Annotated in this window: 59 protein-coding genes and 1 pseudogene (2 of these 60 running past the window's edge); 33 read left to right on the top strand and 27 right to left on the bottom strand. The window is 69.2% G+C overall.

Going from position 1 to position 54271, the window contains the following annotated elements:
• On the bottom strand, positions 1-1631 hold the 5' portion of the coding sequence (locus AC07NG_RS20380) for a S9 family peptidase (RefSeq protein ID WP_494595980.1). It extends 553 nt beyond the left edge of the window; only the first 1631 of its 2184 coding nucleotides appear in the window; the start codon lies at positions 1629-1631; the stop codon falls past the left edge of the window.
• A 103-nt stretch (positions 1632-1734) separates the two neighbouring features.
• Here AC07NG_RS20380 and AC07NG_RS20375 point away from each other — a divergent pair, with 103 nt between their 5' ends.
• On the top strand, positions 1735-2631 hold the full coding sequence (locus AC07NG_RS20375) for a trypsin-like serine peptidase (protein ID WP_494595978.1): 897 nt from the start codon (positions 1735-1737) through the stop codon (positions 2629-2631).
• Positions 2632-2710: 79 nt separating this feature from the next.
• Positions 2711-2913 (top strand): annotated as a pseudogene (locus tag AC07NG_RS20370) (CsbD family protein).
• A 34-nt stretch (positions 2914-2947) separates the two neighbouring features.
• Here AC07NG_RS20370 and AC07NG_RS20365 read toward each other — a convergent pair.
• The 3 genes from AC07NG_RS20365 to AC07NG_RS20355 are packed head-to-tail and all read right to left on the bottom strand — an operon-like array spanning position 2948 to position 6053.
• The gene (locus tag AC07NG_RS20365) at positions 2948-3397 is read right to left on the bottom strand and encodes a MaoC family dehydratase (protein WP_494595977.1); all 450 of its coding nucleotides are present in this window, start codon (positions 3395-3397) and stop codon (positions 2948-2950) included.
• A gap of 50 nt (positions 3398-3447) precedes the next feature.
• Positions 3448-4467, bottom strand: a complete 1020-nt coding sequence (locus AC07NG_RS20360) for a nucleotidyltransferase family protein (RefSeq protein WP_494595975.1) — start codon at positions 4465-4467, stop codon at positions 3448-3450.
• Positions 4468-4514: 47 nt separating this feature from the next.
• Positions 4515-6053, bottom strand: coding sequence for an acyl-CoA synthetase (locus tag AC07NG_RS20355; protein WP_494595973.1), 1539 nt, complete (start codon positions 6051-6053; stop codon positions 4515-4517).
• 202 nt (positions 6054-6255) lie between these two features.
• Between AC07NG_RS20355 and AC07NG_RS20350 the strand changes: the two genes are divergently transcribed.
• From AC07NG_RS20350 to mopJ, 5 genes are all read left to right on the top strand, one after another.
• A complete protein-coding gene (locus AC07NG_RS20350) occupies positions 6256-7590 on the top strand; it encodes a cytochrome P450 (RefSeq protein WP_494595971.1) in 1335 nt (444 codons plus the stop codon).
• A gap of 189 nt (positions 7591-7779) precedes the next feature.
• Positions 7780-8664 carry a crotonase/enoyl-CoA hydratase family protein gene (locus AC07NG_RS20345; RefSeq protein ID WP_494595997.1) on the top strand — a complete coding sequence of 295 codons (885 nt, stop codon included), beginning with the start codon at positions 7780-7782 and terminating at the stop codon, positions 8662-8664.
• Between the two features lie 129 nt (positions 8665-8793).
• Positions 8794-10005, top strand: a complete 1212-nt coding sequence (locus AC07NG_RS20340) for a DUF2336 domain-containing protein (protein ID WP_492855053.1) — start codon at positions 8794-8796, stop codon at positions 10003-10005.
• Between the two features lie 1085 nt (positions 10006-11090).
• Positions 11091-11510 (top strand): Ros/MucR family transcriptional regulator, encoded by a 420-nt coding sequence (locus tag AC07NG_RS20335; RefSeq protein WP_110120882.1) that lies wholly within the window; start codon positions 11091-11093, stop codon positions 11508-11510.
• A 224-nt stretch (positions 11511-11734) separates the two neighbouring features.
• Complete coding sequence (gene mopJ / locus AC07NG_RS20330; RefSeq protein ID WP_487287933.1) at positions 11735-12232, top strand: motility/cell cycle regulatory protein MopJ; 498 nt, start codon at positions 11735-11737, stop codon at positions 12230-12232.
• Here the strand turns inward: mopJ and AC07NG_RS20325 are convergent.
• A complete protein-coding gene (locus AC07NG_RS20325) occupies positions 12229-12423 on the bottom strand; it encodes a hypothetical protein (protein WP_494595969.1) in 195 nt (64 codons plus the stop codon). The two genes, mopJ and AC07NG_RS20325, sit on opposite strands and share 4 nt — an antisense overlap.
• 130 nt (positions 12424-12553) lie before the next feature.
• Here AC07NG_RS20325 and AC07NG_RS20320 point away from each other — a divergent pair, with 130 nt between their 5' ends.
• Positions 12554-13318: an alpha/beta fold hydrolase gene (locus AC07NG_RS20320; protein WP_494595967.1), complete on the top strand. Its 765-nt coding sequence runs from the start codon at positions 12554-12556 to the stop codon at positions 13316-13318.
• Between the two features lie 16 nt (positions 13319-13334).
• Here AC07NG_RS20320 and AC07NG_RS20315 read toward each other — a convergent pair whose 3' ends face one another.
• The 4 genes from AC07NG_RS20315 to AC07NG_RS20300 are packed head-to-tail and all read right to left on the bottom strand — an operon-like array spanning position 13335 to position 15672.
• Positions 13335-13556: a hypothetical protein gene (locus AC07NG_RS20315; RefSeq protein ID WP_492855050.1), complete on the bottom strand. Its 222-nt coding sequence runs from the start codon at positions 13554-13556 to the stop codon at positions 13335-13337.
• A 29-nt stretch (positions 13557-13585) separates the two neighbouring features.
• Positions 13586-14497, bottom strand: a complete 912-nt coding sequence (locus AC07NG_RS20310) for a ribokinase (protein WP_487287681.1) — start codon at positions 14495-14497, stop codon at positions 13586-13588.
• 42 nt (positions 14498-14539) lie between these two features.
• Positions 14540-15337 (bottom strand): flagellar type III secretion system pore protein FliP, encoded by a 798-nt coding sequence (gene fliP / locus AC07NG_RS20305; RefSeq protein WP_492855049.1) that lies wholly within the window; start codon positions 15335-15337, stop codon positions 14540-14542.
• Entirely contained in the window at positions 15337-15672 is a 336-nt protein-coding gene (locus tag AC07NG_RS20300) for a flagellar biosynthetic protein FliO (protein ID WP_494595964.1), read from the bottom strand. The genes fliP and AC07NG_RS20300 overlap by 1 nt, the downstream gene beginning before the upstream one ends.
• Positions 15673-15783: 111 nt before the next feature.
• Here AC07NG_RS20300 and flgB point away from each other — a divergent pair, with 111 nt between their 5' ends.
• The 3 genes from flgB to fliE are packed head-to-tail and all read left to right on the top strand — an operon-like array spanning position 15784 to position 16975.
• Positions 15784-16227: a flagellar basal body rod protein FlgB gene (gene flgB / locus AC07NG_RS20295; protein WP_110120883.1), complete on the top strand. Its 444-nt coding sequence runs from the start codon at positions 15784-15786 to the stop codon at positions 16225-16227.
• Between the two features lie 11 nt (positions 16228-16238).
• Positions 16239-16658 (top strand): flagellar basal body rod protein FlgC, encoded by a 420-nt coding sequence (flgC, locus tag AC07NG_RS20290; protein ID WP_110120876.1) that lies wholly within the window; start codon positions 16239-16241, stop codon positions 16656-16658.
• Positions 16659-16669: 11 nt separating this feature from the next.
• Positions 16670-16975, top strand: a complete 306-nt coding sequence (gene fliE / locus AC07NG_RS20285) for a flagellar hook-basal body complex protein FliE (RefSeq protein WP_110120875.1) — start codon at positions 16670-16672, stop codon at positions 16973-16975.
• Between the two features lie 183 nt (positions 16976-17158).
• Here fliE and AC07NG_RS20280 read toward each other — a convergent pair whose 3' ends face one another.
• Positions 17159-17332 (bottom strand): hypothetical protein, encoded by a 174-nt coding sequence (locus tag AC07NG_RS20280; protein ID WP_494595961.1) that lies wholly within the window; start codon positions 17330-17332, stop codon positions 17159-17161.
• A gap of 110 nt (positions 17333-17442) precedes the next feature.
• Here AC07NG_RS20280 and AC07NG_RS20275 point away from each other — a divergent pair, with 110 nt between their 5' ends.
• The 9 genes from AC07NG_RS20275 (at position 17443) to AC07NG_RS20235 (ending at position 27056) form a co-directional block, all read left to right on the top strand.
• Positions 17443-18219 carry an ATP-binding cassette domain-containing protein gene (locus tag AC07NG_RS20275; RefSeq protein WP_494595959.1) on the top strand — a complete coding sequence of 259 codons (777 nt, stop codon included), beginning with the start codon at positions 17443-17445 and terminating at the stop codon, positions 18217-18219.
• Entirely contained in the window at positions 18212-19756 is a 1545-nt protein-coding gene (locus tag AC07NG_RS20270) for a glycine betaine ABC transporter substrate-binding protein (RefSeq protein ID WP_494595957.1), read from the top strand. Before AC07NG_RS20275 ends, AC07NG_RS20270 begins: the two co-directional genes overlap by 8 nt.
• A 58-nt stretch (positions 19757-19814) precedes the next feature.
• Entirely contained in the window at positions 19815-21488 is a 1674-nt protein-coding gene (locus tag AC07NG_RS20265) for an alkaline phosphatase family protein (RefSeq protein ID WP_494595955.1), read from the top strand.
• Between the two features lie 632 nt (positions 21489-22120).
• Complete coding sequence (gene fliQ, locus AC07NG_RS20260; protein ID WP_110120873.1) at positions 22121-22384, top strand: flagellar biosynthesis protein FliQ; 264 nt, start codon at positions 22121-22123, stop codon at positions 22382-22384.
• A 13-nt stretch (positions 22385-22397) separates the two neighbouring features.
• Positions 22398-23153, top strand: a complete 756-nt coding sequence (gene fliR / locus AC07NG_RS20255) for a flagellar biosynthetic protein FliR (RefSeq protein ID WP_110120872.1) — start codon at positions 22398-22400, stop codon at positions 23151-23153.
• A 9-nt stretch (positions 23154-23162) separates the two neighbouring features.
• Entirely contained in the window at positions 23163-24245 is a 1083-nt protein-coding gene (gene flhB / locus AC07NG_RS20250; RefSeq protein ID WP_110120871.1) for a flagellar biosynthesis protein FlhB, read from the top strand.
• Between the two features lie 172 nt (positions 24246-24417).
• Positions 24418-26481: a cell cycle histidine kinase CckA gene (gene cckA, locus AC07NG_RS20245; protein WP_494595953.1), complete on the top strand. Its 2064-nt coding sequence runs from the start codon at positions 24418-24420 to the stop codon at positions 26479-26481.
• A gap of 33 nt (positions 26482-26514) precedes the next feature.
• A complete protein-coding gene (locus AC07NG_RS20240) occupies positions 26515-26769 on the top strand; it encodes a ribbon-helix-helix protein, CopG family (RefSeq protein WP_494595951.1) in 255 nt (84 codons plus the stop codon).
• A complete protein-coding gene (locus AC07NG_RS20235) occupies positions 26766-27056 on the top strand; it encodes a type II toxin-antitoxin system RelE/ParE family toxin (RefSeq protein WP_494595949.1) in 291 nt (96 codons plus the stop codon). Before AC07NG_RS20240 ends, AC07NG_RS20235 begins: the two co-directional genes overlap by 4 nt.
• Here the strand turns inward: AC07NG_RS20235 and AC07NG_RS20230 are convergent, their stop codons facing one another.
• Positions 27057-27608: a GNAT family N-acetyltransferase gene (locus AC07NG_RS20230; RefSeq protein WP_494595947.1), complete on the bottom strand. Its 552-nt coding sequence runs from the start codon at positions 27606-27608 to the stop codon at positions 27057-27059. It lies immediately after the preceding gene.
• Positions 27609-27680: 72 nt separating this feature from the next.
• Between AC07NG_RS20230 and AC07NG_RS20225 the strand changes: the two genes are divergently transcribed.
• Positions 27681-28061: a YybH family protein gene (locus tag AC07NG_RS20225; RefSeq protein WP_110120869.1), complete on the top strand. Its 381-nt coding sequence runs from the start codon at positions 27681-27683 to the stop codon at positions 28059-28061.
• A 170-nt stretch (positions 28062-28231) separates the two neighbouring features.
• Here AC07NG_RS20225 and AC07NG_RS20220 read toward each other — a convergent pair whose 3' ends face one another.
• On the bottom strand, positions 28232-28444 hold the full coding sequence (locus AC07NG_RS20220) for a hypothetical protein (RefSeq protein ID WP_494595945.1): 213 nt from the start codon (positions 28442-28444) through the stop codon (positions 28232-28234).
• A 370-nt stretch (positions 28445-28814) separates the two neighbouring features.
• Here AC07NG_RS20220 and AC07NG_RS20215 point away from each other — a divergent pair, with 370 nt between their 5' ends.
• Positions 28815-29915 (top strand): cell wall hydrolase, encoded by a 1101-nt coding sequence (locus tag AC07NG_RS20215; RefSeq protein ID WP_494595943.1) that lies wholly within the window; start codon positions 28815-28817, stop codon positions 29913-29915.
• Here the strand turns inward: AC07NG_RS20215 and AC07NG_RS20210 are convergent.
• Together AC07NG_RS20210 and AC07NG_RS20205 are read right to left on the bottom strand one after the other, a co-directional pair.
• Positions 29878-30675 (bottom strand): SDR family oxidoreductase, encoded by a 798-nt coding sequence (locus AC07NG_RS20210; protein WP_494595941.1) that lies wholly within the window; start codon positions 30673-30675, stop codon positions 29878-29880. The two genes, AC07NG_RS20215 and AC07NG_RS20210, sit on opposite strands and share 38 nt — an antisense overlap.
• Before the next feature lie 85 nt (positions 30676-30760).
• Positions 30761-30943 (bottom strand): YegP family protein, encoded by a 183-nt coding sequence (locus AC07NG_RS20205; RefSeq protein ID WP_110120140.1) that lies wholly within the window; start codon positions 30941-30943, stop codon positions 30761-30763.
• A 145-nt stretch (positions 30944-31088) separates the two neighbouring features.
• Here AC07NG_RS20205 and AC07NG_RS20200 point away from each other — a divergent pair, with 145 nt between their 5' ends.
• Entirely contained in the window at positions 31089-31640 is a 552-nt protein-coding gene (locus AC07NG_RS20200; protein WP_492855036.1) for a DUF1003 domain-containing protein, read from the top strand.
• Between the two features lie 118 nt (positions 31641-31758).
• Here the strand turns inward: AC07NG_RS20200 and AC07NG_RS20195 are convergent, their stop codons facing one another.
• Positions 31759-32700, bottom strand: coding sequence for a GlxA family transcriptional regulator (locus AC07NG_RS20195; RefSeq protein WP_492855035.1), 942 nt, complete (start codon positions 32698-32700; stop codon positions 31759-31761).
• 98 nt (positions 32701-32798) lie between these two features.
• On the opposite strand from AC07NG_RS20195, the gene AC07NG_RS20190 reads away from it, so the two are divergent.
• Complete coding sequence (locus tag AC07NG_RS20190) at positions 32799-33500, top strand: DJ-1/PfpI family protein (protein WP_492855034.1); 702 nt, start codon at positions 32799-32801, stop codon at positions 33498-33500.
• Positions 33501-33678: 178 nt separating this feature from the next.
• On the opposite strand, the gene ygiD is transcribed toward AC07NG_RS20190, so the two are convergent.
• The gene (gene ygiD / locus AC07NG_RS20185; RefSeq protein WP_492855033.1) at positions 33679-34449 is read right to left on the bottom strand and encodes a 4,5-DOPA-extradiol-dioxygenase; all 771 of its coding nucleotides are present in this window, start codon (positions 34447-34449) and stop codon (positions 33679-33681) included.
• A gap of 191 nt (positions 34450-34640) precedes the next feature.
• Here ygiD and AC07NG_RS20180 point away from each other — a divergent pair, with 191 nt between their 5' ends.
• Positions 34641-35765 (top strand): acyltransferase family protein, encoded by a 1125-nt coding sequence (locus tag AC07NG_RS20180; protein ID WP_494595938.1) that lies wholly within the window; start codon positions 34641-34643, stop codon positions 35763-35765.
• 173 nt (positions 35766-35938) lie between these two features.
• On the opposite strand, the gene nadC is transcribed toward AC07NG_RS20180, so the two are convergent.
• The 5 genes from nadC to AC07NG_RS20155 form a co-directional block, all read right to left on the bottom strand.
• Entirely contained in the window at positions 35939-36781 is an 843-nt protein-coding gene (gene nadC / locus AC07NG_RS20175) for a carboxylating nicotinate-nucleotide diphosphorylase (RefSeq protein WP_494595995.1), read from the bottom strand.
• Positions 36782-36795: 14 nt separating this feature from the next.
• A complete protein-coding gene (locus AC07NG_RS20170; protein ID WP_494595936.1) occupies positions 36796-37401 on the bottom strand; it encodes a Uma2 family endonuclease in 606 nt (201 codons plus the stop codon).
• A 29-nt stretch (positions 37402-37430) separates the two neighbouring features.
• Positions 37431-38957: an L-aspartate oxidase gene (locus AC07NG_RS20165; protein ID WP_494595934.1), complete on the bottom strand. Its 1527-nt coding sequence runs from the start codon at positions 38955-38957 to the stop codon at positions 37431-37433.
• Between the two features lie 159 nt (positions 38958-39116).
• Positions 39117-40202 carry a quinolinate synthase NadA gene (gene nadA, locus AC07NG_RS20160; protein WP_494595932.1) on the bottom strand — a complete coding sequence of 362 codons (1086 nt, stop codon included), beginning with the start codon at positions 40200-40202 and terminating at the stop codon, positions 39117-39119.
• Positions 40203-40418: 216 nt separating this feature from the next.
• Positions 40419-42692, bottom strand: a complete 2274-nt coding sequence (locus AC07NG_RS20155) for a hybrid sensor histidine kinase/response regulator (protein WP_494595931.1) — start codon at positions 42690-42692, stop codon at positions 40419-40421.
• 198 nt (positions 42693-42890) lie between these two features.
• On the opposite strand from AC07NG_RS20155, the gene AC07NG_RS20150 reads away from it, so the two are divergent.
• Together AC07NG_RS20150 and AC07NG_RS20145 are read left to right on the top strand one after the other, a co-directional pair.
• Positions 42891-43367, top strand: coding sequence for a Dps family protein (locus AC07NG_RS20150; RefSeq protein WP_487287652.1), 477 nt, complete (start codon positions 42891-42893; stop codon positions 43365-43367).
• A gap of 15 nt (positions 43368-43382) precedes the next feature.
• Positions 43383-44612, top strand: coding sequence for a cell wall hydrolase (locus AC07NG_RS20145; RefSeq protein WP_494595930.1), 1230 nt, complete (start codon positions 43383-43385; stop codon positions 44610-44612).
• Between the two features lie 227 nt (positions 44613-44839).
• On the opposite strand, the gene trxB is transcribed toward AC07NG_RS20145, so the two are convergent.
• Positions 44840-45847 (bottom strand): thioredoxin-disulfide reductase, encoded by a 1008-nt coding sequence (gene trxB, locus AC07NG_RS20140; RefSeq protein WP_492855026.1) that lies wholly within the window; start codon positions 45845-45847, stop codon positions 44840-44842.
• A 27-nt stretch (positions 45848-45874) separates the two neighbouring features.
• Here trxB and AC07NG_RS20135 point away from each other — a divergent pair, with 27 nt between their 5' ends.
• From AC07NG_RS20135 to AC07NG_RS20115, 5 genes are read left to right on the top strand one after another with little or no spacing between them, the layout of a single operon-like run.
• Positions 45875-46120 (top strand): DUF433 domain-containing protein, encoded by a 246-nt coding sequence (locus AC07NG_RS20135; RefSeq protein WP_492855025.1) that lies wholly within the window; start codon positions 45875-45877, stop codon positions 46118-46120.
• Entirely contained in the window at positions 46117-46455 is a 339-nt protein-coding gene (locus tag AC07NG_RS20130) for a DUF5615 family PIN-like protein (RefSeq protein WP_494595927.1), read from the top strand. Before AC07NG_RS20135 ends, AC07NG_RS20130 begins: the two co-directional genes overlap by 4 nt.
• 10 nt (positions 46456-46465) lie before the next feature.
• On the top strand, positions 46466-46798 hold the full coding sequence (locus tag AC07NG_RS20125) for a glycine zipper domain-containing protein (RefSeq protein WP_492855023.1): 333 nt from the start codon (positions 46466-46468) through the stop codon (positions 46796-46798).
• A 54-nt stretch (positions 46799-46852) separates the two neighbouring features.
• Positions 46853-47908 carry a pseudaminic acid synthase gene (pseI, locus tag AC07NG_RS20120; RefSeq protein ID WP_494595926.1) on the top strand — a complete coding sequence of 352 codons (1056 nt, stop codon included), beginning with the start codon at positions 46853-46855 and terminating at the stop codon, positions 47906-47908.
• A 13-nt stretch (positions 47909-47921) separates the two neighbouring features.
• Positions 47922-48404 carry a hypothetical protein gene (locus AC07NG_RS20115; protein WP_494595924.1) on the top strand — a complete coding sequence of 161 codons (483 nt, stop codon included), beginning with the start codon at positions 47922-47924 and terminating at the stop codon, positions 48402-48404.
• 368 nt (positions 48405-48772) lie between these two features.
• Here the strand turns inward: AC07NG_RS20115 and AC07NG_RS20110 are convergent, their stop codons facing one another.
• The 5 genes from AC07NG_RS20110 to AC07NG_RS20090 all read right to left on the bottom strand — a co-directional run bounded on the left by AC07NG_RS20110 (position 48773) and on the right by AC07NG_RS20090 (position 53294).
• The gene (locus AC07NG_RS20110; RefSeq protein WP_494595922.1) at positions 48773-49774 is read right to left on the bottom strand and encodes a mitochondrial fission ELM1 family protein; all 1002 of its coding nucleotides are present in this window, start codon (positions 49772-49774) and stop codon (positions 48773-48775) included.
• Positions 49775-49871: 97 nt separating this feature from the next.
• Positions 49872-50345: a transcription elongation factor GreA gene (greA, locus tag AC07NG_RS20105; RefSeq protein WP_110121313.1), complete on the bottom strand. Its 474-nt coding sequence runs from the start codon at positions 50343-50345 to the stop codon at positions 49872-49874.
• Between the two features lie 166 nt (positions 50346-50511).
• The gene (locus AC07NG_RS20100) at positions 50512-52125 is read right to left on the bottom strand and encodes a methyl-accepting chemotaxis protein (protein WP_494595921.1); all 1614 of its coding nucleotides are present in this window, start codon (positions 52123-52125) and stop codon (positions 50512-50514) included.
• A complete protein-coding gene (locus AC07NG_RS20095) occupies positions 52122-52379 on the bottom strand; it encodes a hypothetical protein (protein ID WP_494595919.1) in 258 nt (85 codons plus the stop codon). Before AC07NG_RS20095 ends, AC07NG_RS20100 begins: the two co-directional genes overlap by 4 nt.
• A 249-nt stretch (positions 52380-52628) precedes the next feature.
• Complete coding sequence (locus AC07NG_RS20090) at positions 52629-53294, bottom strand: glutathione S-transferase (protein ID WP_494595917.1); 666 nt, start codon at positions 53292-53294, stop codon at positions 52629-52631.
• A 114-nt stretch (positions 53295-53408) separates the two neighbouring features.
• Here AC07NG_RS20090 and AC07NG_RS20085 point away from each other — a divergent pair, with 114 nt between their 5' ends.
• A protein-coding gene (locus tag AC07NG_RS20085; protein ID WP_494595915.1) for a methyl-accepting chemotaxis protein crosses the window boundary here: on the top strand, positions 53409-54271 show its 5' portion. Its footprint extends 1351 nt past the window's final position; 863 of the gene's 2214 nt are visible here — the first part of the coding sequence; the start codon lies at positions 53409-53411; the stop codon falls past the right edge of the window.

Raw genomic sequence — 54271 nt, 5'->3', positions numbered from 1 at the left:
TTCTTGAACTTCTTGCCGTCCAGGAACCAGCCGTAGCCTTTTTCCGAGCCGCCGCGCACGTGGGCGATGGCCCAGATCCAGCCGCGGTCGACCAGGCTGAAGTTGCGGATCGAGAACGACGGATCCATCGACATGCCGTAGCTGCCATAGCCGTAAAGCAGCAGCGGCGCCTTGCCGTCGAGCTTGACGTCCTTCTTCATCAGCACGGTCACCGGCACCTCGGCGCCGTCGGGCGCCTTCGCATAGAGGCGCTTGGTCACGTACTTCGACGGATCGTGGCCCGAGGGGATCTCCTGGGTCTTGCGCAGCGCCTTGTCGCCGGTGCGCATGTCGTAGTCGAACCACTGCCGGGGCGTGGTCGGCGACTGGTAGACGTAGCGCAGGGTCGGGGTGTCGAACTCGTAGCCGCCCTCGACGCTCAGTACATAGGCCTGCTCGTCGACGACGATCGGCTTCTCGGCCTTGGTCGCGCGGTCGGTGATGACGATGCGGGTGTTGGCGTTGACCCGTTCGACGCGGACCAGGTGCTCCTTGTAGGCGGCGTGGCCGGTGATGAAGGTCCCCGGCTTGTGCGGCACGAAGTCCTTCCAGTGGGCGCGGCCCGGATTGTCGACCGGGGCCTCGACCAGCTTGAAGTCGATGGCGTCGTCGGCGTTGGTCAGGATGACGAACCTGCCGTCCCAGTGCTCGACCGAATAGCGCAGGCCGGGCGTGCGGGGCTCGACGGCTTTCGGCTTGGCGGCGACATCGCCGGCCGGGATCAGCAGGGTCTCGGAGGTCTCGTGGTCGCCGGCGCTGATGACGATGAAGGCGTCCGACCCGGTGACGCTGACGCTGACGAAGAAGCCGTCGTCGGGCTCGTCATAAACGAGCACGTCGTCCTTCAGCCCGCCGCGCGCGGGGCGGCGGTAGATCTTGTCGGAACGGCCGTTGTCGTCGCGGTGGGTCCAGAACAGCCACTGGCTGTCGGGCGAGAAGGTGAAGTCGCCGGTGCTGCTCTCGACCGGTTCGGCGAGGATCTGCCCCGTGGCCAGGTCCTTGACGTAGATCTTGAAGACTTCCGAGCCTTGCGCGTCCTCGGCATAGGCGAACAGCTCGTGGTCGGGGCTGTGCTCGGCGGCCGCCACCTGGCTGTAGGCCTTGCCCTTGGCCAAGGCGTCGCTGTCGAGCAGCACCTCCTCGCCGTCGGTCTTTCCGCGGGCGCGGCGTGCGTAGATCGGGTGCTGGCCGCCGATGGCGAAGCGCGAATAGTAGTCAAATGGGCCGTCGGGGGCGGGGACCGAGGAGTCGTCCTCCTTGATGCGGCCCTTCATCTCCTCGAACATCGCCTTCTGCAGGTCCTCGGTGGGGGCCAGCATCGCCTTGACGTAGGCGTTCTCGGCGGTGAGGTGCTCCTTGACCTCGGCCTTGATCAGGCTCGGGTCGCGCAGCACCTTCTGCCAGTTGTCGTCCTTCATCCAGGCGTAGTCGTCGACCCGCACGCGCCCCAGCTGCTCGATGCGCTTGGGAATCTTCTTGGCGACGGGCGGAACGGGCTTGGTGGTGGCGGACATGGAACTCCCGGGGATCAGGACAGCGGAGGAGGCGGCGGCGACGGCGGCAGCGCTCGTCATCATTTCGCGCCGGTTCATGGACAGATTCCCCCTCGGATGCGTCAGAACGCCAACTTGTTGCGGCGGGCGCCTCTGGTCAAACTCTTACGGCGTCAAAGGTTGAATCGGAGACGAGGCGTTCATGGCGTGGGACCTGTCGGTCGATCTGATCCAGGCGACGGTGCAGCTCGAGCAGCCGCTCGCCGACGGCTCGCGCACGGTCGGCACCGGTTTCCTCATCGAGGACCCGACGCCGGAGGGGCGTCCGCGCACCATCCTGGTCACCGCCGCCCACGTGTTCGACAAGATGCCGTCGGTCTCGGCCAAGATCGGCTATCGCGTGCAGGGGACGGACGGCGTCTGGCGCTATGATCCCCGCACCCTGAAGATCCGCGACGGCGACCATCCGCTGTGGATCAAGCATCCCAGCCGCGACGTCGCCGCCATCGAGGTCGAGGCCCCGCCGGAATTCGCCAAGGCCGCGATCCCGCTGGCCTGGCTGGCCCAGGACGACACCTTCAACAAGTATAGCCTGGGTCCCGGCGACGAGATGATGGCGCTGGGCTTCCCGCGCGGCCTGTCGGCCAACACGGCTGGCTTCCCGATCCTGCGGTCGGGCCGGGTGGCCTCCTATCCGCTGGCCCCGGCCAGCGTGTTCCCGACCTTCCTGATGGACTTCTCGGTGTTCCCCGGCAATTCGGGCGGGCCGGTGTTCATGGCCGAGGGCGCGCGCCGCCGGCCGGGCTCGACCGAAAGCCAGGAAGTGCAGTTCGTGGCCGGCATGCTGACCCAGCAGGTGGAGCTGTCGGGCGAGCGCCTGGAGATCGGCATCGTCACCCACGCCAAATACATCCGCGAGACCGTGGCCCTGCTCGACAAGGCCGCCGGCCCGCCGGTGATCCAGGCCGCACCGGCCAAGCCTCCGACCCAGGCCGTCGTCCAGGTTCCGCTGGCGACGCCGCCTCAAGGGGCGGCCCCAGGAGCGACCCAAGGCGGGGTCGCCGTTCAGGCCGTGTCGGTGACCGGCTACAACCGCTGAAGCCGCTCTGGTCACGCTAGGAACCTTTGCTCCAAGGCCCCCGTTCGGATGGGGAGTTCAATTCCAGCAGGAGCAGACCATGAGCACCAATCGTGTCGAAGGCGCCGTCGATAAGGGCGTGGGCGCCGTCAAGGAAGCGGTCGGCAAGGCCACGGGCAACGAACGCCTGGAAGCCGAAGGCGCGGCCCAGAAGCTCAAGGGCGACGTCCAGAACAAGGTCGGCCAGGCCCAGGACAAGATCGGCGACGCGATCAAGCGCTAGGCTTGGTCCCAGCTGAATGAAGAAGGCCCCGGGAGCGATCCCGGGGCCTTTCTCTCAGGCCCCGTAGATGATCGAGATGGTCTCGGCCACGCAGGCCGGGCGCTCTTCGCCCTCGATCTCGATGGTGCATTCGTTCTTCAATTGCAGGCCGCCGGCCTTGGGCTCCACGGCCAGCAGCTTCTGGCGCATGCGCACCCGCTTGCCCACGCGCACCATGCCGGTGAACCGCACCTTGTCGCAGCCGTAGTTGATGCCGCGCGTGACGCCGCTGACGTGCAGTATGCCCGCGCCCAACATCGGGATCAGCGACAGGGTCAGATAGCCGTGGGCGATCGGCCCGCCGATCTCGCGGGTGGCCCGCTCGACGTCGATGTGGATCCACTGGTGGTCGCCGGTGGCTTCGGCGAACTGGTTGACCCGCTCCTGGCTGATCTCGACCCAGTCGGACACCCCGACCTCCTGGCCGACCAGGCTGGCGATGTCGGCGAAGGCGATCTCTTTCATGCGACGTTCTCCCAAACGTTTGTTTGGAAGAGATCACGGGGCGGCCCGGGTCACAAGCCTTCGAGCGTCGCTCGCGCGTCGTCGGGCAGCAGGCCGACCGCTTCGTCCAGCAGCTTTCGCCAAGTCTCGCCCCGCCCGCGCGCCTCGGCATAGGCGTCGTGCAGGGCGTAGGGATCGTCTTCGGCGAGCGCGCGGATGAGCTGGGTCGACTGCAGTCGGTCCTTCAGCCCCTTCTCGGGATTGACCTTGCGATCGCGGCTGACGATCAGCTTGTGGACCGCATAGCGCGCCGGCGAAGGCGCGTTGACGAGCACGCCGCCGCCATGGAGCACGGCGGTCTCGACGGGATCGCGCAGCAGAAAGTCCATGAAAGGCAGCGGAACGGCGTCACTACCCAAGGTCGGCAGGTAGGATGGCTCGTCGCGTGGCGCGCCTCGATTGGTTGTCAGGACATCCAGTCGATAGCGTTCGCCCAGCGAGTAGCTCGTGGTGCGGCTGGCGTCGAAAGCGTAGCTCACCGGCGCGAAGCGAGGATCCAGGTCTCTCAGGATGTCGAGCAGGGGGCGATCGAGCGTGTCGTCGAGGTTCGACGCGATGCCGAAGTCCTGGGCGATGTCGAGATCCATGGTCGCCAGGCTGGTGACAGGCAGTCGAACGCCGATATGCGCGGCGTAGGTCTGAAAGGCGACCGTGCCGATCAGCAGGGCGCGCAGGCGGAACGCGCCGGCCACCGCCAGGGCCTGGATGATCTCCGCACTGATGCGGTCGGGACGGGGAGCGCCCGAAGCGACGATCGCCGCGACGAGGCGGCGGCGATCGTCCTGGTCGGCGCGATGCTCGCCGTGTCGGGCGATGCGCTCGCGCAGTTCGTCGCTGTCGGGGCCGACATAGACCTGCCGCCGGCTTTGGGCGCCGCCGGTCGGCATCTGGACGTACCAGTAGATCCTGCCCTTCACGGTCTTGGATACGAACGACGAGCCGGCGGGATATTCTCCGACCCGGCCCAGGCGCAGGCGCTCCATCAGCTCCGCGTAGCTGGTGTGGGCCGAAAGAGGCAGGCGCTCGATCATGGAGCTAAGTTATACGCAATTTGAAAATTTGCGTATAACTTTCCACATCACACGATCCGCCCCTCGCCCTTGCCCCAGTAGGCGTCCCGCACCAGCCGCTTGTAGAGCTTCCCCGTCGGATGCCGGGGCAGTTCGCGCACGAAGTCGACCTGGCGCGGGGCCTTCACGTGGCTGAGGTTGTCGCGGGCGAAGGCCAGGAGTTCGGCGGCCAGGTCCGGGCCGGCGTCGTCCCAGTCGAGGGGCTGGATCACCGCCACGACCTTCTCGCCCATCTCCTCGTCGGGCGCGCCGACCACGGCGGCGTCGGCTACGCGAGGATGGGTGATCAGGAGGTTCTCGATCTCCTGCGGATAGATGTTCACCCCGCCGGAGATGATCATGAAGCTCTTGCGGTCGGTCAGATAGAGATAGCCGTCCTCGTCGGCCCAACCGACGTCGCCCAGCGTCGTCCAGCCGTGCTTGTTGTAGCTTTCGGCCGTCTTCTCCGGGGCGTTGTGATAGGTCACGGCGGGGCCGTTGGCGAAGTAGACGACGCCCTCGGCGCGGGCGGGCAGGGGATCGCCAGCCTCGTCGCAGATGCGCAGTTCGCCCAGCGCCGCCTGGCCCACCGAACCGCGCCGTTCCAGCCAGTTCCCGCTGTCGATCCAGCAGAAGCCGTTGCCCTCGGTGCCGGCGTAGTACTCGTAGATCACCGGACCCCACCAGCCGATCATCTGTTCCTTGACCGGGATCGGGCAGGGGGCGGCGGCGTGGATCGCCGACTTCATGCTGGAGACGTCGTATTTCGCCCGCACGGTCTCCGGCAGCTTCAGCATCCGCACGAAGTGGGTCGGCACGAACTGGCCGCAGGTGGCGCTGTGCTGTTCGATCAGGGCCAGGGCCGTCTCGGGATCGAACTTCTCCATCACAACGACCGTGCCGCCCAGCTTGTGCACGCTCATGCACCAGCGCAGCGGGGCGGCGTGGTAGAGCGGGGCGGGCGAGAGATAGACGCTGTCGCCGTCGAGCTTGAAGAGGTGCTGGGCCATCATCTGCAGGGCTGTCGGCGCATCGATCGGCGCGCCGTTCAGGGCCGGCTTGACGCCCTTGGGCCGTCCCGTGGTGCCCGACGAATAGAGCATGTCGGAGCCGGAGGTCTCGTCGGCGACCGGCGTCGTCGGCATGGCCGCGCGGGCGGCGTCGAAGTCGCCATAGGGGGCGAGCGCGCCATCGACCCGCAGCAGGGCGACGCCCGGGATCAGCGGGGCGAGGCTTTGCGCGACCGCGTCCAGCGCCGGGCCGGCGATCAGCGCCTTGGCCCCGCAATCCTTGACGATGTACTCGACCTCGGGCGCGGTCAGCTTGGTCGAGACGCAGGTGAAATAGAGCCCCGCCCGCTGGGCCGCCCAGGCGATCTCCAGGTAGCGCGGATGGTTGTCGAGCAGGATGGCCACGACGTCGCCGACCCCAAGCCCCATCGACCGGAAGAGCTGCGCCCCCTGGTTCGAGCGGTCGTCGAGTTCTCGATAGGTCACCGTCTCGCCCGAGCCGGCCATCACGAAGGCGGGCTTGTCGGGCTGGGTTAAGGCATGGACGCTCGGATGCATGGACCCTCCAGGGCCGTCCCGCCAAGGCGAGCACGGCCGTTTCTCTCCCTGAAACCGTCCGCGTGTTCCCGCGTGATCGGCGTTCATCTGGAGCATGCTTCAAGCGCGAACTGTCGCGCAAGTTGCCGTAGGGGCGCCGTTGGCGGCGACGCCATACTGGGTGATCGTGCCGCAAAAGAACGATGTTCAACGGGAGGCGCGCATGGAACTGATCAGCCAGACGGCGGTGGACGGACGGCCGGGACCGGCCGCCGCGCCGACCTATCCGACCCTCGAGGGCGTCGACCTCGCCGACATCTTCCGCTTCACCAAGGGCCAGCCCTTCGCCGACTTCGCGCGGATGCGGAAGGAGGCGCCGGTGATGTGGCACGCCGAGCCGTTCGGCGGGCCTGGCTTCTGGGCCGTCACCCGCCATGAGGACGTCATGCGGGTGAACGGCGACCCGGAGACCTTCTCCTCGCAGAAGGGCGGGATCCTGATGTCGATGGGACCGCCCGACAAGCGCCACGCCCTGCTGTTCCGGGCGACCATGGACACGATGATCAATCTCGACGCGCCGCATCACCTGCAGCTGCGCCGCGAGCACATGCCCTATTTCACCGCCGGCTATCTGCGCGGCCTGACCGAGAAGGTGAGGGGCGAGGTCACCCGGCTGCTCGACGAGATGGAGCCGCTGCTGGCCGGCGGCGCCGAGGTCGACATGGTCGAGCGCTTCTCGTCGATCCTGCCGCTGTTCACCCTGTGCGAGATCCTGGGCGTGCCGGCCGAGGACCGGGGCAAGTTCCTGCGCTGGATGCACTATCTGGAGCGCGCCCAGGACCTGGCCGTGCAGCAGGCCATGGCCCCGATCACCCCGACGCTGGAGCTGATGCAGTTCGTGGCCGACTTCAACGAGAACATCGAGGAGATGTTCGACTACGGCCGCACCATGCTGCTCAAGCGCCGGGAGGACCCGCGAGCCGACCTGATGACCGCCATCGCCCGCGCCCAGGTGGACGGCGACCTGCTGGCCGACGAGTATCTCGACGGCTCCTGGCTGCTGATCGTGTTCGCCGGCAACGATACGACGCGCAACACGCTGTCGGGCGCGATGAAGCTGCTGACCGAGTTTCCCGAGCAGAAGCAGCGGCTGATCGACGACCCCTCGCTGCTGCCGGGCGCGGTGGACGAGTTCATCCGCATGGTCAGCCCGGTGATCTACATGCGCCGCACGGCGACGCGCGACGTCGAGGTGGCCGGCCAGCCGATCCGCGAGGGCGAGAAGGTGGTGATGTACTACGGCTCGGCCAATCGCGATCCGGCGGTCTTCGCCGATCCCGACCGCCTGGACGTGACCCGCGCCAACGCCGGCAAGCACGTGGCCTTCGGCTACGGCCCCCACACCTGCCTGGGCAAGCGCGTGGCCCAGATCCAGCTGGAGGAGGCCTATCGCCAGATCCTGGCGCGGTTCCCCGACCTGGAGTGGACGGGGAGCATGGAGGTCGCGGCGAACAATTTCGTGCATGCGATCAGCAAGCTGGGCGTGCGGCGGGCTTGAGATCGGCGAACGTCTCCCTTCCCCCTTGATGGGGGAAGGGCCGGGGATGGGGGTGACCTGCTGAGCCGGCGGCCGTGCGCGGCTTCGACCGCCGTAGCCACCCCCACCCCTGCCCCTCCCCCATCGAGGGGGAGGGGTTGTGCTCGTGCGGCAAGCGATCATACGATCGTTTAAAATCGCTTCAGGGAGATCCGCATGCCCGCCTTCGAGACCCTGCTTTACGCCGTCGAGGACGGGATCGCGACGATCACCCTGAACCGGCCGGAGAAGCTGAACGCCTTCACCGCCCGGATGATGAAGGAACTGATCGAGGTCTTCGACATCACCGACGCCGACGACGCGGTGAAGGTGGTGATCGTCACCGGCGCGGGCCGGGCCTTCTGCGCCGGGGCCGACCTGTCGAGCGGCGGGGCCACCTTCGACCGCACCTCGCCTCAGGCCCTGGAGCGCGAGGAGGGCAAGGTCGGCGACGTCTATCGCGACGGCGGCGGCCGGGTGACCCTGCGGATCTATGACAGCCTCAAGCCGGTGATCGCCGCCGTGAACGGCGCGGCCGTGGGCGTGGGGGCGACCATGCAGCTGGCGATGGACATCCGCCTGGCCAGCGAAGACGCCAAGTTCGGCTTCGTGTTCGCGCGGCGGGGCATCACGCCGGAGGCCTGTTCGTCGTGGTTCCTGCCGCGGCTGGTCGGCCTGCAGACGGCGCTGGAGTGGTGCTACACCGGCCGAGTGTTCCCCGCGAGCGAGGCCAAGGAGCGCGGCTTCGTGCGCTCGCTGCACGCGCCCGAGGACCTGCTGTCGGCGGCCAGGGCGCTGGCCCGCGAGATCGCCGACAATACCGCGCCGGTCTCGGTGGCCCTGACCCGCCAGCTGCTGTGGCGCATGGCCGGGGCCGACCATCCGATGGAGGCCCACAAGGCCGACAGCCGGGCGATCCAGTCGCGCGGCGCCTCGGGCGACGCCAAGGAGGGGGTGACCTCGTTCCTGGAGAAGCGCCCGCCGGCCTATCCCAACCGCGTCTCGACCGACCTGCCCAACATCTGGCCGGAATGGGAGCCGCGACAATTTCGCTGAGGCCCTGGCGGAGCAGGGCCGTACGCCGCACATTCTCCTGGCGGGAGAATCCTTGGCGCTAATTCGAAATAAGGACGTTTCCCGTCTAGTTTCGAATCCGGCGATGGGGGCTTCGCCGCCAGGAAGATCATGACCGACCCGATTTCGCCCTTCGCCAAGCCGATCGCCGTTCCGCCCAAGTCGCGCGCCGCGCTGCTCAAGCGGCTGGCCGACGTGGTCTGCCTGCCGGCCAGCCGGATCAACAATTTCGAGCGCGCCATGTGCGCCGACCTGCTGGTCGAGATGCTGCGCGAGGCGGTGGTCGAGGAGCGCGAGAAGGTCGCCCGGCGCCTGGCTACGCTGAGCGACATGCCCGGCTCCCTGGTGCGCCTGCTGCTGCGCGACGAGGTGATGGTGGCCCGGGCGCTGCTGGAGAACTCGCCCAACCTGTCGGACGCCGACCTGATCGACTGCCTTTATCACGCCAGCCAGGAGCACCGCCGGCTGATCGCCATCCGCCGCGGCGTGGGCGAGGTGGTGGCCGACGCCCTGGTCGACATGGGCGAGATCCCGGTGGTCGAGGCCCTGCTGCGCAACGACCTGGCCCGCTTCAGCCACCAGGGCGTCGAGAACGTCGTGGCCATGACGCGCGACAATCCGGGCCTGATCGCCCTGCTGCTCAAGCGCGCCGAACTGCGACCCAGCCATGCCTATGTGATGTTCTGGTGGGCCGACGCCGAGGCGCGGCGCACGATCCTCCAGCGCTTCGCCGTCTCGCGCGAAATCCTGCAGGACGCCGTCGGCGACGTCTTCGCCGTGGCCTCGGAGGAGGGCTGGCAGGACCCGCTGTCGAGAAAGGCGCTGCAGTTCATCGAGCGCCGGCAACGCAATCGGGCGGCCATCGCCAAGAGCCCGTTCGACAGCCTGGAGGACGCCGTCGCCGCGGCTCAGACCGGCCTGACCCGCGAGACGGCCGAGGAGATCTCGTACCTGGCCGGTCTCAAGCCGATGACCGGCGCCAAGATCTTCACCGATCCGGGCGGCGAGCCGATCGCCATCCTGTGCAAGGCCACCGGCCTGCCGCGCGCGGCGGTGCGGGCCCTGTGGCGCGGCCTGCGCCGGCCGGAGGCCGACGCCAATGGCGGTCCGTCACCGGGGCTGGAGCGGGTGCTGGGCGTGTTCGACGCCATCGCCGTCGACCGGGCCCAGACGGTGCTGCGCTACTGGAACTGGTCGCTCTCCTCGGCCCTGACCCCGGCCCTGCTGAAGGCCATCCGCGACGGCGACACCGACGCCATCGACGAATATTCGGTGCCCCAGCGGGCGGCGATGCTGGCCCTGTCGCGGGACTTCGGGCGGTAGGAGATTGCCTTCTCCCCTTGTGGGAGAAGGTGGCGGCCGAAGGCCGACGGATGAGGGGTCTCTCAGATGGGAGACGCTCCACCCAGCCTGACCGCCGCACGCGGCTTAGAGTTCTGAGAGACCCCTCACCCGACCTCCCTTCGGGAGGCCACCCTCTCCCGCAAGGGGAGAGGGAACGGGTTTATGGCCCCGCGCTTTCGCTGCGAGTGGATGAAGGGGAGCGGAGCGCCCCGGGCGACGCCCGGAGGTGCTTTGTGTTGTTACCGTTTCGACGAAGCCTAGACGCTCCGCGCGGTCGTTTGGCTGCCGGCTTCCCGGGCGGCGGCGCTCTTAACGCCTTACCAGGACCGCCTTCGAGGTTTCCCTTTCAAGCGGCGGCGAGGAGAGGGGTGCTCTGTAATCCTCGCCCAAGCCGACGGCGGGCGGGCCTGGCCAGCGCCAGGTCCCCGGACGCGACGGATCTTCCCAATCCGCCCCAGTCCCGCTCGATCGCATCCCGCCGCCGCATGGTCGCTGGCCTTGCGCCCCTTCGGTGCGGCGAGACCCAGTGATTATGCGGGTGGTTTGAGCGCGTCTGATCCAGGGCGGTGAGAAAGTTGTAAGGGTTTGGATTGGTTGGGGTTTGGTCTGCGCTCGACGGGGATCCAGCTTCGTCTGTCCCCTTCAGCACCCCTCCTCCGTAAAATCCCCGCGAAAGCGGGGACCCAGGCTTTTTCTGAAACGTGGGCGCTCGACGATAAAACAACTGGGTCCCCGCTTTCGCGGGGGTTTTACGGAGGAAGGGGGCGTTTCCCTGTTTTGCAGGCCGCCCTGTCAGGCAAGGGGCGGCGCCCCTCCTTGAGAAAGCGACGCAGTACTAGTCCGCTCGGTCAAGTTGGCTGAACGTGTTCAGTCAATAGTACGGAAAATGCAAATTTCAACTCACGACCTTGAGTTGTCGTTCGGCTTATGTCGGCTATCCGTCAGTCAATATTCCATGGATTCAGCTATTGCCCAGTTTTACTGGCAAGCTTATCCATATGTGGACTTCGCGCGTGAGGCGGCGCGCGTCGAATAAAAGAAAACAGAGAGAACGGGAGAGCGCCATGGAAGAAGACATCCCCTTGGTCGAACTGACCGCGAGCATCGTCGCCGCCTTTGTGGGCGGCAACGCGGTGCCGACGGCCGAGATGCCGGCCCTGATCCGCAGCGTGCACGCGGCCCTGTCGGCGGTCGGCGCGCCGGAGGCGGCCGCGCCAGAGCCGAAGGAGCCGGCGGTGCCGGTGCGGCGCTCGGTGACGCCCGACTACATCGTCTGCCTGGAGGACGGCCGGCGCTTCAAGTCGCTGAAGCGGCACCTGCGCACGCAGTACGACCTGAGCCCCGAGGACTACCGTGAGAAGTGGGGCCTGCCGTCGGACTATCCGATGGTTGCGCCCAACTACGCCAAGGCGCGTTCGGAGCTGGCCCGGCAGATGGGCCTGGGTCAGACCGGGCGGGGGACCCGCGGCGCCCGCAAGGGGTGAGTCTGAGCGTTCATTTACCCTAAATCAATCAATTGGTTGTGGTTAAGCTACGCGAAAAATCCAACGCCCGGTCGCTGCTCCAGCGGCCGGGCGTTGTGCTTGCAGATTGACTCGCCAGCAGAATCTTTGTTGGCGAACGCGATTTTTCGCTTCCGCCGATTCGGTGCTTAAGACATAGTGAATGCGCGGTGAATCACCGTGATTCCAAAGACTTGTTAAGGACTCTGAAGATGTCCGCGCAATTGAGCGCATCCGCCACGGCGGCGCGCGCTCATCAGGAAATGTTCGCATACTGGGCGTCCCTGCGCCGTGGGGCGAACCTGCCTGCGCGTGTCGATCTTCAACCTTCCGGCATCAAGCGCCTGCTTCCGACCGTCAGCCTGACCGACGTGGTGCGCGAGCCGCGCGACTATCGTCTGCGCCTGGCCGGCACCGGCCTCTACGGCGTCTATGGCCGCGAGATCACCGGCCGCAAGCTGGACGAGGTCTACAACACCGCCGCCGCCGACTACTGGCGCAAGGAACTGGACAAGGTGGTCGACGAGCGTCGTCCGGGGGTGGGCGTGCACAGCCTGGCCTGGCGCGGCGCGCCGCACGTCTCGATCCTGTGGCTGCGCCTGCCGCTGGCCAGCAACGGCAAGGACGTCGACATGATCCTGGGCTACGACGCCATTGTCGGCGCCCAGGCCGAAGGCTCGTTCAGCGGCATCCGCGCGGCCTAGAAGCGTTTTCCGACGCGGCGCTTGTGGCGCTCGTTGAACACCACCCAGATCATCGACAGCATCAGGCCCAGGATCAGCGCGGGCGCGATGTAGGCCGACAGCGGCGGTTCGCCCCAGTAGCACATGACCGGCGCCAGGCTGTGGCTCTTCATCTTCGCGGTCGCGGCTTCGTTGGCGGCTTCTTCGTCCACGATCGGCTCCAGCTCAGGGCTCGGCGCATCTGAAGGTTCGCGGACGAGCTTGGCAAGCTTGACCTCAAGTTGCGCCCGCCGCTCTGTCGCGCTAGCAATCGAAACGATTGTTTGAATTGCGGTGGATCACATGCCCAGCTTCAAGACCTCGGACGGCCTGTCGATCGCCTATCAGGTCTGGGGCGAGGACGAGACGCGGCCGCCGGTGGTGCTGCATCACGGCTTTTCGGCCAGCGGCCTGATCAACTGGAAGGGGCCGGGCGTCGTCGACGCCCTGGTCGCGGCGGGGCGCAAGGTGGTGGCGATCGACGCGCGCGGCCATGGCGCGTCGGACAAGCCGCATGACCCCGTCTTCTACGGCGAGGCGCGGATGGCGCGCGACGTCTCCGAGCTGATCGACCATCTGGACGTGGCGGCCATCGACCTGGCCGGCTATTCGATGGGGGCGATCGTGTCTCTGATCTGCGCCAGCCAGGAGCCGCGCGTGCGCCGGCTGGTGACCGGCGGGGTGGGCGAGGGCGTGGTCGCCACCGGCGGGGTCGACACCCGCCACGTGCCCAGCGACGCCATCGTCGAGGCGCTGCTGACCGAGGATCCCTCGACCATCCGCCATCCGGCCGCCGTGCCCTTCCGGCTGTTCGCCGACGCCATCGGGGCCGATCGCAAGGCCCTGGCGGCCCAGGCCAGCGTCGTCCACGCCAAGCCGATCGCCCTGGACCGCATCACCGCCCCGACCCTGGTGGTCGTCGGCGACGACGACCCTTTGGCGGTGCGGCCCGAGCGGCTGGCCGAAGCCATTCCCGGCGCGCGGTCGCTGCTGGTCGGCGGCGATCACCGCTCGGCGGTGGCCAATCCGGCCTTCGCCCGGGCGATCGTGGAGTTCTTCGCGGAGTGAGGGTGTAGGGGGAGCGCTATTTTCGCTCTGGCCAGCGGCAAATGGCGATCAGGACCATGCCGCCGATGAGGAAAATCCCTCCCAGGGTCAGCCAAACGCCAAGATCGACCCCGGCCTCCATCGCCCACTGCTCCGACGTCTGACCCCGATCGCCGGCGGCGAAGATCAGCATGCCAAGGCCCGTGCCGAAGAATATGCTCCCGATCCAGAAGCCTATTTTCGGCGTCAGATCCTCCATCGGCCCGGTTCCTTCCAGCCCGAAGGGCCTCAGCCCTCCAGGAACTGCTCCACCTCGCGCTTGCCCGGCATGGACGGGGCGGCGCCTGGCTTCTGCACCGAGAGGGCGGCGGCGGCGTTGGCCTGTTCGACGGCCTCGCGCAGGTCGAGATTGGCCGACAGGCCCGCGGCCAGGGCGCCGCAGAAGCAGTCGCCGGCCCCGACGGTGTCGACCGCCTTGACCTTGCGGCCCTCGACCAGGAAGGCCTCGTCGCGGCGCACGGCGGCGACGCCGGCCGAGCCCAGGGTGACGATGATCGTCTGGTCCGGGCGGCTCATCAGCTTGCGGGCGGCCTTGGAGACCTCTTCCAGCTTGGCCGGCTCGTGGTCGAGGCGGGCGTAGGTGGCCAGCTCGGTCTGGTTCAGGATCAGGATGTCGGTCAGCGGGAACAGGGCCGCGCCCTGGGGCAGGGCGGGGGCGGCGTTCAGCACCCGCAGGCCGCCCTTGGCCGCGCCGGCCTTGAAAAGGGCCTCGATGGCGGCGGCCGGGGTCTCCAGCTGGGCCAGCAGCACGCGCTGGCCCTCCAGCGGGGTGGCGGCCACCTGCTGGGGCGTGATCATCATGTTGGCGCCGCCGGTGACGACGATCATGTTCTCGCCGCTGTTGGACACCCAGACGTGGGCCTGGCCGGTGGGGGCGCCCGACAGCTCGACGACGTCGGCCACCTGCACGCCGTAGCCGGCGAGCTTGGCCTTCAGGCTGGAGCCGCTGTCGTCCTTGCCGACCGCGCCCATCAGGCGGGTGGGGGCGCCCATGCGGGCGGCGGCGACGGCCTGGTTGGCGCCCTTGCCGCCGAGGAACAGCTCCAGCGACAGGCCGGCCACCGTCTCGCCCGGCCGCGGCAGGTCGTCGACCCGCGCCACGGCGTCCAGATTGATCGAGCCCAGTACGAAAACGCCCATCGGTCTTGGTCTTCTGTTCTTGTCGTCAAAGAGTGTCGCGCGTCAGCCGCCGCCGGCGCCGCGCTGGAAGCTTTCCACCAGGCTGCCGCAGACGAGTCGCCAGCCATCCACTAGCACGAAGAAGATCAGCTTGAACGGCAGGCTGACCGTGGCGGGCGGCAGCATCATCATGCCCATGCTCATCAGCACGCTGGCCACCACCAGGTCGATGACCAGGAACGGGATGAACAGCAGGAAGCCGATCTCGAAGGCGCGCTTCAGTTCCGAGATCATGAAGGCCGGGGTGACCACCTTCAGCGGGGTGTCCTGGGCGACCTTGGGCTTCTCGATCTTGGAGAGGCGGATGAACAGGGCCAGATCGTCCTCGTCGACCTGGCGCAGCATGAAGGTCTTCACCGGGCCGCCGGCGGCCTCGAAGGCCTGGGGCAGCTCCATCTGCTTGTCGAGCAGGGGTTTGACGCCGGCGTCGTAGGACTGCTCGAAGGTCGGGCCCATGACGATGGCGGTGAGGAACAGCGCCAGGCTGATGATCACCGGGTTGGGCGGGCTCTGCTGCACGCCGATCGCCGTGCGCAGCAGGCCCAGCACCACGACGATGCGGACGAACGAGGTCGTCATGATGACGATCGACGGGGCCAGCGACAGCACGGTCAGCAGGCCGACCAGCTGGACGACCCGCTCGGTGAGGCCAGCGCCGGTGCCGAGGTTCACGTTGACCGCCGACTGGGCCATGGCGAAGGACGGGCCCAGCGTGGTGGCGAAGGCGGCCAGCACGGCGATGGCCGCGGCGCGGCGCAGGTCCTGCGGGTGGGCGCCGGTGAGGGACTTGAGCAGGCTCATCAGGCCACGGGCTCCGGCTGGGCGGGGGTCTCGGCGGAAGGCGTAGAAGAAAGGGTGGGAGAGGGCGCGAGGGCGCCGGCGGGCGTCCAGTCCAGCAGGCGGCCGTCGCCCAGCAGCACCAGGCGCTCCTCGCCGTCCATGCGGCACAGCACCAGGCGCCGGGCGGGATCGAGCACCAGGGTCTCGACCACCTGCAGGCGGCGCTCGCGGCGCTTGGAAACCAGGCGGTTCAGGGTGTCGGGGCCGAATCGGCGCAGGGCCACGGCGGCCAGGCCGATGAGGCCCAGCGTGACGGCCAGCGCGGCGACGGCGCGGATGAGCAGAAAGACGTCCATGGCGCGCGGACAGGATTCCAAGAAGAGAAAGGGCGCGGCGAGGCGCCGCATCCCTGGTGTGCCCTACGGGTATTAATGCCGAATTAACCCTGTTTCTTCACCATGATCCGCATGGGTCCCGACGACATTCCCCTCTTCGCGATGCTCAAGAGCCGGCTCGGCTATCTGAACGAGCGGCAGAAGGTCGTCGCCCAGAACGTGGCCAACGCCGACACCCCCGGCTACCAGCCGCGGGACCTGAAGGCCTACACCTTCCAGGCCTCGCTCGACGCCCAGGCGACAGGCTCGTCCTATCGCGGCGGCGGCGCGGCGCCGGTCGGCCCGGTGAAGATGCTGGCGACCAGCAGCGGCCACATGGCGCCGGCCACGACCGCCACCCCGTGGCGCTCGCCGACGGGCGCCGACAGCGAGACCACCCTCGACGGCAATTCCGTGAGCCTCGAGGACCAGATGCTCAAGATGACCGATGCGCGCATGAACTATGACGCGGCGGTTTCCTTCTATCAGCGCTCGCTGGCGATGCTCCGCACCGCCTCGCGCAAGCCCAACGGTTGAGGACGCGCTAGATGGCTGAAATTCGATCCCAGTCGACGGCGGCGATGGCCGTGGCGGCCAGCGCGCTGAAGGCCCAGCAGGGCCGCATGCGCATCATCGCCGAGAACATCGCCAACGCCAATTCGACGGCCCGCACGGCCGGCGGCGACCCCTATCGCCGTCAGGTGCCGGTGTTCCGCCCGACCAAGGTCGAGGGCGCCGAGGGCGTCAACATGATCCGCGTCGACGGCGACGAGAGCGCCTTCAAGACCGAGTACGACCCCGGCAACCCGGCCGCCGACGCCAAGGGCTACGTCAAGCTGCCCAACGTCGACACCCTGGTCGAGGCGCTGGACATGAAGGAGGCGCAGCGCGCCTACGAGGCCAACCTCAACGTGATCGAGACCGCGCGCAGCATGCAGTCGCGCACGCTCGACATCCTGAAGAAGTAGGGAGCTAGGGGATGATCACCGCGCTCGCCGCTTCCAAGGCCTATGCCGCCACCGGCTCGACGCCGCTGTCGCTGGGCAAGAGCTCCAGCGAACCCAAGAAGATGGACTTCGGCGACATGCTGAAGTCGGCCATGACCGACACGGTGCAGTCGTCGCGCCAGGCCGAGCACAAGATCGCCCAGCAGGCCGCCGGCAAGGCCGAGATGATCGACGTCGTCACCGCCATCTCCTCGGCCGAAGCCAGCCTGGAGACCGTGATCTCGATCCGCGACCAGGTGATCTCGGCCTATCAAGAGATCATGCGGATGTCGATTTAAGGCCCCTTCTCCCCTTGCGGGAGAAGGTGTCGGCGCAAGCCGACGGATGAGGGGTTTCTCAGACGCAAAACGCCGCGACTGGCCGATCGGCCGTCGCGGCGTTTTTGTTCGTGCGACCCCTCACCCGACCTCCTTCGGAGGCCACCCTCTCCCGCAAGGGGAGAGGGGTCAGGCGAGAGGGCTCTATAGCGGCGGCAGCAATCCCGCCACGTCGATGCCGCGCAGGGCGGCGACGACGCCGGCCCAGACGGCGAGGTTGGCCAGCAGCATCAGGGCGACGGCGACGCGCAGGCGGCGCTGGACGAGCTTGCGGCGCTTGCGGGCCTTGAAACCGGGCATGGATAGGGCCGTGGCCATTGTTCTGCTCCTGATCAGCCCCCCGTTAACCCGTATTAACGCGTCTGATTTGGCTTGGTGCAAGCGGGACGGCTTGTCGCAGCGGCCGCTAGCGCGGAAGGTGAGGGCGTATGAGCCCCGCTCCAGTCCCCGCCATCGTTCTCGAGAAAGTCGGCAAGACGCACGGCGACGCCGTGGCGCTGGAGGCCGTGGACCTGTCGATCGCCAGGGGTCAGTTCGTGGCCCTGGTCGGCGGATCGGGGGCGGGCAAGACCACCCTGCTCAAGACCATCAACGCCCTGGCGACGCCGACGACGGGCGCGGTGCGGGTGGACGGACAGGCGGTCGGCGCCCTGGACGGACCGGTCCTGCGGCGACGGATCGGCTACGTCTTCCAGGAGATCGGCCTCTTTCCGCACATGAGCGTCGCCGAGAACATCGGCGTGGTCCCTGACCTGCTGGGCTGGCCGAAAGCCGAGATCGCCGCGCGGGTGGACGAACTGCTCGACCTGGTGGACCTGCCGCGCGCCGTCGCCGGACGTAGGCCCTCGGCGCTGTCGGGCGGGCAGAGGCAGCGGGTGGGCGTGGCCCGGGCGCTGGCCGGGCGGCCCTCGATCCTGCTGATGGACGAGCCGTTCGGGGCGCTGGATCCGATCACCCGCACCGCCCTGGGCGACGACGTGCGGCGGCTGCACGAGGCCCTGGGGCTGACCACGGTGATGGTCACCCACGACGTGGCCGAGGCCCTGCTGCTGGCCGACCGGGTGGTGGTGGTGGAGCATGGCCGGATCATCGCCGACGCGGCGCCGCGCGACCTGATGGCCGGCCACACCGATCCGCGCGTCGAGGCCCTGATGGCCGCCCCGCGCCGTCAGGCCGAGCGGGTGAGGGCGCTGCTGGATGGCTGAACTGCTCGCGCTTTTGCCGCAACGCCTGGCCTGGCATGCGGCGCTGTCGGCGGCCGCCCTGCTGCTGGGTCTGGCCGTCGCCCTGCCGCTGGGCTTCGCCGCGGCCAAGCGGCCGGGGCTGCGCTGGATCACGCTGGGCGCGGCGAGCCTGGTGCAGACCGTGCCGAGCCTGGCCCTGCTGGCGCTGTTCTATCCGCTGCTGCTGCTGGCCTCGAACCTGGCCAAGGCGACCTTCGGCTTCGGCTTTCCGGCCCTGGGCTTCCTGCCGGCGTGGCTGGCTTTGGCGCTCTACGCCATGCTGCCGATCCTGCGGAACACGGCGGCGGGGCTGTCGGGCGTCGATCCGGCGGTGACCGAGGCCGCCAGGGGCGTTGGCATGACGCCGCGCCAGAGCCTGCTGCGGGTCGAGTTGCCCCTGGCCGCGCCGGTGATCCTGGCCGGCGTGCGGACGGCGGCGGTGTGGACCATCGGCGGGGCGACCCTGGCCACGCCCGTCGGCCAGACCTCGCTGGGCGACTACATCTTCTCAGGGCTGCAGACCGAGGCCTGGGACATGGTGCTGGTCGGCTGCGCGGCCTCGGCGGCGCTGGCTTTGGTGGTCGACCAGCTGCTGGGCCTGGTCGGGCGCGGGATCGAGCAGCGCCGGCCCATGCTGTGGGGCGGGGCGCTGGCGGCCCTCGGTCTGGGTCTCGTCGCGGCGCTGGCGCCGATCGCCGCGCCGGCCCTGACGCCGCGCCCGCCAGCCTATGTGGTCGGGGCCAAGAACTTCTCCGAGCAATATGTGCTGGCCGAACTGATCGCCAGCCGGCTGGAAGGGCAGGGCGCGCGGGTCGAGCGGCGGATCAACCTGGGCTCGGCCGTGGCCTATCGCGCCCTGGCCGCCGGCGAGATCGACGCCTATGTCGACTATACCGGCACCCTGTGGGCCAACGTCCTGCACCGCACCGACAATCCCGGCCGCCAGGCGGTGCTGGACGCCCTGCGCACCGAGCTGAAGCGCCGCGACGGCGTGGTGCTGGCCGCGCCGCTGGGCTTCGAGAACGCCTACGCCTTCGCCATGAAGCGCCAGCAGGCCGAGACCCTGGGCGTGAAGAGCCTGGCCGACCTGGCGGGCAAGGCCCCGGACCTGGTCATGGGCGGCGACCTGGAGTTCTTCTCGCGGCCGGAATGGAAGGCGGTCGAGACGGCCTATGGCCTGCGCTTCAAGGCCCGGCGGCAGTTCCAGCCGACCTTCATGTACCGCGCCCTGGCCTCGGGCGAGGCCGACGTGATCTCGGCCTTCTCCAGCGACGGGCGCATCGCCGCCGACGACCTGGTGGTGCTGGAGGACCCGAAGGGCGCGCTGCCGCCCTATGACGCGGTGCTGCTGGTGTCGCCCAAGCGGGCGGATGATCCGCGCCTGAAGGCGCTGGCGGCGCAGCTGTCGGGCAGCCTGTCGGTGCAGGCCATGCGGCAGGCCAACTACGCCGTCGATCGCGACAGCGACAAGCGCTCGCCGGCCGATGTCGCGCGCGAATTGAGCGACGACATTCCCTGAACACCGTCCGCCCAAGCTTCGTTTGCGACGCTTTTGTGAATGAGGCAGGTTGCGCGCCATGAGCAAGCTTACCTCCACGGCGGCGCTGTCGGCGCTGGCCGGCGCCGCCCTATTCGCCATCCAGCCGGCACAGGCCGCGGACCAGGTGAAGCCCAATCCCAAGCTGGTGGTGGTGATCTCCATCGACCAGTTCAGCGCCAACCTGTTCGAGCAGTGGCGCGGCCAGTGGAAGGGCGGCCTGGGCAAGCTGGGCCGCGAGGGCGTGGTCTATCCCAACGGCTATCAGTCGCACGGCATGACCGAGACCTGCCCGGGCCACTCCAGCCTGCTCACCGGCGCCTATCCCAACCGCACGGGCATCGTCGGCAACAACTGGTACGACCCCGAGACCGGCAAGAAGTCGTACTGCCTGCTCGACACCTCGGTGACCCTGGCCGCGCCGTCCGACCAGGACCCGGTCAGCGACAAGAACCTGATGGTCGGCACCTATGGCGACTGGCTGAAGGCGGTGTCGCCCGCCAGCCGCGTCTACGGCGTTTCGGGCAAGGATCGCGGCGCGATCACCATGGCCGGCCACAAGGCCGACGGCGCGTTCTGGTACCAGGCCGGCTACGGCTTCAACACCTTCGTGCGTCCCGGCGAGGACGCGGCGACCAAGCTTGCGCCCGTGGCGGCGATCAACGCGCGCCTGGCCGCCGAGCAGAAGAAGAAGCCCTTCGTCTGGACCTACGAGAACAAGGCCTGCGCCGCGCTCGAAAAGACCTGGACCACGGGCGACCGCACCTGGGACGCCAAGCTGCCGCGGCCGCTGCCGACCAACGAGGCCGAGACCCTGCGCGACCTAGCCGCCAGCCCCTATACCGACGCCGTGACCCTGGAGGCCGCCGCCGCCCTGCGCGACGAGTTCGGCCTGGGCGACGGCCCGCAGGTCGATGTGCTGACCGTCAGCCTGTCGGCCACCGACTTCATCGGCCACCGCTACGGCACGCGCGGTCCGGAGATGTGCGATCACCTCAGCCGCCTGGACGCGCGCCTGGACACCTTCCTCAAGCGCATCGAGAAGGCCAAGGGCGAGGTGCTGGTGGTGCTGAGCGCCGACCACGGCGGTTCGGACTTCCCCGAGCGCCTGCACGACGAGGGCTACGACGTCAGCCGCATCGCCACCTCGGCCTGGCTGAAGGGGCTGAACGCCCAACTGCGCACCGATCTGGCGCTGGACTACGACCCGGTGATCGCGCCGGGCGGCATCGACACCCTGGTGATCGTCGGCGCCGACAAGAAGGTGCTGCCGGCCACGGAACGCGCCCGCGTCGCCTCGGCGGCCCTGGCCCTGGTGCGCGGCCGCCCCGAGGTGGCCGAGGCCTATGAGATCAACGACCTGCTGACCACGCCGCCGGTCGCCAAGGGCACGCCGCCGGACACGATCAGCGTCAAGGAGCGCCTGCGCCGCAGCGCCTGGCCGGGCCGTTCGGGCGACATCCTGGTGGCCTTCAAGCCGAACCTGGTGCCGGCCACGGCGGCGGCGACCTATGTCGCCACCCACGGCACGCCCTGGGACTATGACCGTCGCGTGCCGATCCTGTTCTGGTGGAAGAGCGCGCAGGCCCGCGAGCGCATCCTGCCGATCGAGACGGTCGACATCGCCCCGACCATCGCGGCGGTGACCGGCGTGCCGGTTCCGACCCCGATCGACGGCCGCTGCCGTCCGCTGGGCGCGGGTCACGATTGCTAAGTAACCGAGCCCTCTCCCCTTGCGGGAGAGGGTGGCCTCCCGGAGGGAGGTCGGGTGAGGGGTCTCTCAGAAATCGAAGCCGCGTGCAGCGGCTAAGCCGGGTGGGGCGTCTCATGTCTGAGAGACCCCTCATCCGACGGCCTTCGGCCGCCACCTTCTCCCGCAAGGGGAGAAGGGCGTTTCAAGAGCCTCAGCGAAGCAGGGCGAAGCCCAGCACGTCGGCGCCGATGAAGGCGATGATGGCCCAGCCTATGGCCAGGCCGACGAACGGGTGGCGCTGCCACCAGCGCAGCTTGATCTCAGAATGCATGACAGTTCCCCAACTGATGGATGCATTCTGTACGCGATCGGATAGTTTCGCCAGCAACTATCGGGCGGCGCCGTTAAGTAAACCCGTGTGGCGGGATGTCGCAGGCCCTGGATTTCAGCACTTGAGCGCGCGCCCGGGCGGATCACCCGCCTACGCCTAACCCTGGCGCGCTCTGGGGCAACCTCGCAGCGACCATGCGCCGCGCCCGGCTTACGATCGGACGGGGCGTCGTGTTAACAGTCCCTAACTCCCTGTTAACCATGTCGAGCCCATGGTGCGGGCCGTACCAAAACCGTCCAGAGCGCCCGCAGAAAGCCCGTTCATGACCGGAGCCGAAGTCCTCGACGTGGGTCGCGACGCGATCTGGCTGACTTTGCAGCTTTGCGCGCCGGTGCTGATCGTCGGCCTGGTGGTCGGGGTGGCCATCGGTCTTTTCCAGGCCCTGACCCAGATCCAGGAACAGACCCTGGTCTATGCGCCCAAGATCGTCGCCATCTTCATCGCGCTGCTGCTGTGCCTGCCGCTGATGGGAGCCCTGATGTCGGGCTTCATGCGCCAGATCGCCGCCCGCATCGCGGCGATGTAGGGAAGGGCGGGGCGTGGACAGCTTCGCGACGACCGCTCAGGTCTATGTCGCCGGTCTGGTCTTCGCCCGGATCGGGGCCATGCTCATGCTGATGCCGGGCATCGGCGAGACGGCCGTGTCGCCGCGCATCCGTCTGGCCCTGGCCCTGCTGATCGCCCTGGTCATCACCCCGACGGTCGCCAAGGGCGTCGGCCCGCTGCCGACCACGGTGGGCGGCCTCGCCGGCCAGCTGATCCACGAGATCCTGATCGGCCTGATGATCGGCGCGGTGCTGAAGATGTTCATGAGCGCCATGACCACGGCGGGCGAGATCATCTCGATGCAGACCACGCTGTCGTTCGCCCAGACCACCAACCCGATGGGCGTGCAGTCGAGCACGGCCGTGGCCACCTTCCTGTCGATGCTGAGCCTGACCCTGATCATGGCCACCGACCTGCATCACCTGTTCATCGCCGCGATGGCGCGGTCCTACGACCTCTTCCCGTTCACCAAGAGCGTGCCGGTCAACGACGCCGCCGCCCTCGCCGTGCGCACCGTGGCCCAGAGCTTCACCCTGGGCGTGCAGCTGGCCGCCCCGGTGATCGTGTTCTCGATCGTCTTCAACCTGGCGACGGGTCTGGTCGGGCGGGTCATGCCGCAGTTCCAGATCTTCTTCGTCACTTCGCCGCTCAGCGTGATCCTGGGTCTTTCGTTGCTCGCCCTTTCGTTGGGCGGCATCGCCATGGTGTGGAGCGATCGCTACCGCGATCTGCTCAACGTCTTCAGTTAGGAGGGCGCCGTGGCTGACGACACAGACGACGCCTCGAAGACAGAAGAACCGACACAGAAGAAACTTTCGGACGCCCGGAAGAAGGGCGACGTTCCCAAAAGTCCCGACTTCTCGCAGCTGGCCTCGCTGGCCGGCGCGTTCGGCGTCGTGGTCATCGCCGGCGGCTGGCTGGCGCGCGACCTGGTTTCGGCCCTGGTGCCGTTCATCGCCCACGCCGGCCAGATGGACGTCGAGGGCGGGGCCAATCTGATCGCCAAGAAGGTGGTGATGGCGGCCCTGCCGCCGCTGATCCTGGTGATGCTGGTCTCGGGCTTCATGGGGGCCGCGGCCAACATCGCCCAGTCGGGCTTCCTGTTCTCGGCTGAGAAGATGAAGCCGGACTTCGCCAAGCTGAACCCGCTGAAGGGCCTGGGCCGCATCTTCGGGCCGGACGGCCTGATGCAGTTCGCCAAGTCGGCCGTGAAGTTCATCGTCACCGGCATCATCGCCTGGTTCGTGCTCAAGCCCGACGCCAAGGAGGTGATCGGCCTGGTCGGCATGGACCCGGCGGCCATGCTCCCGCTGGCCATCGACCTCTGCAAGAAGCTGTTCTGGTCGGTGCTGATCTTCCTGCTGGTCACCGCCGGCTTCGACTGGTTCTGGCAGCGCATGCGCTTCAACAAGCGCATGCGCATGACCCTTCACGAGGTGAAGGAAGAGCACAAGCAGTCGGATGGCGACCCGCACATCAAGGCCAAGCGCCGGCAGATCCAGATGCAGCGCTCGCGGCAGCGGATGATGCAGGCCGTGCCCAAGGCGACCGTCGTCGTCATGAACCCGACCCACTACGCCGTGGCGCTGAAGTACGAGCAGGGCGAGACCCCGGCCCCGATCTGCGTGGCCAAGGGCGTCGACGAGCTGGCCCTGAAGATCCGCGCCCTGGCCGAGGAGTCCGGCGTGCACGTGCTGGAGGATCCGCCCCTGGCCCGCGCCCTCTACGCCGCCGTCGAGATCGATCAGCAGATCCCGGCCGAGCATTTCGAGGCCGTCGCCAAGGTCATCGGCTTCGTGATGAGCAACAAGAAGGCCAAGCGGCGCGCCTGGGCCGACTGATGGCCCGCCTGACCCTCCGGGCGCTTGTCCGGGATCATCGGGACATCACATTTCCGCCGTAGAATCAGAGACCTGCTTTCTGAACGCGCTCTTGCGCCGCGTAAGGAGTATCCTTACCGGACGAATCGTCGGGGCCTCGTCCCCGCCAAGTTGCAGAAGGATTTCGGTCGGCATGGCCGAGACGCCCGCGAAAGACATGACGGCGGCCCGCCGCCGCGCCGACCCCCTGATCTGGGGCGCGGCGATCTTCTTCGTCCTGGCCGCCGGCTTCGCCACGGCCCCGGCCCTGAGCGCCGGACCCGCCACCCTGGCCGGCCTGCTGCTGCTGGCCGGCGTCGCCGGCGTGGCGATCCTGGGGCTGGTGGCGATCCGCGCCTCGGCCGCGCACGACAACGGCCTGGACGTGGCCGACAGCTTCATCGAGGCGCTAGGCGAGCCGGCGGCCCTGACCGTCGCCGACGGCCGCATCCTGGTGGCCAACCAGGCTTGGCGCGACACCATGGGCGAGGCCCGCCGCCTGCCCAAGGACGCCGCCCTGTTCTCGGCCCTGACCCGGGCCCGCAAGGGCGAGACCGCCGAGGCCCTGGTGGTGCTGGCCGGCCAGGAGCGCCCGGCCGTCGCCGCCCGCGTGGCCGGCGGCCGCCTGCTTGTGCGCCTGCCCGTCGCGGTCGAGCCTGTCGCCGCCCCGCTGCCGCCGGTCGCCGTTCCCATCCCCCAGGCCGCGCCGCCGCCGCGCGCTCTGGACGCCTTCTCCGGCGCCTCGCCGTTCGGCGCGGCCCTGCTGGAGGGGCTGGACCCCTTCAACTCTCAGGTGCTCGAGGCCAACCCGGCCCTCTCGGCCATGACCGGCGCGGTGCGCGCGGGCATGACCCTGGGCGAACTGATCGACCCGCCGTCGCGCACCGAGGCCGAAACCCGTCTGGCCGAGGGCAAGGCCGGCCCCTTCGAGGTGCGCCTGGCCCGCGACCCCTCGCGCATCGCCCACCTCTATCTCTACCGCGCCGAAGGGCGGCTGGTGGCCTATCTGATCGACGTGTCGGAGCAGAAGCAGATCGAACTGCAGCTGGCCCAGGCCCAGAAGATGCAGGCCATCGGCCAGCTGGCCGGGGGCGTCGCCCACGACTTCAACAACCTGCTGACCGCCATCCAGCTGCGCCTGGACGAGCTGCTGCACCGCCACCCGGTGGGCGACCCCTCGTACGAAGGCCTCAACGAGATCCGCCAGACCGGCGTGCGCGCCGCCGACCTGGTGCGCAAGCTGCTGGCCTTCTCGCGCAAGCAGACCGTCCAGCGCGAGGTGCTGGAGCTGGGCGAGCTGATCTCGGAGTTCGAGGTCCTGCTGCGCCGCCTGCTGCGCGAAGACGTCAAGCTGATCACCGACTACGGCCGCGACCTGCCGCAGGTGCGGGCCGACAAGAGTCAGCTCGAGACGGCGGTCATGAACCTGGCCGTCAACGCCCGCGACGCCGTGCGGGCGGCCAAGGGCGGCGGCGTCGTCCGCATCCGCACCGCGCGCCTCAACGAGGACGAGGCGCGTAGCCTCGGCTTCCCCGGCGCCGAGGGCGACCAGGCGTTCATCGAGGTCAGCGACGACGGCCCCGGCATCCCGCCCGAGGTGATGGGCAAGATCTTCGACCCGTTCTTCACCACCAAGCCGGTGGGCGAGGGCACGGGCCTGGGCCTGGCCACCGTCTACGGCATCGTCAAGCAGAGCGACGGCTGGATCCACGTCCACAGCCGTCCGGGCGAGGGCGCGGCCTTCCGCATCTTCCTGCCCGTGCACGAGCCGACCCCGGCCCAGGCCGCCGCGGCCGCCGTGGTGGCCGCCGAGCCGCCCAAGCCCCGCGCCGCCCGCGATCTGTCGGGAGCCGGCCGCATCCTGTTCGTCGAGGACGAGGACGCCGTGCGCGGCGTCGCCGCCCGACTGCTTCGCGCCCGGGGCTACGAGGTGCTGGAGGCCAGCGACGGCGAGGAGGCCCTGGTCATCGCCGAGGAGAACGCCGGCAAGATCGACCTGCTGATCAGCGACGTGATCATGCCTGGCATCGACGGCCCGACCTTGCTCAAGAAGGCCCGCGGCTATCTGGGCAACGCACCGGTGATGTTCATCTCCGGCTATGCCGAGGCCGAGTTCAGCGACCTGCTGGAAGGCGAGACGGGCGTGACCTTCCTGCCCAAGCCGATCGACATCAAGACCCTGGCCGAACGCGTGAAGCAGCAGCTTCAGGCGGCGTGAGGACAACGGCCCAGGCTTGAGGTAGGGTGAGCCATGGCCGATGGCTTTTCCTTCGATGTCGACGCCGATCTCGCCGAGCGATTGACCGCCGCGGCGGCCGACGCCGGCGTATCGCGCGAGGCCTATGTACGGGCGCTCCTGGAGCAGGAGAGCCATGGCGGGGCTGGCTGGGTCATCGCGCGGGCGCGGGCCTACGATTTCGATCGGACCGGCGAGGCGATGACGATCGACGAGGCGTTCGCGGAGCTTGACGCCTTGGTGCTCGAACGGCGGGCGCGCAACGCTTGAACCGCCGCCGCGTCGTCCTGGCCCTTGCCGTTCGACGCGACCTGGAACGGTTGGCCGATTTTCTGGCCGCCAAGAATCCTCAAGCCGCCGAGCGGGCTGCGGCCGCGATCAAGGCGGCCATTCGATCTCTGGAGACCTTTGCGTCGCGAGGGCGCCCGCTCGTCCACGAGCTGCGTGAACTCAGCGTGGACTTCGGCCGGGATGGCTACGTGATCCAGTATCGCGTCGAACCCGAGCGGGTCATCGTGCTCCGTATCTTCCACACGCTTGAAGACCGCGAAGGCTGATCACCCCCGCCGCAGCAGCACCGTCGGGCTTTCCTTGTAAGTGGTGCGCGTCTGTTCGACGAAGCCGGTCTTGGTCGCCAGGGCCAGGGAGGCGGCGTTGTCGGGGTGGATGATGCAGACGACGGGACCCGCGCCCCAGCGGGTCTCGCCCCAGGCCAGGCCGGCGTTCACGGCCTCGGTTCCGAAGCCCTGACCGTGCATGCGGCTGGCCAGCACCCAGCCCATCTCCGGCACGTCTTCGAAGGAAGGGGTGATGTCGCGATGGAAGTCGGCGAAGCCGACCTCGCCGACATAGCGGCCGGTGGCGGTCTCGCGCACCGCCCAATAGCCGTAGCCGAGCAGGGCCCAGAGGCCCCGGGCGCGCAGTAGGCGGGCCCAGCTTTCCTCACGCGTCGAGGCCCGGCCGCCGACATAGCGATAGACCTCCGGATCGGCCCACATGGCGACGCTGTCGTCGAAGTCGGACAGCTGCGGCGGGCTCAGGGTCAGCCGCGCGGTGACCAGGACGGGCGGGGCGGAGGCGCGGGGGGCGATATCGTCGAGGGGCGGCATCGGGGTCCGGGTTTGCGGAGGAGCGACGGCGCAGCCTATATCGCCCTGCAGCACTAGGGGACCCGCAAGTTCATGACCTCGCCGCAGGACGCCGTCGCCGCCCGCCGCAAGCTCACCAACCGCCTGATCGCGGGCAAGGACGCGGGCCGGCTGGTCCCGTTCTTCCTGCCGGACGCCAAGCTGATCGCCGGCGACGGCTCGCTGCTGCTGGGCCGAGACCAGATCATCGAGGCCTTCGCCGGCCAGTTCGCCGATCGCGACTTCGTCTCCTATGTGCGCACCAGCGAACTGATCGAGCTCGACGCCGACGGCGCGCGGGCGGCCGAGCGCGGGCGCTGGGTCGGGACCTGGAAGGGCGAAGGCGCGACCCAGAGCGGAACGTATCTGGCCACCTGGCGCAAGATCGCCGGGCAGTGGGTGATCGAGAACGAGCTGTTCGTGACCCTCTCCTGATCCCTCTCCCCCTTGCGGGAGAGGGTGGCCTCCGAAGGAGGTCGGGTGAGGGGTCTCTCAGAAATCGAAACCGCATACCCCGGGTAGGCTGGGCGAGGGGTCTTGTGTTTGAGAGACCCCTCATCCGTCGGCCTTCGGCCGCCACCTTCTCCCGCTAGGGGAGAAGGATTTTAGCGCCGCTTCTTCGGTGCGGGCTTCGAGGCCGCGTCCACCACGGCGCCGGCGCCCGCCCCGACGACCGCGCCCACGGGCCCGGCGACGACCGCGCCGGCGATGGCGCCGGTGGCCGCGCGCTGTTCCATGTTGTGGCCGCAGGCCGAGGTCAGCGCGGCCAGGGCGAGGATAGCGGCCAGGCGCGGAGCGACGGCGGGCAGGCGGGTCATGGGCGGGTCTCCGAGGGGGAATTCACTGTGACCGTTAACGGTGAGGCTTGGTCGGGGTTCCGACAGAGCGGAACGAACGCGTCGAAAATCCCGCTGCTGCGGCGTTTTCTCGCGCGTCGAGGTTTTTCCTGTGAATCAAAGTGTTAATAGCGCGCGAAGCCAAAAAGCCGGGCAAAATCAATGCCGCAGTGCAGCATGCGCTTGCGACTCGGTCATAGTTCGGTCATAAGGCGAGGCATAAGCAGGATCTCGACCTTATTGCGAACGGTCGAACCTCGCTTCCAGACCGGCCCGATAGTGCTTTTTCCGGGTGTCTTGGAAGTGTTTTTGTCGGGGGGCCGGAGCGCCCTCGTCGCGCAGGACGCAAGTTTTGTTTATCAAGTCGCAGACGTGCGCTGACGCGCGCGGGCTGATCGGCGCCGTTTTGGTTGGATCCGTCACGGGTCTGGCCTTGGGCGGCGTCTATCTGGCGGGGGGCATGGCCCAGACCGCCTCTCAGCACGCTCGCGTTACGCGCCTGGCCGACGGCGCCGCCGGAAGTTATTCCGAAGCGGCGCTGCATCAGGCCGCGTCTCGCATGGACGCCGGGGCGCTCGCCATCGCCCGCCGCCATGACCCCTACACCGTCGCCGGCGACGCCCAGCGCGATCGCCAAGCTTCCCTGCTCGCCGCCCGCCTTCAGAGCGGCGGCGAAAAGTCCGACGACCAACCGCTTCTGCTGCGCGCCAGCCTCGGCGGCGCGTTCAGCCCGGCCGCCGCGCCGTTCCACCTGACCAGCGCCCTCGAAAGCTCGCGCGAACTCGAGTGCCTGGCCCAGGCGGTCTATTACGAAGCCCGGGGCGAGACGCCCAGCGGCCAGGCCGCGGTGGCTCAAGTCGTATTAAACCGCGTACGCCACCCTTCGTTCCCCAAGTCGATCTGCGGCGTCGTGTTCCAGGGCGCCTACGCCCGCACCGGCTGCCAGTTCAGCTTCGCCTGCGACGGCTCGATGCGCAGCCCGCACGAGCGCGGCGCCTGGAACCGGGCCCGGAAGGTCGCCTCGCGCGCCCTGGCCGGCACGGTGATGTCCGAGGTCGGCTCGGCCACCCACTTCCACACCACGGGCGTCGCCCCCAACTGGGGTCCGCGCCTGATGCGCGTCGCCCAGGTCGGCATGCACGTGTTCTATCGTTTCGGCGGCCGCGCCGGCGCGCCGGGGGCCTTCACCGGCCAGCCGCGTCCCTCGACGGTGGACGACCTGCCCGACGCGCCCGTCCTGACCAGCCTGCCGCAGGCCCCCACGGCCGACGGCAAGTCGGTTATCTATGTCGCCAGCGCGCTTTCCGTCGCCAAGACGGTCGAGGGCGGCATGGGCGGTCCGGAAAAGGTCGGCCCCGAGCCGGCTTCGGCCCCGGCCATGCATCCGACCAAGACCGGCGCCGACAAGTCCGACGTCAGGCCGGTTGCGGTTGCGACCGGAGCCGGTTCCTGAGGAACCCGGGGGCCAGGCGGGCCATGAACCGCATCTGCCTGGCCCGCTTCCCCACCAGATAATAGAGCTCGCGGCCGTGGGCCGCCTGCCACACCGTCTGCGCCGCCTCGTCGACGCCGTAGACGGGCATGCCGCTCTTGCGCAGCTCCTCGCCCATGTCGATGTTCTTGCCCGGCTGGGAGTTGTGCAGGATCGGCGTCTCGACGAACCAGGGCATGACGCAGGCCACGCCCACGCCGTGGGGCGCGAACTCGGCGTCCAGCGCTTCCGACAGGCCCCGCACCGCGAACTTGGTGGCCGAATAGACCGCCAGGCCCGGCGCGCCGTAGATCCCCGCGCACGAAGCCATGTTGAGCAGCCGCCCGCCGCCGGGCGTCGCCTTCAGGAACGGCAGGCCGGCCCGCGCGCCGTTGATCACGCCGCGGATGTTGACCGCCAGCATCAGGTCGTCGCCTTCGGGATCGATCTCGGCGAAGGCCCCGAAGCGGGCGACGCCGGCGTTGTTGAACAGCACGTCCATCCGTCCGCCCGAACGGCTCGTGAAAGCCTGGAGCGCCGGGGTCCAGGCCTCGCGGTCGCGGACGTCGAGCGGGTGGACCGAGGCGTCGTCGACGCCGATCTCGGCCTGGGCGCGGGCCAGGCCCGTCTCGTCGATGTCGGACAGGCCGACCAGCCAGCCTTCGCGGGCGAAGCGCCGGGCGCTGGCCAGGCCGATGCCGCTGGCCGCCCCGGTGATGAAGATCGCCTTGCGCGCCGCCATGGCCGTCTCCCCGTCGTTGTTGATTATCGCCGATCAGACAGCGACCGACGGGGAGGGGTCAAGATGACTTGGAGTTTTAGGGGGATCAGTCGTCGCTCTGGTCGTCGGTCTCGGCCGGCGGACCGTTCTTCTTGATCGACTCGATGGCGTTCTTGGCGCCGGCCTTCGAGGAATAACCCTCGGTCCAGAAGATGTTCTCGCTGTTGTAGACGAAGTAGGCGACGAACTCGCCGGCCTTGTTCTTCTTGATCACGAACTTATGGGCCATCTGGAACTCCCACGATGATGGCGGGCCGTTGGTCGGCCAGCCGACGGATGGGAGCCTCGCGCTCCGGATGCGTTGGTGTCAACCGCGTTGCCGTGACGCTCGGGGCGCCGGATGATGCCGCTTGCACCAAGCGGACGGGATCTCGATGAGCGCCGAAAAACTGGACCACCTGTCGCGCACCCTGCTGGGCGTGTCCTATGGCGATCTCACCGAAGTCCAGCGCAGCGTCATCGACCTGATCGCCGCCGAGGCCCCGACCGCCGTCGCGCCGAGCCTGCGCGAGAAGGAGGGCACCTATTGGGAGCGGCTGGCCGACAAGGTGGCGGCGATCGGCGGCTCCTGGGGCTTCATCGGCAGCTTCTCGGCGATCCTGGCGGCCTGGGTGATCCTGAACCTGGCCCTGATGCCGTTCCACAAGGCCTTCGATCCCTATCCCTTCATCTTCCTGAACCTGGTGCTGTCGACCCTGGCGGCGATCCAGGCCCCGATCATCATGATGAGCCAGAACCGCCAGGCCACGAAGGATCGCGAGGCGGCCGAGCACGACTATGTCGTCAACCTGCGGGCCGAGCTGGAGATCATGCGCCTGCACGACAAGCTCGACGCCCTGCGGGTGGCCGAGCTGTCGGAGATGGCGCGGGCCAATGCGCTGTGTCTGGACGAGCTGCGGGCCGAGGTCAGGGCGCTGCGGGGCTAACCCTCTCCCGTAAAATCCCCGCGAAAGCGGGGACCCAGGTGTTTTATCGTCGAGCACGGCGGGTTGCAGAAAAAGCCTGGGTCCCCGCTTTCGCGGGGATTTTACGGAGTGGGGGAGATCACCCCGCCTTCGCCGCGCGCCGCAGCGCCTGGGGCGGCTGGCCGTAGACGCGGATGAAGGCGCGGCGCATGCGTTCGGAGTCGCCGAAGCCGGATTCCAGCGCGATGTCCTCGACCTGCAGGGGCGCGCTGTCGAGCAGGGCGCGGGCGGCCTCGACACGCAGGCGCTCGATGGCCTTGGCGGGCGTGGCGCCGGTCTCGGCCGTGAACAGGCGGGCAAAGTTGCGCGGGCTCATGGCGGCGCGCTCGGCCAGTTCCTCGACGGTGAGGGGGCGGGCCAGGTTCTCGCGGGCCCAGGCCAGCAGTGGATCGAAGCGGCCGCCCTTCATCTCCAGCAGGGCCGAGAACTGCGACTGGCCGCCCGGACGGCGATGATAGACGACCAGCTGCTGGGCCGTGCGCTTGGCGATCGCCTCACCCAGGTCCGCGCCGATCATGGCCAGGGCCAGGTCGATGCCGGCGGTGATGCCGGCCGAGCTCCAGATCGGGCCGTCCTGCACCCAGATGCGGTCGGCCTCCAGCCGCACGCCGGGAAAGCGGCGCTGGAAATCCTTGGTGCGGCTCCAGTGGGTGGTGGCGCGCTTGCCTTCCAGCAGGCCGGCGGCGGCCAGGACGTAGGTTCCCGAACAGACGCTGGCCGTGCGCCGGGCGGTGCGGGCGGTCTGCCGCACATAGGCCAGGGTGGTCTCGCAGGTCGCTGGGGCCTTCACCCCGTCGCCGCCGGAGACCAGCAGGGTGTCGAAGGCCGGGGCCTTGTCGAAGGGCAGGGTGTCGAAGGCCGTGCCGGAACTGCTGGCCGTCCAGCCGCCGTCGCGGGAGACCAGGAACAGGCCGTAGGCGCCGGGGTCGAAGCGGGCGGCGATCTCGAAGGCCGAGATCGGGCCGGCGGCGTCCAGAAGCTGGAAGCCGGGATAGACCAGCATGCCGACGGCGCGAGGCATCGTATTCCCCCGAATGATGGCGGAAATCGAGGGATCTCCGTCATTTCCGCCGAACGCTACCTGGGAGACCCTTGGTCGTCAAATGAGGAGGGCTCTCCATGACCGACCAGATCCGCATCGTCTTCGCCCTGTTTCCGGGCGTGACCCATCTCGACTTCACCGGTCCGCACCAGATCCTGGCGCGCCTGCCGGGCGCCAAGATCACCGTCGCCAGCCTGGAGGGCGGCGAGGTCGAGGCCGACGGCCTGATCTTCGCTCATCTGACGCGGCTCGACCAGATCGAGGCGTGCGACATCCTCTGCATTCCCGGCGGCTTCGGCGTCACCCAGGCGATGGGCGACGCGGCGTTCCTGGATCAGGTCAAGCGGCTGGCCTGGAGCGCGCGCTACGTCACCAGCGTCTGCACCGGCTCACTGGTGCTGGCGGCGGCGGGGCTGCTGGAGGGCAAGCGGGCGGCCTGCCACTGGGCCTGGCGCGACCAGCTGGCCCTGTTCGGCGCGATCCCCGACGAGAGCCGCGTGGCCCGCGACGGCCGCTTCGTCACTGGCGGCGGAGTGACGGCCGGCGTCGACTTCGCCCTGACCCTGGTCGCCGAGATCGCCGGCCCGGGCGTGGCCCAGGCCATCCAGCTGGCGGTGGAGTACGCGCCGGATCCGCCGTTCCAATCGGGCCGGCCGGAACTCGCCCCGCCGGAGGTGCTGGCCCGGGTGCGGCGCATCTACGACAACGGCATGGACGAGCGGGTGGCGGCGGCCGTGGCCGCGGCGGCGAAGCTGAAGGGGGAGATGGTTCCGGCTTGAGCAAGCCGTCCCCTGAACTCCCGTCATTCCCGCCCTTGTGGCGGGAAACCCTGCTTCCGTCCGCACGGGCGGTGCAAGCGGCGTGCTCAGCACGCCGCCTCGCTCTCACCTGCGGCTGACAGAGAGGTTCCCGCCACAGGGGCGGGAATGACGGGAAGAAAGTAGGGGTGGAGAGGCGCTAACCCACCTGCACGCCCGTCATCGAGATCGCCGCGAAGACGTCGTCGGCGAAGAACGACACCGGCTCGTCCTTCTGCTGCGCGCCCAGTACGTAGAGCAGGGGCAGGTAGTGCTCGGCGCTGTTGATCGACAGGGCAGCGTCTTCGCCCAGGCCTTCCCAGTCGATCAGCGGCTGGTGGTCGCCCGAGGCGATCAGGGCCTTGGCGGTCTCGTTGAAGCGCGGCGCCCAGTCGGGCGTCTCGCCGGTGCGGAAGTTCACGGCCCGCAGATTGTGGACGATGTCGCCGCTGCCGATGATCAGCACGCCCTCGTCGCGTAGGGCGGCCAGGCGGCGGCCGGCTTCGTAGTGCCAGGCGGCGCTCTGGCCGCGATCCAGGCTGACCTGCACCACCGGCACGTCGGCGTCGGGATACATCGGCCGCAGCACGCTCCAGGCGCCGTGGTCGAGGCCGCGGGTCGGGTGCTGCACGGTGCGCTGGGGCGACAGCAGTTCGGCGGCGCGGGCGGCCAGGGCCGGATCGCCCGGCGCACGGTACTGCACGTCGAACAGCGCCTGGGGGAAGCCGCCGAAGTCATGGATGGTTTCCGGACGCTCCGAAGCGCTCAGCGCCGTGCCGCCCATGGTCTCCCAGTGGGCGCTGACCATCAGCACCGCCTTGGGGCGGGGGAGGTCGCGGCCCAGCTGCGCCCAGGCGCGGCTCCAGGCGTTGTCCTCGATGGCGTTCATCGGTGAGCCGTGGCCGATGAAGAGGGCGGGCATGCGGGTCATGGCGGCGAAGTCCAATTAGATACTTGTGCGGTTACAGATGGGCGCTCGCCCATCGCGGGTCAAGGACGTCCAGCGCGACCTTCCGCCGCTTCCCCCCGGGGCTCGGCTTTGTTAAGGCCACGGGCGTGAGCAGTCCGTCGTCATCCTCGGAGTCGGTCCCCCCGGCCGACGCCGCCCCCAGAGTCGCCCCCGTGGCGCCACCAGTCGCGTCACCCGTCGTCCACGCCCCCCGCCCGGCTACTCGCGGCGGCGCGCTGGACCTTCTGCGCCTGGTCGCCGCCCTGCTGATCGTGGTCTACCACTTCGGCGCCGAGAGCCCGCTGCGCATCGAGCGCTTCCACCCGGTGTTCGCGCGCGGCTATCTGGCCACGGACTTCTTCCTGATGCTGTCGGGCTACGTGCTGGGCCGCGCCTACGGGCCGTCGGCGATCTCGGGCCGCATCACCCACTTCCAGTTCTGGCTGCGCCGCGCGGCGCGGGTGTGGCCGGGCCACCTGATGGTGCTGGCCGCCATGGCGGGCCTGGTCTTCGCCCTCAACGTCATCGGCACCGACGCCCACAAGCCCTCGCGCTTCGCCTGGGACCAGCTGCCGCTGCAGGCCATGCTGATGCACGCCTGGGGCTTCAACAGCGACGGCTGGAACCTGCCCAGCTGGTCGCTGTCGGCGCTGATCGTCTGCTACGCCCTGTTCCCGTGGTTCTGGCGCGCCGCCAACCTGACCCGGCGGCCGTGGCTGCCGATCGTGCTGGCCGCCGCCGTGGTGGTCGCCTTCGACGTGGCCTCGCGCCAGACCAACGGCTTCGGCTTCTCGGAGGTGTCGATCGGCCTGTCGGACCTGCCCTTGCGCATCGGCGTGCTGCGGGCCCTGCCGCTGTTCCTGCTGGGCCTGTGCCTGGCGCGGGCGGTCGAGCTGAACTGGCCGACGGAGAAGGCCGCCAAGACCCTGCTGACCCTGGGCTGCGCGGGCCTGGTGATCCTGCAGCTGATCGGCCGCTTCGACCTGCCCAGCCTGGTGTGCCTGGCGGCCATCATCCTCGGCGCCGGCCGCCTGCCGGTGAAGCATCCCCAGGCCTGGATCGAGGAGGGCGCCAAGCTCTCCTTCGCCCTGTTCATCACCCACATCCTCGTCGGCGTGATCTACTGGAGCGCCGTGCACAAGCTGATCGACAGCGTGCCGATCGGCATCGGCTGGCAATGGCTGATGTGGATCGCCGGCTTCCCGCTGGCCATCGGGGCTGCCTGGGTGTTCCACACCTTCATCGACCAGCCGGTGCAGGACCGGATCATGCCGTGGGTGCGGGGCAGGGGGCGCTAGAAGCGCTCTCCCTATTCTCCCGTCATTCCCGCCCTTGGCGGTAAACCCTCTATCAGCCGCAAGGGCGGGAGGGGCGGACTGTCGAGCAGTCCGCTTGCGCTTCACGTGCGAACGGAACCAGGGGTTCCCGCCACAAGGGCGGGAATGACGGGAGTTGGAGGGGAAGCGCCCCCCTAAGCCGCGTCCAGCCCGATATCCAGCACCGGCGCGGAGTGGGTCAGGGCGCCGACGCTGATGACGTCCACGCCGGTTTCGGCGATGGCGCGGACGGTGGTGAGGTTCACCCCGCCCGAGGCTTCCAGCACCGCCCGGCCCTTGGCCAGCGACACGGCGGTCGCGAGGTCGTCCAGGCTGAAATTGTCGAGCATGACCACGTCGGGGCCGTGCTTGAGGGCGTCTTCCAGCTGGTCCAGGCCGTCGACCTCGACCTCGACCTTCACCAGGTGACCGGCGAAGGCGCGGGCGCGGCGGACGGCTTCGCCGACCCCGCCGCAGGCGGCGACGTGGTTGTCCTTGATCAGGATGGCGTCGTCGAGGCCGAAGCGGTGGTTGACCCCGCCGCCGCAGCGCACGGCGTACTTCTCCAGGGCGCGCAGGCCCGGCGTGGTCTTGCGGGTGTCGACGATGGTCGCCCCCGTGCCGTCGACGAGGCGCACATAGGCGCGGGTCAGGGTGGCGATGCCCGACAGACGGCCCAGCAGGTTCAGCCCTGTACGCTCGGCAGCCAGCACGGCCCGGGCGTTCCCCTCGGCGCGGGCCAGTACGGTTCCCGGCGCGGCGTCGGCGCCGTCGGGCGTGACGACCTCGAAGGTCGCGGTCGGGTCGAGGGCGAAGAGGGCCAGGCGGGCGCAGGCCAGACCCGAGACGCGGCCGTCCTGGCGGCTGGCGAACACCACCGACAGCCGGGCGTCGGCGTCGATGCAGGCCAGGCCCGTGATGTCGCCGGCCCGGCCCAGATCCTCGGCCAGGGACAGATCGACGATGGGGCGAATGAGAAGGTCGGGCAGCGGCTCGATGCGGGGCAGGACGGTCAAAACAGCTCCGACAACGGAATGCGGACTTCAGGGGCGAATAGCGGCGACACGGCCGCGGCCTCGCCTTCGTGGACAGCGGTCTTGCCCCAGCTGCCGTCGGGATGCGGCTGGCTGAAGACGGTCAGGCGGCGGGCTTCCGGTTCGGCCACCCAGTATTCCGGCACGCCGGACTTGGCGTAGAGACGGCTCTTCACAGTCAGGTCGTTTCCGAGCGACGAGATCGAGACCTCGACCACCAGAACGGCGGCGTCGGCTTCCGCGTACTTTCCCGCCGGGGCCCTGGCGACGAGAACGTCCGGATCAGGAGCGCTGTAACGTCCGAGCTTGAGCGTGGAGCCGGCGAAGACCTTCAGCGCCGAGGGGGGCGAAAGCCCGCGTATCGCGCTCTTGAGGGCCGCGCCGACATTGACCGTGACTTCACCGTGATCCAGGGAGGCCGGCGCCATGTGGATGATCTTCCCCTCGATCAGTTCGACGTGGCCGGAGACGTCGTCGAACACCCCAGCCTGATCCATGCGCTCATACTGGTCGAAGTCGAACAGGAACTCGGTGTCGCCGCGCTCTTCGAAACCCGCGTCGAAACCCGCGTTGGTCGCCGTCATGGTCGCGTCTCCGTTCTCCTTACGTACCATTATTCCGCGGCGTGGCGCAAACCGGCCTGGACGGGGTCGAGGGTGACGAAGGTGCGGACGGGATCGGCCTTATCGGGGAAGTCCGAACGGTAGTGGCCGCCCCGGCTTTCCTGGCGGGCGAGGGCCGCATCGACGATGAGGCGGACGGCGACCAGGGGCGGGCAGGGGCCGTGAGCGGCCTCCAGGGCGGCGACCTCGGCTTGCAGGCGGGCCAGGCCCTCGGCGTCGCGGATGACGCCGGCGTCGCGGCTCATGGCGCGGCGCAGGGTCTGGAAGGCCTCGTCCGGCAGGTCGGGCAGGGGCGCGAGCGACACCGGCTCGCCGCCGGCTTGAGTCCCGTTTGGGGCCTCGGCCGCCGCGGCGCGGCCGGCGCGGGCGCCGAACACGGCCGCTTCCAGCAGGCTGTTGGAGGCCAGGCGGTTGGCGCCCTGCACGCCGGTGGAGGCGCATTCGCCGGCGGCGTAGAGGCCGGGCAGGCTGGCGCGGCCGTCGAGATCGGTGGCCACCCCGCCCATGTGGTAGTGCACGGCCGGCGTGACCGGGATCATCTCGCGGCGAGGATCGACGCCGGCGCTCTGGCAGGCCTCGAACACGGCCGGGAACTCGTGCGGGAAGTGGGCGCCGACCGCCGTCGTGGCGTCGAGGAAGGCGCCGCGACCGGCCGCGCGCTCGGCGTGGATGGCGCGGGCCACCACGTCGCGGGGCGCCAGCTCCTTGGCCGGGTGATAGTCGGCCATGAAGGCGCGGCCATCGGTGTTGCGCAGGATCGAGCCTTCGCCGCGCAGGGCCTCGGTGGCCAGGGGCGCGGGATCGCGGCCGATGTCGATGGCCGTGGGGTGGAACTGCACGAACTCGGGGTCGGCGATCTCGGCGCCGGCCAGGGCGGCCAGGCCCAGGCCCTCGCCGCGCACCTGGGTCGGCGTGGTGGTGACGGCGTAGAGGCCGCCGACGCCGCCGGTGGCCAGGATCACGGCCTTGGCGCGGACTTCCACGAGCTCGCCGTCGATTTCGGCAAGCACCCCGACCACGCGGCCGGCGGCGTCCTGGAGGAGGCGGCGGGCGCGGGCGTTCTCGCGGATCTCGATGGTCGGCGTGGCGCGCACCGTGGCGATGACGGCGGCCATGATCGCGGCCCCGGCCCCGTCGCCGCCGACACGGGCGACGCGGGCCTTGGAGTGGGCGGCTTCCAGGCTCAGCACGAAGTCGCCGTCGGCTTTGCGGTCGAACGGGGCGCCGAGGGCGGCCAGGGCGCGGACGGCGGCGGGGCCTTCGCGGGTCAGCAGCGCCACGGCGTCGCCGTCGCACAGGCCGGCGCCGGCGGCGATAGTGTCGGCCGCGTGCAGCGACGGGGTGTCGTCACCCGCCAGGGCGGCGGCCAGGCCCCCTTGCGCCCAGGCGCTGGAGCAGCCGGTGGCCAGCGGCGTCGGCGACAGCACCAGGGCCGTCTTCGCCGCCAGCGCCGCGCTGAGGCCGGCGAGACCCGCCCCGAGGATCACGGGGCCGTCGAAGGTGATGCGGTCGACCATCTCATACTCCACTCCCTTCCCCCTTGATGGGGGAAGGGCCGGGGATGGGGTGAACACGGCGGTTCGGCCATCCGAGAAAGACGAAGGACGGGCGTTGCAGCGGACAGGCCGCGCCACCCCCATCCCCAACCCTTCCCCCATCAAGGGGGAAGGGGGCTTTTAGATCAGCTCCACGTCCACGTGGTGGCGCGCCTTGACGAGGTCGTAGCGGGCCGGGGCGGCGGGCGGGGGCAGGTCGATCATCCGCTGCACGGCCTGGCGGGCGCGGTCGAGGATGTCGGCGTCCACCGTCACCTCGTACTGCTCGTGGACCAGGGCGTCGTAGATGTTCTGCAGGGTGATCCGCTTCATGTGCGGGCACATGTTGCAGGGGCCGATGAACTGGGTCCCGGGGCTTTCGGCCTGGACGTTGCTGGCCATCGAGCACTCGGTGATCAGCACCACCTGGGCGGGCTTGCGGGCCGCCACGTAGTCGTTCATCGCGGCGGTCGAGCCGGCGAAGTCCGAGGCCTCGAGGATCTCGGCCGGGCATTCGGGGTGGGCCAGCACCTCGGCGCCGGGCCAGGCCGCGCGCATGTCGGCGATGTCCTGCACGGTGAAGCGCTTGTGCACCTCGCAGTGGCCGGCCCAGGCGATGATCTTGACGTTCGTCTGGCGGGCGACGTTGCGGGCCAGGAACTCGTCGGGGATCAGGATGACCTTGTCGGTCCCCCATTCCTTGGCGGCCCACTCGACCACCTGAACGGCGTTGGCGCTGGTGCAGCAGATGTCGGTCTCGGCCTTCACGTCGGCGGTGGTGTTGACGTAGGTGACCACCGGCACGCCCGGATGGCGCTGCTTGATCAGCCGCACGTCGGCGCCCGTGATCGACGAGGCGAGGCTGCAGCCGGCCAGCAGGTCGGGGATCAGGATCTTCTTCTCAGGGCTCAGGACCTTGCTGGTCTCGGCCATGAAGTGCACGCCGGCCTGGACGATGATCTTGGCGTCGCTCTTGGCGGCCTCCTTGGCCAGGGCCAGGCTGTCGCCGACGAAGTCGCCCACGCCGTGGAAGATGTCCGGCGTCATGTAGTTGTGGGCCAGGATGGCGGCGTTCTTCTCGCGCTTGAGTCTGTTGATCTCGACGATCAGCGGCGCGTGCAGGCGCCATTCCATCGGGGTGACATGGTGCTTGACCTTGTCCCAGACGGCGGCGGTCTCCGCCTCGATGTCGGCGGTGAAGGCGAGGGGCGCGAAACCGTCGGCCATGTCGTCCTCTCTTATGCTCAAAGTGAGCATTTCCTGGGCCTCAAAAAACGCCGAGACCAAGTTGCGGCTCCGTCCGGCGTCGCGACTTATGCTGAAATTGAGCATAAGGGGCTATCCACATATAGCCGCTCGTTCCGAAGATGCAAAGCATGCGGACGAAAAATCGTACGCGACCGTACGATTAAGCCGCGGGTGGCCCCAAAGTCCCCCGGGGGCTCAGTGCATGCGGCGGGCCTCGAACGCCTGGTCGATGGCCCGGATCAGGGCGTCGAGGGCGTAGGGCTTGCGCAGCAGGGGCCAGGGCGTGGCGCGGGCCTGGGCCAGTTCCTGGCCGGTGTAGCCCGAACTCAGCAGGATCGGCAGGTCGGGACGCTCGGCCGAGAGGATGGACGCCAGGTCCACGCCGCTCTTGTCGCCCGGCATCATCACGTCGGTGACCAGCAGGCCAAGCTCGGGGTGGGCGCGGGCCACGCTCAGGGCCTCGTCGGCGTCGCCGGCCCGGCGCACGTGGTGGCCCAGCTCCGTCAGCATGGCCTCGACCAGGTCGCCGACCTCGGAATCGTCCTCGGCCAGCAGCACCTCGACGCCGGGGCGCGGGGCGGGGGCGGCGACCGGGGCGTCCTGCAGGATCGCGCCCTCGTGGCTGGCCGGCAGCAGCATCGACACCGTCGTGCCCTTGCCGGGCTTGGAAGCGATCTCGACCTCGCCGCCGCTCTGGCGCACGAAGCCGTAGACCTGCGACAGGCCAAGACCCGTGCCCTTGCCCGAGGCCTTGGTCGTGAAGAACGGCTCGAAGGCGCGGGCGATGGTGTCGGCGTCCATGCCGGCGCCCTCGTCGCACACCGAGACGCGCAGATAGGCGCCCGGCTTCAGCTCGCCGCGGGTCTTGGCCAGGGTCTCGGGACCGGACTCCACGACGATGGTCCCGCCGGGCGGGCTGGCGTCGCGGGCGTTGACCACGAGGTTGAGCAGGGCGGCCTCGAACTGGCCGGAGTCGATCAGGGCGGTGCGGGTGCCCGATCCGAGGCTGAGCTTCAGCGGCAGCACCTCGCCGACGGCCCGCCGCAGCAGGGCCTCGCTCTCGGCGATCACCCGGTCGACGCGGCAGACCTGCGGATTGAGCGGCTGGCGGCGGGCGAAGGCCAGCAGGTGCTGGGTCAGCTTCTCGCCGCGCCGGGCGGCCGACAGGGCCGCGTCGACCATCTTATCGCGCCGGCGGGCGTCGTCCGGATGCCGCTGCACCACGTCCAAGGCGCCGATCACCACGGTCAGCAGGTTGTTGAAGTCGTGAGCCACCCCGCCGGTCAGCTGGCCGATGGCCTCCAGCTTCTGCGACTGGCTGAGGGCCGCCTGGGCCAGGTCGCGCTCGGCCAGGGCGGTGTCGACCTTGTCGGCCAGCAGCTCGTTCATGCCGGTCAGCTGGGCCTCGGCCTCCTTGGCCTCGCTGACGTCGAAGGCGATGCCGATGAAGCCGGCGAAGGCGCCGCCGGGGCCGTAGCGCGGCTGGGAGAACGATTTGAGCCAGCGCCACTCGCCGTCGGGCCGCCGGTAGCGGGCCTCCAGGCTGAAGGGCTTGCGCGAGGTCTCGCCGGCCAGTTGCGACTTGAGGATGGACGGCAGGTCCTCGGGATGGATGCGGGTGCGCCAGTCCAGCGTGAGGGCGGCGCGATAGTCGGCGCCGGCGAAGTCCACATAGGCCGCGTTGACGAAGTCGCGGGCTCCGCCCTGGCCGGTGATCCACATCAAGGCCGGGGCGCTGTCGGCAAGCGCCCGGAAGCGCGCCTCGCTCTCGCGCAGGCCTTCCTCGGCCTGGCGGCGCTTGGTGACGTCGAAATTGACGCCCAGCACGCGCACCGCCCGGCCGGCGGAGTCGCGCTCGATCTGGCCGCGGCCGTGGATCCAGCGTTCGCCCTCCTGGCTGTCGGTCAGCCGGTACTCGACCTCGTAGATCGGCCCGCTCTTGATGGCCTGGCGGATCTGCTCGCGCACCTTGGGGCGGTCGTCGGGATGCACGGCGGCGGCGACGTCGTCGAAGCTCAGCGGGCCGTCCAGCGGCAGGCGCAGGTTGCGGCGGGCGGCGGGGGAGAGATGCAGGGCGCCGCTGGCGACGTCCCACTCCCAGGGACCGACCCCGGCGGCGGCCTGGGTGACGTCGAGCCGGGCCTCGGCCTGCACCTGCCGTCGCCGGGCCTCGCCCAGGTGCGCGACCGCCTCGCGCAGGCCGTGAGCCACGGCCGTCGTGGCCGCGGCCGAGATCAGATAGAGGACCAGCGAGGCCGATTCCGCCTCGCTCAGGGGCTCGCCGTAGCGACCGGCCCACAGCCACCAGCCCAGCAGCCCGCCGCAGACGAGCGGAGCGACGCCCCAGCGCCAGCCGGCGTACAGCGTGACCAGCACCATGGCTGGGAAGAAGGCCTGGGTGGCGCCGATCGCCTGGTCGGGACCCAGCAAGGCGAAGCGCATGCCCAGGGCCGTCAGCGTCGCCACCACGGCGGCCGTCGCCGCGCGCCAGAAGGGCGGGGGAACCTCGGGTATGAGCCAGGCGCTTAGCAGGGCGGATGTCGAACGGCGAGGCTTCGACGCCTGGGGGAGCGGATCGTTTTTGTTCATTCTTGCTTCGCGCTCAGAAGCGGGCTTGCCATGAGCATGGACACGCTTACCTAGGACACGCAACACGGGAGATCATGAATGGCGACCGCTCCGAACATCGGCATTTCGGCCAAGCAACGCGCGGACATCGCGCAGGGACTGAACAAGGTCCTGGCTGACAGCTATGCGCTCTACCTCAAGACGCACGGCTATCACTGGAATGTCCGCGGTCCTTATTTCCAGTCGCTGCACATCCTGCTGGAAGGCCAATACAACGAAGAGTGGGCCGCTCTGGACCTGATCGCCGAGCGCATTCGCGCCCTGGGCGAACTGGCCCCGCAGGGCTACGGCGCCTTCGGCAACCTCTCCAGCATCAAGGACGGCGACGGCGAGAAGGACTGGGAGGCCATGATCAAGGAACTCCTGGCCGACAACGAGACGGTCATCGCCACCCTGCGCGCGGCCTTCCCGGCGGCTGAAGAGGCCGGCGACGAAGCCACCGCCGATCTCTACACCCAGCGCCTGGCGGCCCACGAAAAGCACGCCTGGATGCTGCGCTCGACCCTGAGCAAGTAGTCCGAACGCACCCGCGTGCCGTCCATCCGACGACAACGGGACCTGAAGGCCGCCGCGGCGCTGATCGCCGTCGGCGGCCTTTCTGCGTGCGCCACCGCCTATCACCTGCCGCGCCAGCATGGCCGCGCCGCGGGCGTGGCGAGCCAGGCCGGCACGCTGTCGGACGCGGGGCTCGCCCGCTACGTCGCCGACATGGATCCGGCCATGCTGGCCCTGGCCCGGCGGCATGATCCCAGGCCGCGCAAGGACTATTGGGGACGGGTGAAGGGCTGGGAGGTGATCGAGATCGCCACCATCCCGACCCTGGGCGACACGGTTCCCGACTTCGAGGACGCCCGCCGCATCAACGCCTACCGCCTGCCCGCGCCCCTGCCGATCGAGGCGGCCCGGCCCTTCGTGCTGAAGGCCTCGGGCGAGGAGCGGGCCAGAGCGCTGCACTGCCTTTCGCAGGCGGTCTATTTCGAGGCCGGCTTCGAGCCGGCGGACGGCCAGGCGGCCGTGGCCCAGACCGTGCTCAACCGCCTGCGCCATCCCGGCTATCCCAAGTCGATCTGCGGGGTGATCTACGAGGGCTCGCTGCGGAGCACGGGCTGCCAGTTCAGCTTCACCTGCGACGGCTCGCTGGAGCGGGCGGTGTCGCCCGCTCTGTGGAACCAGGCCGAGGCCGTGGCGCGGCGGGCGCTGTCGGGCTTCGTGATGAAGGATGTGGGCGTGGCCACCCACTACCACGCCGACTACGTCTCGCCGTACTGGGCGCCGACCCTGGTCAAGCTGCGCCAGGTGGGCACGCACATCTTCTATCGCTGGACCGGCCCGGCGGGGACGCTGGCGGCGTTCAGGGGGCGCTACGCCGGCGGCGAGACCAAGATCTCGGCCGACACCCTGATGGGCGCCGATCCGCGCACCCTGGAGGCCGCGCCGCCCGAGGTGCTGGCCCAGACGCTGTCGCAGACCTTGGGCGGCCCCGCGCCGGCCGCGGCCCTGAAGGACGCCCGCATCGTCGTCATCCCCGACGTTGCGGCGCCGGGCGGCGAGCGGCTGAAGGTCGAGGGCACGGTGGCCGGCCGCCGCATCGCCACGCCCGAGGAGATCGCCCGTATCAACAAGGCCCTGGAGGCCATGCCCGAGGTCCAGGCCCAAGCCGCCGCCAAGCCCGCGCCGCCGCCGGTGGTGGCCGCGCCTCCGCCCCCGCCGCCCAAGCCGAAGCCGAGAGCGCCGAACCTGCTGAACCCGCTGGATAATTAGCATCCCTCTCCCCTTGCGGGAGAGGGTGGCCTCGCGGAGCGAGGTCGGGTGAGGGGTGTCTCAGAAATCGAAGCTGCGTGCGGCGTCCAGGCTGGGCGGAGGCGTCTCATGTTTGAGAGACCCCTCATCCGTCGGCCTTCGGCCGCCACCTTCTCCCGCAAGGGGAGAGGGGCAAAGAAAAAGGGGCGACCGGCGGCCGCCCCTCGTTTCTCGTTCTGTCCGAAAGCCTACCAGGCCCCGATCTCGTTGGCCTCTTTGTGGCTGATCGGGTGGTGAGCCTTCTTGTGGTCTTCCTCGGCCAGGAAGCGGACAGCTTCCAGGGCGGCCATGCAGCCCATGCCGGCGGCCGTGACGGCCTGGCGGTAGACGTCGTCGGTGACGTCGCCGGCGGCGTAGACGCCTTCGATGGCCGTCGAGGCCGTGCCCGGCTTGACCTTCAGATAGCCGCCCGGGCCGGTTTCCAGCTGGCCCTTGAACAGCTCCGACGACGGGGCGTGGCCGATGGCGATGAACACGCCGTCGGTCTTCAGCTCGGTGGTCGCGCCGGTCTTGACGTTCTTCAGGCGCACGCCGGTGACGCCGGCCGGATCGCTGTCGCCCAGGACCTCGTCGATGGCGCTGTCCCAGACCACTTCGATTTTCGGGTGGGCCAGCAGGCGCTCCTGCAGGATCTTCTCGGCCCGCAGCTCGTCCTTGCGGTGCACCAGGGTGACCTTGCTGGCGAAGCTGGTGAGGAACAGGGCCTCTTCGACGGCCGTATTGCCGCCGCCGACCACCACGACCTCCTTGTTGCGATAGAAGAAGCCGTCGCAGGTGGCGCAGGCGCTGACGCCGAAGCCCTGGAACTTGCTTTCGCTCTCCAGGCCCAGCCACTTGGCCTGGGCGCCGGTGGCGATGATGATCGTCTCGGCGATCCAGTCCTGGCCGCTGTCGGTCTTCACCGTGAACGGGCGCTTGGAAAGGTCGACCGACAGCACGATGTCGTTGACCAGCTCGGTGCCCACGTGCTCGGCCTGGGCGCGCATCTGGTCCATCAGCCAGGGACCCTGGATGACGTCGGCGAAGCCCGGATAGTTCTCGACGTCGGTCGTGATGGTCAGCTGGCCGCCCGGCTGGATGCCGGCGATGAGCACGGGCTTGAGCAGCGCGCGGGCGGCGTAGATGGCGGCGGTGTAGCCGGCGGGGCCCGAACCGATGATCAGGCAGCGCGTGTGGCGAGGAGCGGTGGTGGACATGGCGGATATCTAGGCGCGATTCCGCTCGTGCGCTACATTGACGCCATGAACCCGCTGCTGGAACGCATCACGATCGAACCCGGCAAGGCCGGAGGCCGTCCCTGCATCCGCGGTCTGCGTGTGCGGGTGCAGGATGTTCTGGAGATGCTGGCGGCCGGCATGACCTCCGCCGAGGTGCTCCAAGAGTATCCTTACCTGGAACCGGACGACATACGCGCGGCGCTGGCCTACGCCGCCGCCGCGGTCGCCGACACCGCCGTCGTCGCCGCTTGAAGCTTCTGGTCGACGCCCAGCTTCCACAGGCCTTGGCCGAGTGGCTGCGCGACCAAGGCCTGTCGGCGGATCACTTTGCGGAACTTGGACTGCTGTCCGCGTCCGACGGCGAAATCTGGGACCTCGCCTTGAGCAAGGGCTACGTCATCGTCACCAAGGACCGCGACTTCGTCGAATGGTCGCGGCACAGGACGCCGCGCGCCAGGGTGCTGTGGGTTCGGTTTGGAAATATGAGCCGCGAGGTTCTTCTGGCGCGAATGGGAAGCGCCTTGAGTGAGCTTCGGCAGGCTCTGGCGGGAGATCGGCCGTCATCGAGATTGGTCGCTGAGAATTGAAGGGGGAGCCATGAAGGGCGGATTGACGATCGGCATCGGGGCCGGGACGGCGATCGGGGTCGCGCTCGGCGTGGCGACCAACAACATCGCCATGGGCATCGCGATCGGCGTCGCCATCGGGGCGGGCCTGGGCACGGCGCTGGAGGCGGCCAAGCCGGCCGGGGCGAAGCCCGGCAAAGGCGGCGACGGGGGGGACGCGTCCTCGTCGACGTATTCCGATGGCGGTTCCTCGACCTCGGACTCTTCGTCGAACGCGTCGGACTGCGGATCCTCTTCCGACGGCGGTTCGTCGGACGGGGGAAGCTGCGGCGGTGGTGACGGCGGAGGCGGTGGCGGGGATTGACGCCTCGTCCACGATTTCAGGGTTAATATGGCGAGGACACGCGTGAGTTCGCCCATGACCGCTTCGCCCGAAATCGAGATCGCCGGCCGCAGGATCGGCGCCGACCATCCGCCCTATGTGATCTGCGAGCTGTCGGGGAACCACAACGGCAGCCTCGACCGCTGCCTTTCGATGGTCGACGCGGCCGCCGACACCGGCTGCGACGCGATCAAGATCCAGACCTACACCGCCGACACCATCACGCTCGACGTCGACCGGCCCGAGTTCAAGATCAACGGCGGCCTTTGGGACGGGCGAAGCCTCTATGAGCTCTACCAGGAGGCCCAGACGCCGTTCGAATGGCACGCGGCGATCTTCGAGCGCGCCAGGAAGCGCGGCGTGACGATCTTCTCCAGCCCGTTCGACGAGACGGCGGTCGACCTGCTGGCCGGGCTCGACGCCCCCGCCTACAAGATCGCCTCGTTCGAGGCGGTGGACCTGCCGCTGATCCGCTACGCGGCCAGCAAGGGCAAGCCGCTGATCATCTCGACCGGCATGGCCAACCTGGCCGAGATCGAGACCGCCCGGAACACCGCCTTGGAAGCCGGGGCGGCGGGGGTGCTGCTGCTGCACTGCGTGTCGAGCTATCCCGCCACCTTCGCCGACGCCAACGTCCGGACCGTGGCCGACATGGCCGCGCGCTTCGGCTGCCCGATCGGACTTTCGGATCACACGCCGGGCACGGCCGCCTCGGTGGCGGCGGTGTCGGTGGGCGCGGCCGCCATCGAGAAGCACTTCACCCTGGCTCGCGCCGACGGCGGGCCGGACTCGGCCTTCAGCCTGGAGCCGGCCGAGTTCCGGGCGCTCGTGAACGACACCAAGAACGCTTGGGCCGCCCTGGGCCGCGCCCACTACGACGTGCTGGGCTCCGAGCAGGCCAACCTGCAGTACCGCCGCTCGCTCTACGTCACCGCCGACGTGCCGGCCGGCGCGATCCTGAGCCGCGACAATGTCCGCTCGGTGCGTCCGGGCATCGGCCTGCCGCCGGGCGACCTCGACAAGGTGCTGGGCCGCCCCGCCGCCCGCGCCCTGAGCCGCGGCGAGCCGCTGGCCTGGGACATGGTGGGCTGAGGCCAGCCCAGGCATGACCGACAAGGTTTCCAGCACGCTGGTGGTTCGGCGCTCGCCGCGTCGTCTGCTCGTGAAGACCGGGACTGTGCCTTTGGCCTTCGCCACCCTGGGGGCGGTCTTCGGGCTGTTCGATCCCCGCATGGCGGCGCCGGCCTATACGCTGGCCGCGGCGTTCGGCGTCTTCGTGGGGGCCGGCGTAATCGGCGCGGCCCTGGACAAAAAGGGCGCCCTGGCCCTGTCCGAGGACGGTGTGCGCTGGCGGGGACTGTGGGTGGCGCGAGGCGGGTATCTGCCGTGGGGCCGCGTCGCCGCCGTGCGGCTGGAGACCTATCGCGGCAAGTATGTGGATCATACGCGGCTGCGGATTTCGCTGCGGCCGACGGGGCAGCCGGCGCTCATCGCCGAGCCGATGATCGCGCTGGACGGGCTGGACGCCGATCCCGAGGCGATCCTCGAGGCCTTCAGCCGCTACGTCTTCGTGCAGGACGACCGTTAGGCGTCGTCAGCGGCGGTCGAACCGGCTGACCAGCCACGCGGCCAGGAGGGTCAGCGGAACGAAGGAGAACGCGATCAGCGTCGATTGAATGAATGGGTTCATGCTCAATCCTCTACGCGACCCAAAACGTAGTGCAGGACGCCTTGTGAGACAAGAAACGCGGTTGCCGAGAGCACGACGACGCCTAGGTCGAAGTGGCGAGCCGAGAGGGGTTGCAGAACGGCAGTGACCAGCAGTGCGACCGAAATCGCATTGAGGGTGGTCGCGACCGCCTTGCGACGCTCGTTGCGCCCCGCCTTGCTGATCTCCGGTCTTGAACCCCTGGCTCCCATGGCGAGAACATAGGGTGAACAATTCTGGATTGCAATTCAGTCCTTCGCTCGCGCCGCGTCCATCCGCGCCAGCACCTCGGTCGCCGCGCGGCCGGTCTCGTCGACCGGGTCGTAGGTCCAGCCGTGGAAGGCGCCGCCATAGGGGCGGGCCGCGCCCTGGCGTTCCAGTTCCTCGTGGAAGAGGCGGAACTTCAGGCTGTGGCCTTCCATCTTGAGGATGAACACCGGCTTGCCGGTCGAGGCGGCCTCGGTGGCCATGTTGGTCGAGTCCTCGGTGACGAGGATGTAGTCGGCCGCCGCCAGGAAGGCGAAATAGGGATTGGGGCCGTCCCCATCCCAGATGATCCCGGGCAGGTCGCGCAGGCGGGCGGCCAGGAGGGCGCGGGCCGGCTCGGGCGTGCGGCGCGAGAAGGTCAGCAGCAGGCTGCCGCCTTCCTGCTCCAGCGGCAGCTGGATCTCGTGGGCCATCTGGGCGGCGCGCTCGACCGACAGGTCGAAGGCCTTGGACTTGCCGCCCAGCAATACGGCGACGCGCGGACGGGGCAGGGCCTCGATGGCGTCCTTGAACTTCTCGTACTCGGCGTCGAGGCGCTGCTGGCTGACGCGGTGCGGCGAGCCGGTGATCGGGATCACGTTGTCGCCGGTCAGCCGGTCGTGCTTGGGCGGGATGACCAGGTCGAACATCTGGGCCGGGACGCGCGGGTCCTGGATCTGCACGACATAGGTCTTGCCGGCCGACCATTTCCTGAGGCGGATCGACAGGGGCAGGGTGGCGCGGCCGGCGGCGACCCACAGGTCGGGCCAGGGCGCGGTGATCTCGCTTTCGGGGGTGATCCAGCGCTTGGGCAGCCAGGCCAGCCACCAGGGCAGGCGGCCGGTGCGGCCCTTCCAGGACACGCGCTTGACCACGATCTTCGCAGGACGCTGGCGCGCGATCGCCTCGGCCAGGCCCACGGCCTGGGCCTCGATGCCGGCGCGACCGTCGGAGACGGCCCAGATGGTCAGCGGTTCAGGACGAGGCTTTTCGCTCGCGCTCATCAGTCCAGCCCTCAAACGGCGAACGCCGCGGACCCGCCTTCGAAAGGGCGGATCCACGGCGATTGGCCGAACTTCATGGCGGGGTTAGGGCTAAGCCCTAGACCCACTCGACCTTGAGGATCTCGTAGGCCTTCACGCCGCCGGGGGTGTTGACCTCGACGACTTCGCCCACTTCCTTGCCGATCATGGCCCGCGACAGCGGCGAGCTCAGCGAGATGCGGCCCGACTTCACGTCGGCTTCGTGGTCGCCCACGATCTGGTAGCGGGCTTCTTCTTCGGTGTCCTCGTCGACCACGCTGACCGTGGCGCCGAACTTCACCTGAGCGCCGGAGAGCTTGGAGACGTCGATGACCTGAGCGCGGGCGATCTTGTCCTCGATCTCGGCGATCTGGCCCTCGATCCAGCCCTGGCGTTCCTTGGCGGCGTGGTATTCGGCATTTTCCGAGAGGTCGCCATGCGATCGCGCTTCGGCGATCGCGGCGATCACGGCGGGCCGTTCAATCGTCTTCAAACGCTTCAGTTCTTCGTCGAGGGTTTGATAACCCAAGACGGTCATCGGCACTTTTTCCATTGCGGATTTTAGCTCGGTTCGCCGTAAGGGGAGGAAGACTCCTAGTCGCTGGCGCACGCGACCGGGGGCTGAGAGGATAGGCGCCGCATTCTGGATAAGCAAGTCTCACGCGTCGGGCGACGCGCGCGGCCAAGCTGGCGGTCCTTCTTCCCCTACAGAGCTCCCGTCAGGCCCGCTTCAGCGCGCCGGGCCGCGAGGCCAGGCGGCGGTCGCCGGGCAGCTGGAACTGGCCGACCAGGCGGGCCAGCTCGCCGGCGTCGTCGTTGAGGGCGTGGGTGGCCGCGGCGGTCTCCTCCACCAGGCCCGCGTTCTGCTGCAGCACCTGGTCCATCTGGTTCACCGCGGTGTTGACCTGGGTCAGGCCCTGGGCCTGGTGCTGGGCGCTGGCGGCGATCTCGGAAACCAGGCCGTCGATCTCGGCGATCTGCGAGACGATGCGCTCCAGCGCCTCGCCCGTGCGGCCGACCAGCTCGACGCCTTCGCCGACCTGGCGGGTCGAGGTGGTGATCAGCTGCTTGATCTCCTTGGCGGCCTCGGCCGAGCGCTGGGCCAGGCCCCGCACCTCGGAAGCGACCACGGCGAAGCCCTTGCCGGCCTCGCCGGCGCGGGCGGCTTCGACGCCGGCGTTCAGGGCCAGCAGGTTGGTCTGGAAGGCGATCTCGTCGATGACGCCGATGATCCGCGAGATCTGGGTGGCCGAGGTCTCGATCGCGCCCATGGCGTCGACGGCCTCGCCGACCACCTCGCCCGAGCGGCGGGCGTCGTCGCGGGCGCGGGCCACGACGGCGGCGGCCTTGCGGGCGCCGTCGGCCGTCTGACCGACGGTGGCGGTGATCTCGTCCATGGCGCTGGCGGTCTCGGCCAGGTTGGCGGCCTGCTGCTCGGTGCGGCGCGACAGGTTCGAGGCGGCGTCGGCGATCTGGTCGGAGCCGCGGCGCACGCCGCCGGCGCGCTCGTCGATGACGGCCAGGGCGTCGGCCAGCTTGACGGCCGCCTGGTTGAAGTCGGCGCGCAGCTGCTCGTAGGACTCGGAGAACTGCTCGACCAGACGGACCGACAGGTCGCCCTTGGCCAGGCGCGACAGGCTCTGGGCGAGGGCGTCGACCATGTCGGCGCGCTGGCGCTCGGCGGCGGCCTGGACGGCGGCGTGGGCGACGCGGCCTTCCTCTTCCGAGCGGCGGGCGTGGTCGGCGGCGGCGTCGGCCTCGCGGGCCTCCTGCATGGCCTCCTCGGCCTTGGCGCGGGCGCGCTCGGCCAGGCCGATGACGCGGTGCAGGCCTTGGGTGGCCATGATCAGGGCCCCGGCCTCGACGATCAGGATGACGGCGTGGACCAACACGCGGCCCAGGCTCGCCGAGCCCGGGAAGACGGCGGCGGGCAGCAGGTAGCTGAGCGAGAGGTGGTGGACGGCGACGGTGGCGGCCGCGGCGGCGATGACGGTCCAGTCGCAATAGACGACCAGCAGGGCCAGGGCCGCGAAATAGGCCATGTGCATGTCGATCTGCCAGGCGTGGCCGTCGAGGGCGGCGACCAGCAGCGAGACCTGGGCCATCAGCGCCACGCCCGACAGGATGCGGCCCGTCTGGGTTTCGCCGCGCTGCAGGACGGCGCCGGCCGCCAGGGCGGCGGTCATCACCGCGGCGATGGCGATGCCGAGCACGTGCTCGCCGACCAGGAAGCGGGCGCCGATGACGATCGGGGCCATGACCGACGTCAGGGTCAGGATCAGGCGGCCGCCGAGGCGGCGCTGGACGTCGAGGTTCGAGGTCTTCGAGCTCATGGGCGGGGTTCCAGAACGGACTTGGCGGCGCAGACGCCGGCGGCCTCGGGATCGAGAAGGACGATCGCGCCGGCGGCGCGCAGGCGCTGACCCAGGGTGGCGGGATCGCCGCGCAGGATCAGGATGAAGGGCACGGACCCGGCGCCGGCGATGTCGCCGGCCGTGGTCGCCGCGCCGGCGGCGTGGGCGGCCGACCACCAGGGCGGGAAGACGGCGGCGACGCGGCCCGGATCGCGCGGCGAGGCGCTGGACAACGTCACCGCCAGAAGTGTCAGAACAATCGCGCAGGTTGCGGCCAGTGTTCGACCCAGGGCGTGAAGCAGATCACGCCAGGTTCGAACACGCTGCAGGGACAACCTCGATCTCCGGGGCAAGGCGCGCCTGGATCGCGCACGTCAGGGGGCGATCTTTTGCGCGATCACGGTGATCGAAGTCTTAAGATCACGGTCGAGCGTCGCCATGTCGCAGGCGATGAGCTTGACCGTGAGTTGCGTTCCCCTCGCTCAGTCGGCGTAGGCGTATTCGCCGCCGCGCTCCAGGGCGGTGCGATAGGCCGGGCGGGCGTGGATGCGTTCGAGGAAGGCCTTCACCCGGGGGCGCGAATTGGCCCCGGCGCGCGAGGCGGCGGCCTCCAGCGGGAAGCTCATCATCACGTCGGCGGCGGTGAACGCGGGGCCGGCGAACCACTCGGACTTGGCCAGTTCGGCGTCCCAATAGTCGATGTGGGCCTTCAGTTGAGGATCGACGAAGCCGGACTGGGCCTTGCCGGCGATGGCTTTCACCAAGGGCTTGAGCAGGCCCGGCGAGCGGGCGGGCAGGGCGCTGAACACCAGCTTCAGCAGCAGCGGCGTCATGGCCGAGCCCTCGGCATAGTGCAGCCAGTAGGTATAGCGCAGGCGCTCGGGCGTGCCGGCGGCTGGGATCAGCCGGCCGTTCCCGTAGGTGTCGAGGATGTATTCGATGATCGCGCCGGTCTCGGCGATGGTCTTGTCGCCGTCGGTGATCACCGGCGACTTGCCCAGCGGATGGATGGCCCGCAGTTCGGGCGGGGCCAGCATGGTCTGGAGGTTCCGCTCGTAGCGCTTGACCTCGTAGGGGACGCCCAGCTCCTCCAGCAGCCAGAGGACGCGCTGGCTGCGCGAGTTGTTCAGGTGGTGGACGACGACCATTCGGGCTTTCCCTGCCTTCTGCTTAAGGGTCCGGACGATGGCTGGCCATTCAGCGTTCGGCAAGGTTTACCGCGTCTTGTTCGCCCTCAAGTCGAGTCGGGGGACCTGATGAGTATGCGTAAGACGTTCGGTCGGCTGTCTCTGGCCGGCAAGCTGATGGCCGCAGGCGGCGCCGCCCTGGGCGTGCTGCTGATCGCCGGCTCGCTGCTGATCTCGTGGCAGAGCGGCAAGGCGGTCAAAAGCCTGGCCCAGCGCTACGCCGCCAGCGTCACCGCCCAGACCGCCCAGGAGATCAAGAACGACCTCGACGACGCCGACGCGGTCGTGCGCTCGTCGGCGGGCCTGTTCGCGGCCAGCTACCAGGCCGGCCAGCGTGATCGCGCGGTCTATCTGGCCCAACTGAAGCCGATCGCCAGCGCCTCGCGCACCGAGCTGGGCGCCTGGCTGATGTTCGCCCCCGGCGCTCTGGGCGACGACGCCGCCTTCGTCGGCCGCGCCGACCTGGGCTCGACCCCGCAGGGGCGGTTCATCGGCTACTGGGTGAAGAACGGCGACAGCCTGAGCCTGGAGCAGGGCGAGGACGCCGAGTTCGGCGAGGACTTCTACACGACCAGCGCCGCCAGCGGCCGGCCGGCGATCCTGGAGCCCTATCGCGACAACATCACCGACGGCGGCGAAACCAAGATGCTGCTGATGACCTCGGTGACCTATCCGGTGATCGTGGACGGCAAGACCGTGGGCGTCATGGGCGCGGACCTGGCCCTGGACGACATCGCCAGCCGCCTGACCGCCCTGAAGCCGTTCGACGACGGCCGGGCCATGCTGGTCTCGCCGGGCGGCCTTTGGGTGTCGCACCCCGAGGCGGACCTGCGGATGAAGGCCTATTCTGATCCCGGGCTCGATACGATCAAGGCGGTGATCGCCGGCGGCGGTCCGACGGTGATCGAGGGCGTGAAGATCAAGGGCCAGCGGGCCGA

The organism is Caulobacter sp. GW821-FHT10C03, from assembly GCF_059415485.1.
The sequence above is the reverse complement of the archived record's forward strand: the minus strand, read 5'-3'. Positions and strand labels throughout refer to the sequence as shown.

Bases quoted from the DNA above. Each gene is read 5' to 3' on its own strand.
- AC07NG_RS20375 (WP_494595978.1), top strand. From the start codon at position 1,735: ATGGCGTGGGACCTGTCGGTCGATCTGATCCAGGCGACGGTGCAGCTC.
- AC07NG_RS20365 (WP_494595977.1), bottom strand. From the start codon at position 3,397: ATGAAAGAGATCGCCTTCGCCGACATCGCCAGCCTGGTCGGCCAGGAG.
- AC07NG_RS20360 (WP_494595975.1), bottom strand. From the start codon at position 4,467: ATGATCGAGCGCCTGCCTCTTTCGGCCCACACCAGCTACGCGGAGCTG.
- AC07NG_RS20355 (WP_494595973.1), bottom strand. From the start codon at position 6,053: ATGCATCCGAGCGTCCATGCCTTAACCCAGCCCGACAAGCCCGCCTTC.
- AC07NG_RS20350 (WP_494595971.1), top strand. From the start codon at position 6,256: ATGGAACTGATCAGCCAGACGGCGGTGGACGGACGGCCGGGACCGGCC.
- AC07NG_RS20340 (WP_492855053.1), top strand. From the start codon at position 8,794: ATGACCGACCCGATTTCGCCCTTCGCCAAGCCGATCGCCGTTCCGCCC.
- AC07NG_RS20335 (WP_110120882.1), top strand. From the start codon at position 11,091: ATGGAAGAAGACATCCCCTTGGTCGAACTGACCGCGAGCATCGTCGCC.
- AC07NG_RS20320 (WP_494595967.1), top strand. From the start codon at position 12,554: ATGCCCAGCTTCAAGACCTCGGACGGCCTGTCGATCGCCTATCAGGTC.
- AC07NG_RS20315 (WP_492855050.1), bottom strand. From the start codon at position 13,556: ATGGAGGATCTGACGCCGAAAATAGGCTTCTGGATCGGGAGCATATTC.
- AC07NG_RS20310 (WP_487287681.1), bottom strand. From the start codon at position 14,497: ATGGGCGTTTTCGTACTGGGCTCGATCAATCTGGACGCCGTGGCGCGG.
- fliP (WP_492855049.1), bottom strand. From the start codon at position 15,337: ATGAGCCTGCTCAAGTCCCTCACCGGCGCCCACCCGCAGGACCTGCGC.
- AC07NG_RS20300 (WP_494595964.1), bottom strand. From the start codon at position 15,672: ATGGACGTCTTTCTGCTCATCCGCGCCGTCGCCGCGCTGGCCGTCACG.
- flgB (WP_110120883.1), top strand. From the start codon at position 15,784: ATGGGTCCCGACGACATTCCCCTCTTCGCGATGCTCAAGAGCCGGCTC.
- flgC (WP_110120876.1), top strand. From the start codon at position 16,239: ATGGCTGAAATTCGATCCCAGTCGACGGCGGCGATGGCCGTGGCGGCC.
- fliE (WP_110120875.1), top strand. From the start codon at position 16,670: ATGATCACCGCGCTCGCCGCTTCCAAGGCCTATGCCGCCACCGGCTCG.
- AC07NG_RS20280 (WP_494595961.1), bottom strand. From the start codon at position 17,332: ATGGCCACGGCCCTATCCATGCCCGGTTTCAAGGCCCGCAAGCGCCGC.
- AC07NG_RS20275 (WP_494595959.1), top strand. From the start codon at position 17,443: ATGAGCCCCGCTCCAGTCCCCGCCATCGTTCTCGAGAAAGTCGGCAAG.
- AC07NG_RS20270 (WP_494595957.1), top strand. From the start codon at position 18,212: ATGGCTGAACTGCTCGCGCTTTTGCCGCAACGCCTGGCCTGGCATGCG.
- AC07NG_RS20265 (WP_494595955.1), top strand. From the start codon at position 19,815: ATGAGCAAGCTTACCTCCACGGCGGCGCTGTCGGCGCTGGCCGGCGCC.
- fliQ (WP_110120873.1), top strand. From the start codon at position 22,121: ATGACCGGAGCCGAAGTCCTCGACGTGGGTCGCGACGCGATCTGGCTG.
- cckA (WP_494595953.1), top strand. From the start codon at position 24,418: ATGGCCGAGACGCCCGCGAAAGACATGACGGCGGCCCGCCGCCGCGCC.
- AC07NG_RS20240 (WP_494595951.1), top strand. From the start codon at position 26,515: ATGGCCGATGGCTTTTCCTTCGATGTCGACGCCGATCTCGCCGAGCGA.
- AC07NG_RS20230 (WP_494595947.1), bottom strand. From the start codon at position 27,608: ATGCCGCCCCTCGACGATATCGCCCCCCGCGCCTCCGCCCCGCCCGTC.
- AC07NG_RS20225 (WP_110120869.1), top strand. From the start codon at position 27,681: ATGACCTCGCCGCAGGACGCCGTCGCCGCCCGCCGCAAGCTCACCAAC.
- AC07NG_RS20220 (WP_494595945.1), bottom strand. From the start codon at position 28,444: ATGACCCGCCTGCCCGCCGTCGCTCCGCGCCTGGCCGCTATCCTCGCC.
- AC07NG_RS20210 (WP_494595941.1), bottom strand. From the start codon at position 30,675: ATGGCGGCGCGCAAGGCGATCTTCATCACCGGGGCGGCCAGCGGCATC.
- AC07NG_RS20205 (WP_110120140.1), bottom strand. From the start codon at position 30,943: ATGGCCCATAAGTTCGTGATCAAGAAGAACAAGGCCGGCGAGTTCGTC.
- AC07NG_RS20200 (WP_492855036.1), top strand. From the start codon at position 31,089: ATGAGCGCCGAAAAACTGGACCACCTGTCGCGCACCCTGCTGGGCGTG.
- AC07NG_RS20195 (WP_492855035.1), bottom strand. From the start codon at position 32,700: ATGCCTCGCGCCGTCGGCATGCTGGTCTATCCCGGCTTCCAGCTTCTG.
- AC07NG_RS20190 (WP_492855034.1), top strand. From the start codon at position 32,799: ATGACCGACCAGATCCGCATCGTCTTCGCCCTGTTTCCGGGCGTGACC.
- ygiD (WP_492855033.1), bottom strand. From the start codon at position 34,449: ATGACCCGCATGCCCGCCCTCTTCATCGGCCACGGCTCACCGATGAAC.
- AC07NG_RS20170 (WP_494595936.1), bottom strand. From the start codon at position 37,401: ATGACGGCGACCAACGCGGGTTTCGACGCGGGTTTCGAAGAGCGCGGC.
- AC07NG_RS20165 (WP_494595934.1), bottom strand. From the start codon at position 38,957: ATGGTCGACCGCATCACCTTCGACGGCCCCGTGATCCTCGGGGCGGGT.
- nadA (WP_494595932.1), bottom strand. From the start codon at position 40,202: ATGGCCGACGGTTTCGCGCCCCTCGCCTTCACCGCCGACATCGAGGCG.
- AC07NG_RS20150 (WP_487287652.1), top strand. From the start codon at position 42,891: ATGGCGACCGCTCCGAACATCGGCATTTCGGCCAAGCAACGCGCGGAC.
- trxB (WP_492855026.1), bottom strand. From the start codon at position 45,847: ATGTCCACCACCGCTCCTCGCCACACGCGCTGCCTGATCATCGGTTCG.
- AC07NG_RS20125 (WP_492855023.1), top strand. From the start codon at position 46,466: ATGAAGGGCGGATTGACGATCGGCATCGGGGCCGGGACGGCGATCGGG.
- pseI (WP_494595926.1), top strand. From the start codon at position 46,853: ATGACCGCTTCGCCCGAAATCGAGATCGCCGGCCGCAGGATCGGCGCC.
- AC07NG_RS20115 (WP_494595924.1), top strand. From the start codon at position 47,922: ATGACCGACAAGGTTTCCAGCACGCTGGTGGTTCGGCGCTCGCCGCGT.
- AC07NG_RS20110 (WP_494595922.1), bottom strand. From the start codon at position 49,774: ATGAGCGCGAGCGAAAAGCCTCGTCCTGAACCGCTGACCATCTGGGCC.
- greA (WP_110121313.1), bottom strand. From the start codon at position 50,345: ATGGAAAAAGTGCCGATGACCGTCTTGGGTTATCAAACCCTCGACGAA.
- AC07NG_RS20100 (WP_494595921.1), bottom strand. From the start codon at position 52,125: ATGAGCTCGAAGACCTCGAACCTCGACGTCCAGCGCCGCCTCGGCGGC.
- AC07NG_RS20090 (WP_494595917.1), bottom strand. From the start codon at position 53,294: ATGGTCGTCGTCCACCACCTGAACAACTCGCGCAGCCAGCGCGTCCTC.